This is a genomic window from Pantoea sp. 22096, assembly GCF_052045955.1.
In the GTDB taxonomy this organism is placed as follows: Bacteria; Pseudomonadota; Gammaproteobacteria; order Enterobacterales; family Enterobacteriaceae; genus Pantoea; species Pantoea alfalfae.
This window is the reverse complement of record NZ_JBQEPW010000001.1, coordinates 915,672-972,820: the sequence shown is the minus strand read 5'-3', so window position 1 is coordinate 972,820 and position 57,149 is coordinate 915,672. Positions and strand designations below refer to the sequence as shown.

Annotated in this window: 54 protein-coding genes, 1 pseudogene and 1 other annotated feature (2 of these 56 cut by a window edge); of the genes and pseudogenes, 29 read left to right on the top strand and 26 right to left on the bottom strand. The window is 54.2% G+C overall.

Features of this window, described 5'->3' with window-relative positions:
- The 4 genes from sapD to ACTJKZ_RS04440 all read left to right on the top strand — a co-directional run.
- On the top strand, window positions 1–505 hold the 3' portion of the coding sequence (gene sapD / locus ACTJKZ_RS04455) for a putrescine export ABC transporter ATP-binding protein SapD (RefSeq protein ID WP_440829289.1). The gene continues 491 nt to the left of window position 1, outside the view; 505 of the gene's 996 nt are visible here — the last part of the coding sequence; its start codon lies off the left edge, out of view; its stop codon occupies window positions 503–505.
- Window position 506: 1 nt separating this feature from the next.
- Window positions 507–1,310: a putrescine export ABC transporter ATP-binding protein SapF gene (gene sapF, locus ACTJKZ_RS04450; protein WP_161736802.1), complete on the top strand. Its 804-nt coding sequence runs from the start codon at window positions 507–509 to the stop codon at window positions 1,308–1,310.
- A gap of 141 nt (window positions 1,311–1,451) precedes the next feature.
- Complete coding sequence (gene fabI / locus ACTJKZ_RS04445; protein WP_090960651.1) at window positions 1,452–2,240, top strand: enoyl-ACP reductase FabI; 789 nt, start codon at window positions 1,452–1,454, stop codon at window positions 2,238–2,240.
- A gap of 217 nt (window positions 2,241–2,457) precedes the next feature.
- Window positions 2,458–3,567 (top strand): CMD domain-containing protein, encoded by a 1,110-nt coding sequence (locus ACTJKZ_RS04440; RefSeq protein WP_222925424.1) that lies wholly within the window; start codon window positions 2,458–2,460, stop codon window positions 3,565–3,567.
- Between the two features lie 5 nt (window positions 3,568–3,572).
- Here the strand turns inward: ACTJKZ_RS04440 and ACTJKZ_RS04435 are convergent, their stop codons facing one another.
- The 6 genes from ACTJKZ_RS04435 to ACTJKZ_RS04410 all read right to left on the bottom strand — a co-directional run bounded on the left by ACTJKZ_RS04435 (window position 3,573) and on the right by ACTJKZ_RS04410 (window position 11,252).
- Window positions 3,573–4,469, bottom strand: a complete 897-nt coding sequence (locus tag ACTJKZ_RS04435) for a LysR family transcriptional regulator (RefSeq protein WP_440829510.1) — start codon at window positions 4,467–4,469, stop codon at window positions 3,573–3,575.
- A 921-nt stretch (window positions 4,470–5,390) separates the two neighbouring features.
- Window positions 5,391–5,960 (bottom strand): DUF4142 domain-containing protein, encoded by a 570-nt coding sequence (locus ACTJKZ_RS04430; protein ID WP_161736806.1) that lies wholly within the window; start codon window positions 5,958–5,960, stop codon window positions 5,391–5,393.
- Window positions 5,961–6,188: 228 nt separating this feature from the next.
- Complete coding sequence (locus ACTJKZ_RS04425) at window positions 6,189–6,374, bottom strand: general stress protein (protein ID WP_253418741.1); 186 nt, start codon at window positions 6,372–6,374, stop codon at window positions 6,189–6,191.
- 685 nt (window positions 6,375–7,059) lie between these two features.
- Window positions 7,060–7,791, bottom strand: a complete 732-nt coding sequence (locus ACTJKZ_RS04420) for a YoaK family protein (RefSeq protein ID WP_161736291.1) — start codon at window positions 7,789–7,791, stop codon at window positions 7,060–7,062.
- A gap of 143 nt (window positions 7,792–7,934) precedes the next feature.
- Window positions 7,935–9,479: a methyl-accepting chemotaxis protein gene (locus ACTJKZ_RS04415; RefSeq protein WP_161736292.1), complete on the bottom strand. Its 1,545-nt coding sequence runs from the start codon at window positions 9,477–9,479 to the stop codon at window positions 7,935–7,937.
- A 186-nt stretch (window positions 9,480–9,665) separates the two neighbouring features.
- Complete coding sequence (locus tag ACTJKZ_RS04410; RefSeq protein ID WP_253418744.1) at window positions 9,666–11,252, bottom strand: PTS transporter subunit EIIC; 1,587 nt, start codon at window positions 11,250–11,252, stop codon at window positions 9,666–9,668.
- A gap of 261 nt (window positions 11,253–11,513) precedes the next feature.
- Between ACTJKZ_RS04410 and ACTJKZ_RS04405 the strand changes: the two genes are divergently transcribed.
- The 5 genes from ACTJKZ_RS04405 (at window position 11,514) to pdeR (ending at window position 20,562) form a co-directional block, all read left to right on the top strand.
- Window positions 11,514–13,817, top strand: a complete 2,304-nt coding sequence (locus ACTJKZ_RS04405; protein WP_253418747.1) for an FdhF/YdeP family oxidoreductase — start codon at window positions 11,514–11,516, stop codon at window positions 13,815–13,817.
- Between the two features lie 112 nt (window positions 13,818–13,929).
- Window positions 13,930–15,864 carry an exoribonuclease II gene (locus ACTJKZ_RS04400; protein WP_440829288.1) on the top strand — a complete coding sequence of 645 codons (1,935 nt, stop codon included), beginning with the start codon at window positions 13,930–13,932 and terminating at the stop codon, window positions 15,862–15,864.
- 200 nt (window positions 15,865–16,064) lie between these two features.
- Entirely contained in the window at window positions 16,065–18,134 is a 2,070-nt protein-coding gene (locus ACTJKZ_RS04395; protein WP_222925420.1) for a carbon starvation CstA family protein, read from the top strand.
- On the top strand, window positions 18,127–18,417 hold the full coding sequence (locus tag ACTJKZ_RS04390) for a YbdD/YjiX family protein (protein ID WP_013358002.1): 291 nt from the start codon (window positions 18,127–18,129) through the stop codon (window positions 18,415–18,417). The genes ACTJKZ_RS04395 and ACTJKZ_RS04390 overlap by 8 nt, the downstream gene beginning before the upstream one ends.
- Before the next feature lie 159 nt (window positions 18,418–18,576).
- Window positions 18,577–20,562, top strand: coding sequence for a cyclic di-GMP phosphodiesterase (gene pdeR, locus ACTJKZ_RS04385; protein ID WP_161736297.1), 1,986 nt, complete (start codon window positions 18,577–18,579; stop codon window positions 20,560–20,562).
- A gap of 12 nt (window positions 20,563–20,574) precedes the next feature.
- On the opposite strand, the gene ACTJKZ_RS04380 is transcribed toward pdeR, so the two are convergent.
- From ACTJKZ_RS04380 to araD, 3 genes are all read right to left on the bottom strand, one after another.
- Window positions 20,575–21,441, bottom strand: coding sequence for a crotonase/enoyl-CoA hydratase family protein (locus ACTJKZ_RS04380; protein WP_003853843.1), 867 nt, complete (start codon window positions 21,439–21,441; stop codon window positions 20,575–20,577).
- A 145-nt stretch (window positions 21,442–21,586) separates the two neighbouring features.
- Window positions 21,587–22,570: a 2-keto-3-deoxygluconate transporter gene (kdgT, locus tag ACTJKZ_RS04375; protein ID WP_161736298.1), complete on the bottom strand. Its 984-nt coding sequence runs from the start codon at window positions 22,568–22,570 to the stop codon at window positions 21,587–21,589.
- 207 nt (window positions 22,571–22,777) lie between these two features.
- Window positions 22,778–23,476, bottom strand: coding sequence for an L-ribulose-5-phosphate 4-epimerase (araD, locus tag ACTJKZ_RS04370; RefSeq protein ID WP_222925418.1), 699 nt, complete (start codon window positions 23,474–23,476; stop codon window positions 22,778–22,780).
- A gap of 348 nt (window positions 23,477–23,824) precedes the next feature.
- Between araD and osmB the strand changes: the two genes are divergently transcribed.
- Window positions 23,825–24,040: an osmotically-inducible lipoprotein OsmB gene (gene osmB / locus ACTJKZ_RS04365; protein WP_003853848.1), complete on the top strand. Its 216-nt coding sequence runs from the start codon at window positions 23,825–23,827 to the stop codon at window positions 24,038–24,040.
- Between the two features lie 79 nt (window positions 24,041–24,119).
- On the opposite strand, the gene yciH is transcribed toward osmB, so the two are convergent.
- The 5 genes from yciH to pgpB form a co-directional block, all read right to left on the bottom strand.
- Complete coding sequence (gene yciH / locus ACTJKZ_RS04360; RefSeq protein ID WP_440829287.1) at window positions 24,120–24,443, bottom strand: stress response translation initiation inhibitor YciH; 324 nt, start codon at window positions 24,441–24,443, stop codon at window positions 24,120–24,122.
- Window positions 24,443–25,162: an orotidine-5'-phosphate decarboxylase gene (gene pyrF, locus ACTJKZ_RS04355; protein WP_253418753.1), complete on the bottom strand. Its 720-nt coding sequence runs from the start codon at window positions 25,160–25,162 to the stop codon at window positions 24,443–24,445. The genes yciH and pyrF overlap by 1 nt, the downstream gene beginning before the upstream one ends.
- A gap of 196 nt (window positions 25,163–25,358) precedes the next feature.
- A complete protein-coding gene (gene lapB / locus ACTJKZ_RS04350) occupies window positions 25,359–26,528 on the bottom strand; it encodes a lipopolysaccharide assembly protein LapB (RefSeq protein WP_161736300.1) in 1,170 nt (389 codons plus the stop codon).
- Window positions 26,529–26,534: 6 nt separating this feature from the next.
- Complete coding sequence (locus tag ACTJKZ_RS04345; RefSeq protein ID WP_013358009.1) at window positions 26,535–26,843, bottom strand: LapA family protein; 309 nt, start codon at window positions 26,841–26,843, stop codon at window positions 26,535–26,537.
- Between the two features lie 134 nt (window positions 26,844–26,977).
- Window positions 26,978–27,736 (bottom strand): phosphatidylglycerophosphatase B, encoded by a 759-nt coding sequence (gene pgpB, locus ACTJKZ_RS04340; protein WP_253418755.1) that lies wholly within the window; start codon window positions 27,734–27,736, stop codon window positions 26,978–26,980.
- 227 nt (window positions 27,737–27,963) lie between these two features.
- On the opposite strand from pgpB, the gene ribA reads away from it, so the two are divergent.
- Window positions 27,964–28,557 carry a GTP cyclohydrolase II gene (gene ribA / locus ACTJKZ_RS04335; protein WP_161736302.1) on the top strand — a complete coding sequence of 198 codons (594 nt, stop codon included), beginning with the start codon at window positions 27,964–27,966 and terminating at the stop codon, window positions 28,555–28,557.
- Window positions 28,558–28,588: 31 nt separating this feature from the next.
- Here the strand turns inward: ribA and acnA are convergent, their stop codons facing one another.
- The 4 genes from acnA to topA all read right to left on the bottom strand — a co-directional run bounded on the left by acnA (window position 28,589) and on the right by topA (window position 36,383).
- Complete coding sequence (gene acnA, locus ACTJKZ_RS04330) at window positions 28,589–31,270, bottom strand: aconitate hydratase AcnA (RefSeq protein ID WP_222925415.1); 2,682 nt, start codon at window positions 31,268–31,270, stop codon at window positions 28,589–28,591.
- 599 nt (window positions 31,271–31,869) lie between these two features.
- Window positions 31,870–32,028 (bottom strand): YmiA family putative membrane protein, encoded by a 159-nt coding sequence (locus tag ACTJKZ_RS04325; protein WP_003853864.1) that lies wholly within the window; start codon window positions 32,026–32,028, stop codon window positions 31,870–31,872.
- A gap of 496 nt (window positions 32,029–32,524) precedes the next feature.
- A complete protein-coding gene (cysB, locus tag ACTJKZ_RS04320) occupies window positions 32,525–33,499 on the bottom strand; it encodes an HTH-type transcriptional regulator CysB (RefSeq protein ID WP_013358012.1) in 975 nt (324 codons plus the stop codon).
- A 259-nt stretch (window positions 33,500–33,758) separates the two neighbouring features.
- Window positions 33,759–36,383 carry a type I DNA topoisomerase gene (gene topA, locus ACTJKZ_RS04315; RefSeq protein ID WP_161736498.1) on the bottom strand — a complete coding sequence of 875 codons (2,625 nt, stop codon included), beginning with the start codon at window positions 36,381–36,383 and terminating at the stop codon, window positions 33,759–33,761.
- 371 nt (window positions 36,384–36,754) lie between these two features.
- On the opposite strand from topA, the gene ACTJKZ_RS04310 reads away from it, so the two are divergent.
- Window positions 36,755–37,003 carry a YciN family protein gene (locus ACTJKZ_RS04310; RefSeq protein ID WP_150015109.1) on the top strand — a complete coding sequence of 83 codons (249 nt, stop codon included), beginning with the start codon at window positions 36,755–36,757 and terminating at the stop codon, window positions 37,001–37,003.
- A 27-nt stretch (window positions 37,004–37,030) separates the two neighbouring features.
- Here ACTJKZ_RS04310 and sohB read toward each other — a convergent pair whose 3' ends face one another.
- Window positions 37,031–38,077 (bottom strand): protease SohB, encoded by a 1,047-nt coding sequence (sohB, locus tag ACTJKZ_RS04305; protein ID WP_161736499.1) that lies wholly within the window; start codon window positions 38,075–38,077, stop codon window positions 37,031–37,033.
- Between the two features lie 170 nt (window positions 38,078–38,247).
- Here sohB and ACTJKZ_RS04300 point away from each other — a divergent pair, with 170 nt between their 5' ends.
- Window positions 38,248–39,009 (top strand): YciK family oxidoreductase, encoded by a 762-nt coding sequence (locus ACTJKZ_RS04300; RefSeq protein ID WP_440829286.1) that lies wholly within the window; start codon window positions 38,248–38,250, stop codon window positions 39,007–39,009.
- The gene (gene cobO, locus ACTJKZ_RS04295; protein ID WP_161736501.1) at window positions 39,009–39,599 is read left to right on the top strand and encodes a cob(I)yrinic acid a,c-diamide adenosyltransferase; all 591 of its coding nucleotides are present in this window, start codon (window positions 39,009–39,011) and stop codon (window positions 39,597–39,599) included. Before ACTJKZ_RS04300 ends, cobO begins: the two co-directional genes overlap by 1 nt.
- Window positions 39,600–39,653: 54 nt before the next feature.
- Here cobO and rluB read toward each other — a convergent pair whose 3' ends face one another.
- A complete protein-coding gene (gene rluB, locus ACTJKZ_RS04290; RefSeq protein WP_061062581.1) occupies window positions 39,654–40,544 on the bottom strand; it encodes a 23S rRNA pseudouridine(2605) synthase RluB in 891 nt (296 codons plus the stop codon).
- 781 nt (window positions 40,545–41,325) lie between these two features.
- Here rluB and ACTJKZ_RS04285 point away from each other — a divergent pair.
- A complete protein-coding gene (locus ACTJKZ_RS04285; RefSeq protein WP_161736502.1) occupies window positions 41,326–41,973 on the top strand; it encodes a serine protease in 648 nt (215 codons plus the stop codon).
- Window positions 41,974–41,985: 12 nt separating this feature from the next.
- Here the strand turns inward: ACTJKZ_RS04285 and ACTJKZ_RS04280 are convergent, their stop codons facing one another.
- Complete coding sequence (locus tag ACTJKZ_RS04280) at window positions 41,986–42,606, bottom strand: L-threonylcarbamoyladenylate synthase (RefSeq protein WP_013358020.1); 621 nt, start codon at window positions 42,604–42,606, stop codon at window positions 41,986–41,988.
- 12 nt (window positions 42,607–42,618) lie between these two features.
- The gene (gene rnm / locus ACTJKZ_RS04275; RefSeq protein ID WP_161736503.1) at window positions 42,619–43,503 is read right to left on the bottom strand and encodes an RNase RNM; all 885 of its coding nucleotides are present in this window, start codon (window positions 43,501–43,503) and stop codon (window positions 42,619–42,621) included.
- Between the two features lie 153 nt (window positions 43,504–43,656).
- Window positions 43,657–43,758, top strand: a sequence feature (Trp leader region).
- 23 nt (window positions 43,759–43,781) lie between these two features.
- Here rnm and ACTJKZ_RS04270 point away from each other — a divergent pair.
- The 6 genes and pseudogenes from ACTJKZ_RS04270 to ACTJKZ_RS04245 all read left to right on the top strand — a co-directional run bounded on the left by ACTJKZ_RS04270 (window position 43,782) and on the right by ACTJKZ_RS04245 (window position 50,808).
- Window positions 43,782–45,347 (top strand): anthranilate synthase component 1, encoded by a 1,566-nt coding sequence (locus tag ACTJKZ_RS04270; RefSeq protein ID WP_222925411.1) that lies wholly within the window; start codon window positions 43,782–43,784, stop codon window positions 45,345–45,347.
- Window positions 45,347–46,941 (top strand): annotated as a pseudogene (gene trpD / locus ACTJKZ_RS04265) (bifunctional anthranilate synthase glutamate amidotransferase component TrpG/anthranilate phosphoribosyltransferase TrpD). Before ACTJKZ_RS04270 ends, trpD begins: the two are co-directional and overlap by 1 nt.
- A gap of 2 nt (window positions 46,942–46,943) precedes the next feature.
- Window positions 46,944–48,305, top strand: coding sequence for a bifunctional indole-3-glycerol-phosphate synthase TrpC/phosphoribosylanthranilate isomerase TrpF (gene trpCF / locus ACTJKZ_RS04260; protein WP_440829285.1), 1,362 nt, complete (start codon window positions 46,944–46,946; stop codon window positions 48,303–48,305).
- Window positions 48,306–48,350: 45 nt separating this feature from the next.
- A complete protein-coding gene (trpB, locus tag ACTJKZ_RS04255; RefSeq protein WP_161736507.1) occupies window positions 48,351–49,541 on the top strand; it encodes a tryptophan synthase subunit beta in 1,191 nt (396 codons plus the stop codon).
- Window positions 49,541–50,344 (top strand): tryptophan synthase subunit alpha, encoded by an 804-nt coding sequence (gene trpA, locus ACTJKZ_RS04250; RefSeq protein ID WP_161736508.1) that lies wholly within the window; start codon window positions 49,541–49,543, stop codon window positions 50,342–50,344. The genes trpB and trpA overlap by 1 nt, the downstream gene beginning before the upstream one ends.
- 149 nt (window positions 50,345–50,493) lie before the next feature.
- Window positions 50,494–50,808, top strand: coding sequence for a BON domain-containing protein (locus tag ACTJKZ_RS04245; protein ID WP_009089937.1), 315 nt, complete (start codon window positions 50,494–50,496; stop codon window positions 50,806–50,808).
- Between the two features lie 45 nt (window positions 50,809–50,853).
- On the opposite strand, the gene ompW is transcribed toward ACTJKZ_RS04245, so the two are convergent.
- Window positions 50,854–51,486, bottom strand: a complete 633-nt coding sequence (ompW, locus tag ACTJKZ_RS04240) for an outer membrane protein OmpW (protein WP_237566755.1) — start codon at window positions 51,484–51,486, stop codon at window positions 50,854–50,856.
- Window positions 51,487–51,740: 254 nt separating this feature from the next.
- Here ompW and ACTJKZ_RS04235 point away from each other — a divergent pair, with 254 nt between their 5' ends.
- From ACTJKZ_RS04235 to yciA, 4 genes are read left to right on the top strand one after another with little or no spacing between them, the layout of a single operon-like run.
- On the top strand, window positions 51,741–52,157 hold the full coding sequence (locus tag ACTJKZ_RS04235) for a YkgJ family cysteine cluster protein (protein ID WP_161736509.1): 417 nt from the start codon (window positions 51,741–51,743) through the stop codon (window positions 52,155–52,157).
- A 27-nt stretch (window positions 52,158–52,184) separates the two neighbouring features.
- Window positions 52,185–52,919: a YciC family protein gene (locus tag ACTJKZ_RS04230; RefSeq protein ID WP_222925409.1), complete on the top strand. Its 735-nt coding sequence runs from the start codon at window positions 52,185–52,187 to the stop codon at window positions 52,917–52,919.
- A gap of 51 nt (window positions 52,920–52,970) precedes the next feature.
- Window positions 52,971–53,510: a septation protein A gene (locus tag ACTJKZ_RS04225; RefSeq protein WP_161733961.1), complete on the top strand. Its 540-nt coding sequence runs from the start codon at window positions 52,971–52,973 to the stop codon at window positions 53,508–53,510.
- Between the two features lie 58 nt (window positions 53,511–53,568).
- On the top strand, window positions 53,569–53,991 hold the full coding sequence (gene yciA / locus ACTJKZ_RS04220; protein ID WP_161733963.1) for an acyl-CoA thioester hydrolase YciA: 423 nt from the start codon (window positions 53,569–53,571) through the stop codon (window positions 53,989–53,991).
- A gap of 36 nt (window positions 53,992–54,027) precedes the next feature.
- Here the strand turns inward: yciA and tonB are convergent, their stop codons facing one another.
- A complete protein-coding gene (gene tonB / locus ACTJKZ_RS04215) occupies window positions 54,028–54,777 on the bottom strand; it encodes a TonB system transport protein TonB (RefSeq protein WP_161733965.1) in 750 nt (249 codons plus the stop codon).
- A gap of 197 nt (window positions 54,778–54,974) precedes the next feature.
- Between tonB and ACTJKZ_RS04210 the strand changes: the two genes are divergently transcribed.
- Together ACTJKZ_RS04210 and ACTJKZ_RS04205 are read left to right on the top strand one after the other, a co-directional pair.
- On the top strand, window positions 54,975–55,271 hold the full coding sequence (locus tag ACTJKZ_RS04210; RefSeq protein ID WP_003853909.1) for a YciI family protein: 297 nt from the start codon (window positions 54,975–54,977) through the stop codon (window positions 55,269–55,271).
- 76 nt (window positions 55,272–55,347) lie between these two features.
- Window positions 55,348–55,533 carry a hypothetical protein gene (locus ACTJKZ_RS04205; RefSeq protein ID WP_285088399.1) on the top strand — a complete coding sequence of 62 codons (186 nt, stop codon included), beginning with the start codon at window positions 55,348–55,350 and terminating at the stop codon, window positions 55,531–55,533.
- Between the two features lie 199 nt (window positions 55,534–55,732).
- Here ACTJKZ_RS04205 and ycgZ read toward each other — a convergent pair whose 3' ends face one another.
- Window positions 55,733–55,975 carry a regulatory protein YcgZ gene (ycgZ, locus tag ACTJKZ_RS04200; RefSeq protein WP_161733969.1) on the bottom strand — a complete coding sequence of 81 codons (243 nt, stop codon included), beginning with the start codon at window positions 55,973–55,975 and terminating at the stop codon, window positions 55,733–55,735.
- A gap of 345 nt (window positions 55,976–56,320) precedes the next feature.
- Here ycgZ and ACTJKZ_RS04195 point away from each other — a divergent pair, with 345 nt between their 5' ends.
- Window positions 56,321–56,638 carry a hypothetical protein gene (locus tag ACTJKZ_RS04195; protein WP_161733971.1) on the top strand — a complete coding sequence of 106 codons (318 nt, stop codon included), beginning with the start codon at window positions 56,321–56,323 and terminating at the stop codon, window positions 56,636–56,638.
- A 22-nt stretch (window positions 56,639–56,660) separates the two neighbouring features.
- Here ACTJKZ_RS04195 and ACTJKZ_RS04190 read toward each other — a convergent pair whose 3' ends face one another.
- Entirely contained in the window at window positions 56,661–56,834 is a 174-nt protein-coding gene (locus tag ACTJKZ_RS04190) for a YciY family protein (RefSeq protein ID WP_095707117.1), read from the bottom strand.
- A 170-nt stretch (window positions 56,835–57,004) separates the two neighbouring features.
- On the opposite strand from ACTJKZ_RS04190, the gene cls reads away from it, so the two are divergent.
- Window positions 57,005–57,149 carry the beginning of a cardiolipin synthase gene (gene cls, locus ACTJKZ_RS04185; protein ID WP_440829284.1) on the top strand. 1,316 nt of this gene lie beyond the right edge of the window, so 145 of the gene's 1,461 nt are visible here — the first part of the coding sequence; its start codon is at window positions 57,005–57,007; the stop codon falls past the right edge of the window.

Here is a 57,149-nt window from a genome sequence, read left to right as displayed (position 1 = left end):
ATGCCAGAAAGTGATGATCGCCATTGCGCTGGCTAACCAGCCGCGTCTGCTGATTGCCGATGAACCGACCAATGCTATGGAACCCACGACGCAGGCGCAGATATTCCGCCTGCTAAGCCGTCTGAACCAGAATAACAACACCACTATTCTGCTGATCAGCCACGACCTGCGCAGCATGAGTCAGTGGGCGGACCGCATTAACGTGATGTACTGCGGTCAGACGGTGGAAACCGCTCAGAGCGAAGATTTAATGAGTACGCCGCATCATCCTTATACGCAGGCGCTGATTCGGGCGATGCCCGACTTTGGCCGCGCGCTGCCGCATAAAAGCCGTCTCAATACGCTGTCAGGCGCCATCCCCTCGCTGGAAAGCCTGCCGATTGGCTGCCGTCTGGGGCCGCGCTGCCCCTACGCGCAACGCAAATGTGTTGAAACGCCGCGCCTCACCGGCAGTAAGACACATCTCTTCGCCTGTCATTTCCCGCTGAATATGGAGGGCCAGTAGCATGGAGACCCTGCTGGAAGTGCGCAACCTGAGTAAAACCTTTCGCTATCGCACCGGCCTGTTCCGCCGCCAGCACGTTGAAGCGGTGAAGTCGGTCAGCTTTACCCTGCGCGAAAAGCAGACGCTGGCGATTATCGGTGAAAACGGTTCCGGCAAGTCCACGCTGGCGAAGATGCTCAGCGGCATGATCGCCCCCACCGAAGGTGAGATTCTGATTGACGACCATCCGCTTACCTTTGGCGATTACGGCTATCGCAGCCAGCGCATCCGCATGATTTTTCAGGATCCCTCAACCTCACTCAATCCACGTCAGCGCATCAGCCAGATCCTGGAGTTCCCGCTGCGACTCAATACCGAACTCACTGCGGAAGAGCGCGAAAAACGCATTATCGCTACTCTGCGTCAGGTGGGATTACTGCGCGATCATGCCGGATATTATCCGCACATGCTGGCACCCGGTCAGAAACAGCGTCTGGGCCTGGCGCGCGCGTTGATCCTGCAACCCAAAGTGATTGTGGCCGATGAAGCGCTGGCCTCACTGGATATGACCATGCGTTCCCAACTGGTGAATCTGATGCTGGAACTGCAGGAGAAACACGGAATCGCCTACATTTATGTCACTCAGCATCTGGGCATGATGAAGCACATCAGCGATAAGGTGCTGGTGATGCATCAGGGCGAAGTGGTCGAGCGCGGCGGCACGGCTGATGTGCTCGCCTCCCCGCTGCACGATCTGACCCGACGCCTGATCAGCAGCCATTTTGGCGAAGCACTGAGTGCCGAAGCCTGGCGGCGCGAGCGCTGATTTTTGCTGCATATCGCGGAAATTGCGGGCCGATTTACCTGATTTATGAGAGACGTGCTAGAATCCGCACGTCGATTAACGTCGGTCGCTTACTTTTTAACCATGCGGCCGCCAACTACAATGACCATAAGGATTACAGCTATGGGTTTTCTTTCCGGTAAGCGCATTCTGATTACTGGCGTTGCCAGTAAACTTTCCATCGCCTACGGTATTGCACAGGCGATGCACAAACAGGGCGCAGAACTGGCTTTCACCTACCAGAACGACAAGTTAAAAGGTCGTGTGGAAGAGTTTGCTAAAGATTTGGGTTCAGACATCGTGCTGCCATGTGACGTAGCCGAAGATGAGAGCATCAAATCGCTGTTCACTGAACTGGCAAAAACCTGGCCGAAATTTGACGGTTTCGTTCACTCTATCGGTTTCGCCCCAGGCGATCAGCTGGTTGGCGATTACGTGAATGCCGTTACCCGCGAAGGCTTTAAAATCGCGCATGACATCAGTGCTTACAGCTTCGTCGCGATGGCCAAAGAGTGCCGCGAGATGCTGAATCCAAATTCTGCGCTGCTGACCCTCTCTTACCTGGGTGCTGAACGCGCGATCCCGAACTATAACGTCATGGGTCTGGCGAAAGCGTCGCTGGAAGCTAACGTGCGTTACATGGCAAACGCGATGGGCCCTGAAGGCGTGCGTGTTAACGCCGTTTCTGCCGGTCCAATCCGTACCCTGGCCGCATCAGGCATCAAAGATTTCCGTAAGATGCTGGCACATTGCGAAGCGGTTACCCCGATTCGCCGTACCGTTACCATCGAAGATGTCGGCAATTCAGCAGCATTCCTCTGCTCTGATCTGGCTGGCGGCATCACCGGTGAAGTGGTACACGTTGATGGCGGCTTCAGCATCGCCGCAATGAACGAACTGGAACTGAAATAAGTTCTGCAAGGGCGAGCCTGGCTCGCCCTTCTCAATACGCCCGCCTTGCCCTTCCCGCCTGATTTCGCTGCCGTTATACCGTAACGCTATTAATTATCACCGATCATTCTTTTGCCCCGGACGGCCCATCAGCGACGATAAGCCTGCCCTTCGGTTAATGCACATTTTCAGATTGTGCCGCCTGCATGCCGAACCTGAATTTGTAAAAGGATTGATCATGGAACAACGCCGCTATCCGGGCCATAACCACTGGTTTTACGAGAGCCAGACCAGTCCACGTACCGCTCAGGCCGCACCGCTGGTGCCAGAGGCCGCCCATATCGACGATCGTTTCCTCCTGGGCTGCTATGCCGATAACGCTGTGGTGCAGTCATTGCTGCGCACGAATCAGCCAGCCCTGCTGGCAGCACGCGATCTGGCACAGCTGCTGTTTCCCGATCGCGTTGTCACCTCGCTGACGCACACCTTAACGCTCTACGACCGCCTCAGCACCGCGCTGACCGTGGCGCAGGTCGCAGGTGTACAGCGGTTGTGTAATCACTACTCTGCCCGCCTGAATCCGCTGCCCGGCCCTGACTCTTCGCGCGAGAGTAATAATCGCCTGACCCAGATTACGCAGTATGCGCGCCTGCTGGCGATGCAGCCTGAGCTGATTAACGCCAGTGCGATCACCGCTCTGGATGCCGTAGGCCTGACCGAACCCGATATTGTGACGCTGAATCAGGTGATCGGCTTTGTCAGTTATCAGGCTCGCGTCGTCGCCGGATTACAGGCGCTGCAGGCCCAGCCGGTACGCTGGTTACCGGGCACCACTGCCCCATCCGACGCCGACGCCACCGGTTTTGACCAGCCTGCCCACTGGCAGCCCGTGCTGAAGCCGCTGGAGCTGCGGTATGCCAGTGCCGAGCAGCTCGCTGCCGTTACCCGCTGTCAGTCTTTGCCCGGCATGCAGGATGCGGTATGGCTGCTGGTTCACGACCCGTCGACGCTCTATGGCTGGGCGCAGCTGCGTCAGCATCTCTCGCAGGAAAACACCCTGGCAGAGGCGACCGCCGCCCGTATTCTGGGCAGTCGCTGGGCGTTCCGGCTGCTGGCCGGGAATGAGGTTTTAATTGACGGTGTGGACGGGGTATCTCAAGGTGAAGAGCAGCAGATTATTGCGCTGGCAGCGCAGCTGACCCGCTCTCCTGAGCGATTCAGCGCGGCTCACCTGCAACCGCTGATGGAGGCGGGCTGGGAGCCTGAAGCACTGTTCGCGCTGATTCAGCTTGTCGCGATAGGAAACTGGAACAGTCGCCTGTTTTACGCTCTGGGCGAAGCGCAGTAGCCGGGCTAAATCGGCAACAGACCACGTGCTTCGTCAAAAAAGTGCTGAGCCAGCGGTGTGGCTCGGCCAGGTTCGGCGATGACCAGCGCCGCCTGGCGCGCCATCGGCGGCAGCGTAATGGCGCGCTGCTGTAATCCCTGTAATGAAGCGGGCAGCAGATGACCGACCGGCGACACCAGAAGCCCCAGACCGACCTGTGCACACTGCATCAGCTGCATGACAGAGGCGCTCTCCACGATAACCCGTGGCACCAGCGTCGCTTCGCGAAAAGCCATATCAAGATAACGCCGGAAATAGCGCGTCGGCTCCGCCAGGCAGAGCGGCTGCTGTGCCAGCTCGTCCAGCGTAAGCGGAGTTTCTGCCACAAGCGCCGGGAAATGGTCGGGATGGAATATGGCTTCAACGCCCCGATCGGCCAGCATCTCGGTCTGGAAATGAAGCTCCCGTAGCGTCGCCATTTCGAAAAAGCCAATACCGACATCCACGGTGTGGCTGTTTAACGCTTCCAGCAGCTGGTCAGCACTGAGCACCGCAATGCGATAGTCGAGTTGAGGATAGCGCGCCTGCACGGCTTTCAGCAGAAGCGGCAATGCCACGCTGCACTGCGGCACTACGCCAACCCGCAGCGTACCGTTCACCCCATGTTTCAGCGATTCCACTTCCAGCTTCAGTCCCTGATAGACCGAAACAATTTCCCGCGCCCACGCCAGTACCCGATCGCCCTCTGGCGTAAATCCGGCAAAGTTATTGCTGCGGTTAATCAGCGGCAGGCCCAGTTCGCGCTCAAGATTTTTCAGGCGCATGGAGAGTGTGGGTTGTGTGACAAAACTGGCTTCCGCGGCCCGTCCGAAATGACGTTCCCGCTCCAGGTTACACAGGTAAATAAGTTGTTTAATGTCGATGTTCTTTTACCATCAGTAACTTACAGATTAATATTTTAGAGGGGCATACTTTTATGCACTAAGCGATGGATTAAAATTTAACTACCCTCTTACTGCCATTATTACGTTTATATTATGCCTAATGCAGTCATGCTTCAAACTGGCAGAGACCCGACCCGTCAGACAGTGAGTCAGTAAAGCTCATATCCTGTTCTGCCTGAGCCTGTTGTAAAGCAGAGCTTCCGTCTACACTTTTCCGTAGCGCTCATGACATCAGAATAAATTAATTTGAAAACAAGAAGATATGATTCAATTCTGTTTAGCCGCTCTCACAATTGGCGCATCTGTGGATACAAAGAATTTCTCTGCAGTGATTGATTTGTGTCTGATTAGTTAAAATTCGATGAGGTTAAGAATATTTATGGATGAAGTCGACCAGGCTCAGGTGCGTGAAGAAGCGCATCTTTCCGCATCTCTTGCAGCCCTTAAGCCAAAATTCAAAAGTCTCAAGGATCTCAAGGATTAAGCATGTGATGTAAAGATGAAGCTGTGGTAGCCAGCACTGCGGTCTGTTCAGTTGAGTGCGATGAAGACTATCACAAGTCTCGTCGGGTACAGAGCCAGATTACAGGCGAATAGCCATCCTGTAGCCCTTCTTAACTCAGGTCTGGCCGAACTTCTGGTCAACAATGCTTTAGACGCGTTCCGGCTCACTACCAGACCTGGAAATGGACACGGTTGCGACCTTTATTTGATAGTCATGGCGGTCTTCTGCTCACACGTGGCGTCAGTCCGGCCCACTATAAAGACCTCTCTGGAGAGACTTAAGCATGCAGAAAGAGGCTAATCAGTCGATATTTCCAGCCAGCGCTGAAAAAGGCGTCCGGTCAGCAACACGGTGTTCACCGGACGGCTTCATTACGCATTAACCGGTTAATCCGGTTACATCGCCATATGCTCGGCAGATTTCAGATGCTGCTCGACTACAGGGGTATGTTCGTCTGCCAGTGTCTTCACATCCGGATCTTTTATCTTCATGGCATCACTCTTCAGCGTCGAAAGCACCATCTTATGGTCCATTACGCCTGCGTTTTCCATATACATTTTATCAAATGCGCCACCGCTCTGCTTTTCCAGTTTATCGGCCATGGCCTTGTGTTTAGCATCCGGCTCAGCAGGCAGTGTCACGCCTTTTTGTTGCGCAACCGCCTTAACTTTTGTCAGAGCGCTACTGTGATCATCGACCATTTTCTGAGCAAAGATTTTGACGTCAGCGCTTTGTGTTTTACTCAGCGCAATTCTGGCTGCGGCAACTTCGTTAATGTTGGCCTGCGCCATATCTTTCAGCGCTTTTTCATCGCCCGCGCTGAGCTTACCTTTGGCAACGGTCTGCTCTGCATTCCCGCCCTGCGGGGCGCTCGTCTCAGTCTGGGCCTGCACGCTGACAGTGCTGAACAGGGTGACGACTGCCGATATAGCCAGCAACCCTTTGAGGGAGTGATTCTTTTTCATTATATTCTCCTTAATATCACGAAGAGATCGATGGCAGATAACGCTCTTTATCATCGACGTGAAATAACAAATGTCATGGTCCATAAAGTGGACCTCCGATTTTAAGAAATCAGTCAGAATGTTGTTCTGCCATTGAATGGCTGTAACTTACGCAAACAGACAATAAAAAAGCAGGCACAAAGTTTCGGACAGAGCACCTTTCAATTAAACCTGACGCCGTTCATCAATTTAAACACGGCCTTCCTGTGTATTACCCCTTCGACTGACTGAGCCGCCTTTACGGCCGGCCTCAACCGCCCTCTCAGGGTTATTTTTGAAATTTCCACTGCTGGCCTTCCCTCCTTTACTTCCTGCTTCCGCAGCACGCTGTGGATTTTCTGCAAAATTACCTGCCCCGCCCCGATGATTTGTCATATTTTTTCCTCATATATCATTTTAAATAGGGTTTACTCATTAAGCATGGTTGCCTTTGCAGATAATCACAAACATAAACAGATAATTGCAGCAGAACAAAAACATTAAAAATGTCTTCCGCTCCGCTTATAAAAGAATTTTTATCTATCATAAGCAACAGCTTCGGAATAAAGATTGTACAAAAAACCCACTCATTGTACAATTTAATTTAAGTTTCTTTTGAGATGATTCTTATGACCCACTCTTCTGTAACCGGCATTTTAATCAGTTATTATCAGTTTATGGGCTGGTATAAGGGGTCTGCAGAAATGCATGAAAACCAGAGCGGGATAATTTCGACAAAGACAAAAAATAAAATACTGGCATGACCGAACGGGCCATTAACTCAATGATTTATTGATTTTTATATGAGCGTTCAAAGATAAGAAGGAACGCTGACGGGCAGGCGATATTCTCTCAGTTCGTTTTCCAGCTTAATCATTGTGTCATGCCGATGTTAATTATCCATGAGCACATTTAAGCGTGTTTGTGCTACTGTCCTGGTGGCAGCATTAACCAGAATATAATGCTTATTATTATCCTGCTATAGCTCAGCTCTTTAACCACACGGTTCATCTGCGCTGGCGGAATGATGCAATCCGGATTTGCGCAATCCTGATACAAGCAGCAGAGATAATTGTCTGGCTTAATTAAGTATGCCCTTTGATTTTACTGGCCTGGTAAAGATGGCGTTCAGCGCCAGACAGAGTAACCCGGCTCCCACCGGCAATAAAAAATCATAGCTGAGCAATCTGTAAAGTCCTATACCGGCAATTCCGCCAACCAGAAACGAGAGCAGTGTCAGGCAGTGCAGCCGCAGCCGCCCCAGCCAGATCGGTGCATCTTTCGGTGATACTTTGCGCCGCAGCACCTCAAACAGCATCGCCAGCTCGATTCCAATATCAGTCGCCGTACCGGAGACATGAGTGGTGCGAACGCGGGCATTGGAGATGCGCGTTACCACCGCATTCTGCAGCCCCATCAAAAAACTCAGACTCAGGATCAAGACTACACCGGGCGACAGCGGCGGAAAGTGATTCTCAATTATGCCCAGCGTAATCAGCGCGATGCCCTCAATCAGGATAACGAAGGCATAGATAGTACGGATATTCCTGCGGTGCCCGGCATTAATCATCAGCGTTGAAAAAACGGAGCCCGCAATAAACAGCAGGACGATAGACAGAAAAAACAGGCCCGGCCCGAGACTGGCTTTTGCCAGATGATCGGAAAGCAACGAGACATTTCCGGTCATGTTAGCTGAAAAGAAACCGACAATTTCAAAGGCGGCAGTATTGAGCGCGCCTGCAGCAGCGGCAAGCGTGCAGGCCAGTCGGGTATCGGCGCTGTTGCTGCGGGCACTTTCTGTGCTGATTAGCATGACAACCCCGTATTCAGTGGAAAGCCGTATAATCCGCTCATTCTGCCGCCGTCACAAGGCGCGGCATCAAACATGCTCTTCTCTGCCTGACGAGACGCATCACAGCATCCCGCGCTGCACAGACGCAGCGCGGATGAAACCAGTTAGCTGTTTGCCAGACGGAAGGTGGAGACCGACTGCGTCAGGTACTGCACCTGCTCCTCCAGCGAGGCCGACGCCGCCGCAGATTCCTGAACCAGCGCCGAGTTCTGCTGGGTGACGCTGTCCATCTCGGTGACCGCCTGTTCAATCTGACCGATGCCGCGACTCTGTTCATCAGATGCGGTAGAGATGTGCTCCATCAGCAAATTCACGCGGCTGACTGAGGAGATAATCGCGCTCATCGCTTCGCCCGTCCGGCTGACCTGATCGGAACCGGCGTGGATGATGGAGACAGATTCTGCAATCAGCCCCTCAATCTCTTTGGCTGCGGTAGCACTGCGCTGGGCCAGATTACGCACTTCCCCTGCGACTACCGCAAAGCCACGTCCCTGCTCACCCGCACGGGCGGCTTCGACGGCCGCATTCAGCGCCAGAATGTTCGTCTGGAAAGCGATACTGTCGATAACGGTCGTGATCTCTTCAATCTTCTTCGAGCTGGCGTTAATCAGCGCCATCGATGTCACCACTTCCTGCGAGACTTTTTCGCCGCTTTCCGCATTTTTCACCGCTTCACTGGTCAGACGACAGGCTTCAAAGACGTTTTCAGTGTTCTGTTTCACCGTTGCGCCCAGCTGCTCCATGCTGGCTGCGGTTTCCGTCAGCGCGGCGGCCTGCTGTTCGGTGCGCGAGGCGAGATCGATGTTACCCGCCGCAATTTCCTGCGAGGCGGTAGAGACTGAGCGGGTTGAATCCCGCACCTGCAGAATAATGGCAGTCAGCGCGCTGCGCATCTGCTCCAGCGAACCCATCAGCATCTGAATTTCACTGCGTGAACCCGGTTTCACTGGCACTGTGGCATCCAGAACGCCTGCCGCAATAAGCTTACAGTGTTCCTGCGCATCATTGATTGGCGAAAGCACATAGCGCTTCATGAAGATGTAAATGGCGATGACGATGCCAAAAAAAAGCACGCCAAAGAGACCCAGCAGGGTAACACCCGAGGTGAAGTGACTCTGTGCGTCGCTGTTGAGCTTTTTGGCGTAGGTTTCGTGCTGCGCCAGAACACGGTCCAGAATGATTTCATACTGACGATCAAGGCGAACCACGGTGGCAATCTGATTTTTAAAGCGCACCTGATCGTGCGCCTCTGCCGCCTCGATCAACGGCTGTAAACCCTGCTGACGATAGGCCTGATAAGCCTGGCTATAGGCGTCGGCTTCCGCCTCTTCGCCCGGCAGACGCGGCGCGTTCATGTAGGCCTGGAATGCGGCATCCGCTTTACCCGCCACGGTCCGCACGCTGTCCAGCGTGGCGGGATTGCTGGCGTCACTGCCCTCAATCTCCTTCATGTACTCCATCAGACGGACACGCAGCGTACGGCTATGGTTGATCGGGTCAATCACCGAAAGCACCACGCGGATCTCTTTGTTGACCGCATTCAAAGAATGATTGCTCTGAATCAGCAGCCAGGTACTGATTGCCACGCTGGTAAGAAACAACGCCAGCAGGAAGGTGAAGATAATCAGGGAGGACTTTTTTAACGACATCGCGAAGTTCCGATAATAAGGAGGATGAGTCGCTATATCGGCAGAAAGATGCGGCCCATTAGGGCTGGGCTTTTTTTAGTTACAATAAGCGGGACGGCAGCGATCTGCATATCTGCAGGAAGAGGTGCTAACCGCCCGCGAGCGCCGGACGGTTAGCGAAGTAATCACGTCTGAAGAGAACTGTCGTTACGCGACGCCCAGCGCCATTTTCACTTCGTTAGCGATCTTCTCAACCTGCGGGCCGTAGATCACCTGAATGTCATGCTCGCTGACGCGATTTACCCCGTTAGCACCGGTGCTCATCAATGTCTGATCGACCACCTGATTCATCTCTTTGACCCTTACCCGCAAACGGGTAAAGCAGCAATCGACATCTTCAATATTGGCCTGCCCGCCCAGCCCGCTGATGATCACCTGTGTCCGCTCATCCGCAGCGACCTGCTGCGGTTTCTCTTCCTCCGACTCGCGGCCCGGCGTCTCGACATGCATCCGGGTGATCACCAGCCGGAATGCGTAGTAGTAGATCGGCGCGTAGATGACCCCCAGCGCCAGCGTCCACCACCAGTGGGTTTTCGCGCCGCCCAGCATGCCAAACACCACCAGATCGATGACACCACCCTGCACATTGCCGATCATCAGATGCAGCATCGACATCAGCATAAACGACAGGCCGGTCAGGAAAGCATGCAGCAGGTAGAGCACCGGCGAGACAAAGATAAAGCAGAACTCCAGCGGCTCGGTAATCCCGGTGGTAAATGAGGTCAGTGCGCCCGCCATCACCAGTGCTTTGACACGCTGTTTATGTTCGGGCCGCGCGGTGTGGTAGATCGCCAGCGCCGCAGCGGGCAGACCAAACATCATCACCGGAATCTTGCCCTGTGCCAGAAACTGCGTGGCGGTGCGCAGCGTCTCATCGGGGATAGAACCCGGATGAGTCAGCGAGGCATTAAAGATGTTGAGCGCGCCGACAACGGTCTGACCATCGACCACCGCCATGCCGCCAATCGGCGTAAAGCGCACGGTTTCATTCAGGATGTGATGCAGACCGGTGGGGATCAGGATGCGCTCAAAGGCACCCAGCAAAAATGCGCCGTACTGCCCGCTTTTGCCAATCATCTGACCTATCCAGGCGATACCGTCACCAATAGTCGGCCAGATCAGGGCCAGTAGTACCCCAACCAGCGGCAGACAGACCACGGTAACGATCGGCACAAAACGCCGTCCGCCAAAGAAGCTGATCGCCGTGGGCAATTGCTGGGTATAGAAGCGATTATGCAGTACCACCGTGATCAGACCGGCAATCACCCCGCCCAGCACGCTCATGTTGTAGGTAAAGACGCCCAGCATGTTGATATATTCCGCTGAGGTCATCATGGCGGTGGTCTGATCCATCCCCGCCTGCTGCAGTGCTGCCGGTGTGGTGGTGGCGGCGGTGATCCCTTTGGCCGCCAGCGTCGCGCTGATACCGACGTTCATCACGATATAGCCAATCACCGCGGCAAAGGCAGCGGTAGGTTTTTCCGCTTTCGCCAGTCCGATGGCACTCGCTACTGCAAAGAAGACTGGCAGGTTAGCAAACAGCGCCCCGGCGACTTTGCGGATAAACCCAATGATTAACTGCGGCACCTGCATCTGCGCAAAGGCCTCGCCGGTCACCGCCGGGTTCTGCATCGCTGCCGCCAGCCCGAGGAAAATACCGGCGGCAGCGATGACCGAGATTGGCATCATCAACGCTTTGCCGAACGCATGAATCTGGCTGGTCAGCTGTTTCATAGATTTGTGCCCTCTCTGAGAGTGAACAGCAAGTATTAGCGCGTTGTGGTGAGAACTCCCGTTATCAGCCAGTTAAAGGCGAGTAAAATCTGACCACCATCACAAATCTGGCCGATGCACGATAAACGCCAGCTATCGCACCATTAAGTCAATCAATTAGACAAGGTATGAGGATATCTGCAGACTTTGTTTCACCATCAGGCTATAACCTGATAACAAACACCAAACAATAATTCCTACTATAAAAAGCCTGCACTCAATATGAAATTTAAACGCCAAATCAAACCCTACCGCGCGGCTGCGGGCGGCTGGGGTTCACTGGAAGCCACTACACGTTTCGTTCTTGACAGCAAAGCGGCCCTGAAAAATATGCGCAACCTGATGCGCATGAACAAAGCACGCGGTTTTGACTGTCCGGGCTGCGCCTGGGGTGATGACAATAAAAGTACCTTCAGCTTCTGCGAAAACGGCGCCAAAGCGGTGACCTGGGAAGCGACACGCCGCATGGTCGACAGCGATTTTTTCGCGAAGCACAGCGTGACAACGCTTTATACCCAGAGTGACTACTTCCTGGAGTATCAGGGGCGTCTGACCCATCCACTGCGCTACAACGCGGAAACCGACCACTACGAGCCGATCAGCTGGGATGATGCCTTTGCACTGATAGCAGCGCACATTAAGGCGATGGACCATCCGGACCAGATGGAGCTTTACACCTCTGGTCGCGCCAGCAATGAAGCCTCCTGGCTTTATCAGCTGTTTGGCCGCCTGATGGGCACCAATAACTTCCCTGACTGCTCCAACATGTGCCACGAAGCCAGCGGCACTGGTCTGAAGCGCAGCATTGGCGTCGGCAAAGGCACCATTCGCCTGGATGATTTCGACCACGCTGATGCCATTTTTGTCTTCGGGCAGAACCCTGGCACCAACCATCCGCGTATGCTGCACAGCCTGCGTCACGCTGCCGATCACGGCGCGAAGATCGTCACGTTTAATACCCTGCGCGAGCGCGGTCTGGAACGTTTTGCCGATCCGCAGAAACCGCTGGAAGTGGTGACCTCGAAAGCCGGCAACATCAGCTCCTCCTATTACCAGCCAAACCTTGGCGGTGATATGGCGGCGGTACGCGGCATGGTGAAATCCCTGCTGGAGACCCATCGTGCGCGTCTGGCCGCCGGTGAAAGTGGCCTGTTTGATCAGACCTTTATCAATGCCAAAACCAACGGCATTGAGGCCTATCTCGACGCGGTGGATAACACCAGCTGGATGCAGATTGTGGCGCAGTCTGGTCTGACTCAGGCGCAAATCCGTGAAGCGGCTGCCATCTATCAGAGCGCTGACCGCGTGATCTGTACCTGGGCGATGGGCATTACCCAGCATAAGCACTCGGTCGACACGGTGCGCGAAATCACCAACCTGCAACTGCTGTTTGGCCAGCTGGGCAAAAAAGGCGCAGGCCTCTGCCCGGTTCGTGGTCACAGTAATGTGCAGGGCAACCGCACCATGGGTATCGATGAGAAACCGGCCAAAGCCTTCCTGGATGCGCTGGGTAATCATTTTGGTTTCGAGCCACCGCGTGCGCCAGGCCACAACACCGTTGAAGCGCTGAACGCGATGCTGCGTGATGAAGTCAAAGTGCTGATCGCGCTGGGTGGCAACCTGGCTGCGGCTGCGCCGGATTCACCACGCACCGAAGAGGCGCTGTCACGCTGTGGTCTGACCGTGCATATCAGCACCAAACTGAACCGCAGCCATCTGGTGCCGGGTCACGAAGGGCTGATTCTGCCAACGCTGGGTCGCACCGAGCGCGATACCCAGGCAACCGGCAATCAGTTCATTACCGTGGAAGACTCCTTCAGCATGGTTCACGCCTCTGAAGGGATCGGTATTCCGCTGGCGGAAACGCAGCGTTCAGAAACCTCGATTGTTGCGGGTATCGCCCAGGCGGTGCTGGGCGATGAGAAAGTGAAATGGCGCGAGCTGGCGGGTGATTACAACCTGATCCGTGAGCACATTGCCGCGACGATTCCGGGCTTTGCCGACTTCAACGCCAAATGCGATATCCCGGGTGGTTTCTATCTGGGCAATGCAGCAGCGGAATTGCGCTTTAATACGCCAAGCCAGAAAGCGGAGTTCAACGCCTCGGCGCTGCCGACCTCGCTGTTCCCGACGCTGGATCAGGATGTGCCGTTCACGCTGCAGACGCTGCGTTCCCATGACCAGTACAACACCACTATTTACGGTCTTGATGATCGTTACCGTGGCGTGTTTGGTCAGCGTGAAGTGGTGTTCATCAACCCGGACGATATGGCAGATCTGGGCTTCACCGAAGGCCAGAATGTTGATATCGAAACGCTGTGGAATGATGGCATCACCCGTCGTGTCAGCGGCTTCAAACTGGTTCCCTACAATATTCCGCGCGGTAACCTGGCGGCTTATTACCCCGAAACCAACCCGTTGGTGCCGCTGAACAGCTTTGGCGATGACAGCGGTACACCGACCTCTAAATCGGTGCCGGTAAAGCTGGAACGCTCTGAGGCACTGGCCGATCAGCGCATCGCCTGATAGCGCCTTCGCCACTCCCTGAAAAGCCGGTTCGTCCGGCTTTTTGCCTTGCCGCGCGGCGTCGATTCGCGTAAAACTGTCAGCCGCAATCAGCCAACGAAACGTAAAAATTATGTTCCAGGATAACCCGCTGCTCGCGCAGCTGAAAGAGAAGCTCCATTCGCAAACGCCTCGTGCTGAAGGCGTCGTTAAAGGCACCGAAAAAGGCTTCGGCTTTCTGGAAGTCGATGCGCAAAAAAGTTACTTCATCCCGCCACCGCAGATGAAGAAAGTGATGCATGGCGATCGTATCACCGCCGTGATCCACAGTGATAAAGATCGCGAAAGCGCTGAGCCGGAAACCCTGATTGAACCGTTCCTGAGCCGCTTTGTTGGCCGGGTGCAGAAGAAAGACGATCGCCTGTCGATTGTGCCGGATCATCCCCTGCTGAAAGATGCCATTCAGTGTCGCCCTGCACGCGATGTCAGCCATGCATTTGAAAATGGCGACTGGGCTGTGGCGGAAATGCGTCGCCATCCACTCAAGGGCGATCGCGGCTTTTATGCCGAACTTACCGATTTTATTGTCAAAGCCGATGACCATCTGGCGCCGTGGTGGGTGACGCTGTCGCGTCATAACCTTGAGCGTGAAGCGCCCGATGTCAGCTTTGGCGAGATGATGGATGAAAATCTGACGCGTGAAGATCTGACCGCGCTGGATTTCGTCACCATCGACAGCGCCAGCACCCAGGATATGGATGATGCGCTCTTTGCGGAAGCCCTGGACGATGGTGCCCTGCGTCTGACCATCGCTATCGCCGACCCTACCGCCTATGTGGCGGAAGGCAGTCAGCTCGATAAGCTGGCGGCACAGCGTGCGTTCACCAACTACCTGCCGGGCTTTAACATCCCGATGCTGCCGCGCGAACTCTCTGATGATGTCTGCTCGCTGCGTCCGAATGTGCGCCGTCCGGCGCTGGCCTGCCGCGTCACGGTGGCCGCCGATGGCACCTTAAGTGATGACGTTGAGTTCTTTGCTGCCTGGATTGAGTCCAAAGCCAAACTGGCCTACGACGACGTCTCTGACTGGCTGGAAAACAGCGGCACCTGGCAGCCGGAGAGTGAGGCGATTGCGGAACAGATTCGTCTGCTGCACCGTCTCTGCCTGGCGCGCAGCGAGTGGCGCCAGACCCACGCGCTGGTGTTTAAAGATCGCCCGGATTACCGCTTCCTGCTGGGTGAAAAAGGCGAAGTGCTGGAGATCGTGGCTGAACCTCGCCGCATCGCTAACCGCATCGTTGAAGAGTCCATGATTCTGGCAAACGTCTGTGCGGCGAAAGTGCTGCGTGACCGTCTCGGCTTTGGTATCTACAACGTCCATGCCGGTTTCGACGCCACCAATGCTGAGCAGGCTGCCGCCGTGCTGGCCAATCACGGTATTTCCGTGGATGCACAGGCGATCACCACGCTGGATGGTTTCCGCGTGCTGCGTCGTGAGCTTGATGCCCAGCCGACCCAGTTCCTCGACAGCCGCATCCGTCGTTTCCAGACCTTCGCGGAGATCAGCACTGAGCCTGGCCCCCACTTTGGCCTGGGTCTGGAGGCATACGCCACCTGGACCTCACCGATTCGTAAGTTCGGCGACATGATCAACCATCGTCTGCTGAAGGCGATTATTCGCGGTGAGACTATTGCCCGCCCGGATGATGCAGTAACGGTGACGATGAGTGAGCGCCGCCGCCTGAACCGGATGGCGGAACGTGATGTTGGCGACTGGCTTTACGCCCGTTATCTGGCCCCGTTTGCGGCCACTGACCGTCGCTTCAGCGCTGAGATTATTGATGTTTCGCGTGGCGGTATGCGCGTTCGCCTGGTCGAGTTTGGCGCCGTCGCCTTTATCCCGGCACCGTTCATTCACGCAGTGCGTGATGAGCTGGTCCTCAGCCAGGAAAATGGCAGCGTACAGATCAAAGGTGAAGTGGTTTACCGCGTCACTGACGTCATTGATGTCACCATCGCCGAAGTCCGTATGGAAACCCGCAGCGTTGTGGCCCGTCCCGCCGTCTGAACACGGTGTGTTTAAGCGATAAATCTGGCGGGATAACCTGGTTATCCCGCCTGTTTCTACCCTACCTGCGTTGCAAAAACGTTAAATTTGTACCCCGCTTCACACTTCTCCACTGATTAACTTTCACTTACATTCCATTACATTAAGTTTAACTCGTTGTTTTCGATCGCTTTCCTCTCGGTCCCTACAAGGAGTTAGTCATGAAAAACGTCAAAACCAGTGTGATCTGGTTAGTAGTGGCGTTAATCGGCGCGGGCGCTTTCGCCATGCTGGCCCTCAGCCGCGGCGAACACGTCAACGCAGTCTGGCTGGTGATAGCCGCTGTCGCCTGTTACAGCATCGCTTATCGCTTCTACAGCCTGTTTATCGCCCGCAATATCTTCGAACTGGACGATCGCCGGATGACCCCCGCCGAGCGGCTGAGCGACGGACTCGATTATGTCCCGACCAATAAATGGGTGCTGTTTGGTCATCACTTTGCGGCTATTGCCGGTGCCGGTCCGCTGGTCGGCCCGATTCTGGCGGCGCAGATGGGCTTTCTGCCGGGAACCATCTGGATTCTGGTTGGAGTCATGCTGGCGGGCGCGGTTCAGGATTTCCTGATCCTGTTTATCTCAACCCGCCGTGATGGCCGCTCGCTGGGCGAGATGGCGCGGCAGGAGCTGGGTGCGTTTGCCGGCGTGGTGACGATGCTCGGCGCGCTGGGTGTGATGATCATTATCCTGTCGGCGCTGGCGCTGGTTGTCGTGAAGGCGCTGGCGAACAGCCCATGGGGCCTGTTTACCATTGCAGCCACCATTCCCATTGCGCTGTTTATGGGCGTCTACATGCGCTTTATCCGGCCCGGTAAAATCGCCGAAGTATCACTGATTGGCTTTGTGCTGATGATGGCGGCGATTATTTATGGCGGCGACGTCGCACAGCATCCTTACTGGGGGCCCTTCTTTACCCTGAAAGGCACCTCACTGACCTGGGTACTGGTGATTTACGGCTTTATTGCTTCTGTGCTGCCGGTCTGGCTGCTGCTGGCACCCCGCGACTACCTTTCGACCTTTCTTAAAATCGGCGTGATTGTCGGGCTGGCAGTGGGCATCGTTTTTGCCATGCCTGAGATGAAAATGCCAGCGGTGACCAAATTTATCGACGGCACCGGCCCGGTCTTCTCCGGTGCGATGTTCCCGTTCCTGTTTATTACCATTGCCTGCGGTGCGATCTCCGGCTTCCATGCACTGGTCTCCAGCGGCACAACGCCGAAGCTGGTAGAGCGGGAAAGTCATATCCGCTTTATTGGCTATGGTGCGATGCTGATGGAGTCATTTGTGGCGATCATGGCGCTGATTTGTGCCTCGGTGCTGGATCCGGGCGTCTACTTTGCCATGAACTCACCCGCTGCACTGATTGGCACCACCGTTGAAAGCGCTTCACAGGTGATCAATGGCTGGGGCTTTGTCGTGACGCCTGAAATGCTGAGCGGGATTGCGCGGGACGTGGGTGAAGGCTCGATTCTCTCCCGCGCAGGCGGCGCGCCTACTTTCGCGGTCGGCATGGCCCACATCATTACCGAGATCTTTAACAGCCGGGCGATGATGGCCTTCTGGTATCACTTTGCCATTCTGTTCGAAGCGCTGTTCATCCTGACCGCCGTGGATGCGGGTACCCGCGCCTGCCGTTTTATGGTGCAGGATCTGGTGGGAACCGTGGTGCCTTCTCTGGCGAACAATCGATCCTGGCTGGGGAATATGGCGGGTACCACCGTCGCAGTCGCGGGCTGGGGCTTCTTTGTCTATCAGGGCGTGGTCGATCCACTGGGCGGCATTAACACCCTGTGGCCACTGTTCGGCATCGGCAACCAGATGCTGGCGTCGATGGCATTGATTCTCGGCACCGTGGTGCTGTTTAAAATGAAAAAGCAGCGCTACGCCTGGGTGACTATTCTGCCCACCGTCTGGCTGTTTATCACTTCGATGACCGCGGGCTGGCAGAAAATTTTCCATGAAAAACCCTCCATTGGCTTCCTGGCCCAGGCGAGTAAGTTCCGCAAAGGGCTGGATGAAGGGGTGATCATTGCGCCAGCAAAAAGCGTGGCGGATATGCAGACCATTGTGTTCAGCAATCAGATCAATGCGGCGCTGTGCGCTTTCTTTATGCTGGTGGCGGTCACGATGCTGGTCGCCGCGTTCTTTGTGATTCGTCGTGCGCTGAACAGTGCGGTGCCGACCACCAGCGAGACGCCTGCGGCGCTGCGTAATAAGGTGGTACGTCATGTCTGATGCCATTCATCAGGGCCATCGTCCACAGGGTGAGTGGCAGATTATTCGCTGCCACCTGACGGCTTCGCCGATGCCGCAGGCACTCAGCTGGCGGGGATTCTGGCGCGGTCTGCAACAGTGCTTCCGCTTAATGGTCGGGGTCCAGGATTATCAAAAATATCTGCAGCATATGCGTCTGCATCATCCCGACCAGCCGCCGATGAATGAGCGTGATTTCCACCGCTACTGCCTGGATGCCCGCTTCCCCAGCCAGGCGGGTAAATTGGGTAAATGTCCCTGCTGACCGCACGCTACAGCCCCGCGTCGTCGGGGCTTTTTTGTGCCATTCTTATCTGGATGGGAAAATATATTTGGTTTGCATCTTGTGCTGGCGTCAGATGATGAATACTGTTGCTAAAATAATGAGATAACGCCTGCATAGCACTTCCCGGAGGAAGTTTCCATGACCGATGAACACGGGCAAACGTTGTTGTACACTCTTTTTGGTACAACCAGCCCTCATTGGCGTCTGACCGCGGACAGCGATGCGTTGCATTTTGCCGAAGATGAGTCATCACAAACCAATATTGCCCTGCCGCTGACCCCCGGTCAGGCCGCCATGATCCGCGCGATGCCGGTCATCACCTCAAGCATCAATCTGACTATGACCCTACAGGGCATTGACGTGCCGATGCATTTTGTCGGACGTAAAGTGAATCAGGCTTCATGGGCTGGCACCGCCTCTGCCTGGGGTGATACGTCTGCGGTTGCCCGCGATTTAACTCTCGGGCTTTCATTCGCTGAACAGGTGGTTTCTGAAGCTAATTCGGTGATTGTCATCCTCGATCAGCGCGGCAATATTCAGCGTTTTAACCGCCTGAGTGAAGAATATACCGGCCTGAATGAGCACGAGGTTATTGGCCGTAACGTCTTTCAGCTTTTTATGACCAAACAGGAAGCCTCACAGTCACGACGCAACATTGCGGGCTTCTTCCGCGACGGCAACTCTTATGAGGTTGAGCGTTGGGTTAAAACCAAAAAAGGTCAGCGACTGTTTCTGTTTCGTAATAAGTTTGTTCACAGCGGCAGTGGAAAAAATGAAATTTTCCTCATCTGTTCTGGCACAGACATCACTGAGGAACGACGCGCCCAGGAACGTCTGCGGGTACTGGCAAACACCGATACGGTGACCGGTTTACCCAATCGCAACGCCATTCATCAACAGATTAGCCTGGCGCTGGAGCGTTCTGAAGGTGATGAGACCGGCGTGGTCTATCTCGATCTCGATAATTTTAAGAAAGTGAACGACGCCTACGGTCATATGTTCGGCGATCAGTTACTGCAGGCAGTATCACTGGCCATCCTCAGCTGTCTGGGTAAAGACCAGACTCTGGGCCGTCTGGGTGGCGACGAATTTGTGGTGCTGGCTGAGCACACCAGCCAGGCGGCACTGGAAGCGATGTCTTCCCGCATTCTTGAGCGGCTGCGTCAGCCGTTCCGTATCGGGCTAATCGAAGTTTACAGCGGTTGTTCTATTGGCATCGCTTTCGCGCCGCTGCATGGCGACGATCGCGAGAGCCTGATTCGCAACGCGGACACCGCGATGTATCACGCCAAAGAGAATGGGCGCGGCAAGTTCTGCGTGTTTGCGGCTGAGATGAACCAGCGGGTCTTTGAGTATCTGTGGCTGGATACTAACCTGCGCAAGGCGCTGGAACTGGATCATCTGCTGGTGCACTACCAGCCAAAAATCGACAGTGATGGCCAGGTCCGCAGCGCCGAAGCACTGGTGCGCTGGAACTCACCTGAGCGTGGTCTGGTCTCGCCTGCTGACTTTATTCCCTATGCTGAAGAGTCAGGGCTGATTGTGCCGCTGGGACGCTGGGTCATGCTCAACGTGCTGAAGCAGATTATCGCCTGGCGTGAGCAGGGCATTTTTCTGCGCGTCGCCGTCAACGTTTCGGCCCGTCAGCTGATTGATCAGAGCATCTACACTGACCTGAAACAGGCGCTGCACGAAGCTCATGTCACCGACTGCCCCATCGATATTGAGCTGACCGAAAGCTGCCTGATTGAGAATGAAACTGAAGCGCTGAAGCTGATGAAGCAGTTTCAGGAACTGGGCGCACAGGTGCACCTGGATGACTTTGGCACCGGTTACTCCTCGCTTTCTCAGCTGGCACGCGTGCCAATCAATGCCATCAAACTCGACCAGAGCTTTATCCGCGACATTAACAAGCAGCCGGTTTCACAGTCGCTGGTGCGCGCTATTGTCGCCGTTGCCAAGGCGCTCGATTTGCAGGTAATCGCTGAGGGTATTGAGAACCCGGATGAAGAGAAGTTTGTCCTCAAAAGTGGTGTCGATGGGCGTCAGGGTTACTATTACGCAAAACCAATGCCCGCGGAACAATTTGGGCATTGGCTGGCTAAGCATCCTGCCCGCGTTTAACGCTGGTTAAGATTAACCCGCTTTACGCAGTGATGCGCTGTGGCGGTTTTGTAACTGTACCAGGCGTTCCATGTAAGCAATGTCTTTGGGTTCGATAGTAAAGGCATAATCAACCCAATCCTCAGTGATATCCATCAGCTCAGCGCGTGACAGTTGCAGCACGCGCTGGCGCGCTTTCAGCATTGCCCGTACGCCATTGAGCTTAGGCCGTAACGTATCGATAAAGGTGCGTGTGGCACGATAGCTGTCGCCAGGCTGGAAGACTTTATCCACCAGTCCGCGCGTCTCATACCACTCCGCGCTATGGGACTCCCCTTCACAGATTAACTCCTCAGCCAGTTTCATGCCGGAACGACGCGCCACCAGCGAATAGCCGCCCATGCCAGGAAACAGGTTAAAGGCAATTTCCGGGAAGCCCATCCGTGCGTTGTTCTGCGCCAGAATGAAGTGATGCGCCAGCGCCGCTTCAAATCCGCCGCCCAGCGCACTGCCTTCAATCATCGCCAGCGTCACCGCGCCGGTATCGAAACCGCGTGCGGCCGAATGGATACAATCCACACAGGCACGGGCATAGGCTCGCAGCGCCTCACGGCGGTTATTGCGAATGCACTCGACGAAGAAACGCAGATCGCCCCCGGCGTTAAACATCTGCGGCACCAGTGAGCCGGTGACCCAGAAATCAATTGGCAGACCGGAGCGCTGAGCGGCATAGCTCAGATTCATGATCTCCTCAATCAGTTCGTGGTTGAAGCTCGGACGGGGCTGAGCACGCAGCATCATCCACATGGTACGACGCCCTTCTTCGTAATAGGCGACTAACTGCGTGGTATTGCCGACTTCGGTAAATAATCTGCACGTTGCTTGGTTAATAACTGTCATTGTCTCATCCTCTGTTTATATTTTGATGCGTTAAATACGCCACATCAGCGTAATGCAGAGTGAGGCCAGACCAAATGAGAGATTGATTTACAACATAAAATCCAGAGTGATCCCCGACTGGCGCGTCGGGGATTGATTAGGCGGGTTACTTAATAGCGGCACGCTGTCCGACGGCAACATGAAGACGCTTAAGACGTTTTGAATAGATGGCGGTGATGATGGGCACCAGCACAGAGGTCACAATCACGGAAGTGGCCACCAGCGCCGTGGCCGCCGGGGCAACCGGTTTAAACTGCGGCAGCATTTCGGCAATCAGCACCGGTGTAGCCACCGCCGCGCCTGCCGTACTGGATGCGGCCACGCCCGCCGTGCCATCCCCCCCACCAATCAGCCGATCGGCCAGAATAAGCGGGATGCCGGTGATGATGATAACTGCCACGCCCAACATGATGCCCAGCAGGCCGGTTTCCGCAATGACACCCAGGTTAATGGTGTTGCCCAGTGCAAAAGCGAAGAAGGGAATCAGCGTATGTACCGCTTTTCCGAAGAAGTCGCGCAACTCCGGATCAAGATTCCCTAATGCAAACCCCACCACAAACGGCAGGACCGCGCCGACAAACACGTGCGGCTCGAATGACGCGATACCGGCGGTGCCCAGAATCACCATGGTCATTAATGGCCCGGACTCCAGCGACATCAGCACAAAGGCACCGGCTTCCTCTTTAGAACCGTACTGTTGCATGATAGAGGCATAAAGACCGCCATTGGTCATATCCATCGCGGCGACCAGCGCCAGCGTCGATAAGCCGGCAAACATCCCCACTTCTACGCCATTTTCCGGCATCACTCGTGAGGCGATTGCGGCCACCACCCATGCCACGGCAATTTTGGTGAGCACCAGCGTGCCGGATTTGCGTAGTACCGTTCCGGTGGCGCTGAGTTTTATCGACGCCCCCATGCAGAAGAACCAGACGGCCAGAATGGGCACGGTGCCGGTCATCAGACCGTTGGTGAAAGAACCGAAATATTTCCCGGCCCCAGGTGAGAACGTATGGCAGAGTGCGCCGATAAACAGCGGAATGAGCATCATGCCGCCCGGAATTTTATCTATTGCCCGTTTGATGTGCATATACATGTCACCTTTGCTATGCCAGAGGGTGCCCGAAGGCGATGCAGGCAAAGTAGTGACTTGAGGTAATCAAAACAGTGATCGACTCGATAAAATGAAACGCTGTTTTATTTTTAATGATAAGTTGTTTTGTTAATTATGACGGGGATCGCCATACCAGTCTCAAAAGAGACTAATAAAAAGCGGGACGCTATTGCGTCCCGCCTGTTATTTTTGCCCGTACCAGGCATTCTCGCCATGCTTTCGCAGATAGTGCAGGTCAAGCAGCGTCTGGTTAATCGGCGGCAGGTCTGGTGTCAACTGCCGGCTGAACAGGCCCATATAGGCCACCTCCTCCAGCACTACCGCGCTATGCACGGCCGCATGGGCGTCTTTGCCCCAGGCAAACGGGCCGTGCGAGTTGACCAGCACCCCAGGAATTGCCGAAGGTGACAATCCGCGCTGCGCATAGGTTTCGATAATCACTTCCCCCGTATTCCACTCGTACTCGTGCTGAATCTCTTCGTTGCGCATTGCGCGGGTACAGGGGATCTCGCCATAGAAATCGTCAGCGTGGGTGGTTCCCCAGGCAGGAATCGGTCGTCCAGCCTGCGCCCAGATGGTCGCATGCCGCGAATGTGTATGGACAATACCACCGACTTCTGGCCAGGCGAGATAGAGCGCACGGTGTGTCGCCGTGTCCGATGAAGGGCGTTTATCCCCTTCCACTACCTCGCCACTCGCCAGATCGACGACCACCATGTCGTCGCGCTTCATCACGTCATAGCTTACGCCAGACGGTTTAATCACCAGCAAACCCTGTTCACGATCAACCGCGCTGACATTGCCCCAGGTGAAGGTCACCAGGTTGTATTTAGGTAGATCCAGATTCGCTTCCAGAACCTGTTGTTTAAGGTGTTCCAGCATGCCTTTTCTCCTGCTGACAATCGTCCCTGAATTTTGCGGAGTCAGACGCCAAAGGGTTATGGAGCAAATGGCTATAAACGCAGAAGGAATGGCTGTGAATGCAAAAATGTGTCGTGATTTCAGAATTTTCTATCTTCGGAATTTATCCAGAATGCTTAGAATCTTCTCAGGCAATGCCTGGACCTGTCCGGTCCGGCATTGTGCCTCACCCGCTACAAACGGTTTGTCCATGGTGATCACATTTCGATGCCGTCACGGACGCGGCAATGATGCGACACAAGCGGGCTGAGGAAATATCGGAGCTATACTAAGAGTGTTGCCTCTGTGAGCACATCAAAGGAGAAGTGTATGACAACAACAATGAAACGAATCACTGCCGTTGTACTGGCGACCACGTTAGCTGTTGCACTGAGCGGCTGTTCTAACTGGTCTAAGCGTGACCGCAATACCGCCATTGGTGCGGGCGCGGGTGCGATTGGGGGTTCAGTATTGACCAATGGTAGCGCACTCGGCACAGTCGGCGGCGCCGCTGTCGGTGGTATTATTGGTCATCAGGTCCACTAAGGACCTTATTAAAAGAATAATCGGCTACGCTAAGCATCTGCATGACAATCGGGCTACTCTGGTAGCCCGATTTTTTTATTCATCCGCCCGCCAGTTTGACCTTCATCCCTTTGGCTTCCAGCAGGGTTTTCAGCAAGTCGCGTTTATCGCCCTGAATTTCAATAACGCCCTCTTTTACCGAACCGCCACAGCCACATTTCTTTTTCAGTTCTGCCGCCAGCAGCGTCAGAGCCGCATCATCCAGGTAGATGCCGGTGATCAGGCAGACGCCTTTGCCCTTGCGTCCGCTGGTCTGACGCTGGATCCGCACAACACCATCCCCTTTTGGCCGCTCTGCTTTTGGCTCCGGCTGCGTGATGCGCCCGCTGTCGGTTGAATAAACCAGTGGATTGTCATTCGCCATTATTGTGTCTCCAGACTGGCCAGAATCGCCTGCAGGGCGGCGGCGGGGTCGGCGGATTGCGTAATAGGACGCCCGATAACCATGTAGTCTACGTCCGCCTGCTTCGCCTGCTGCGGTGTCATGATACGACGCTGATCGCCGGCATCGCTGCCTGCCGGACGAATCCCCGGCGTGACCAGCGCAAACTCCCTACCCATCACCTGTTTGAAGCGGACCGCTTCATGTGCGGAACAGACCACCCCATCCAGTCCGCACGACTGGGTCAGTTTTGCCAGTCGCTCTGCCTGTTCGGCAGGGGAAAGCGTAATGCCCAGCTCTCTGAGATCGTCTGCATCCATGCTGGTCAGTACGGTCACCGCAATCAACAGCGGCGCATCTTTACCAAAGGGAAGCAGCGCCTCACGCGCCGCGTTCATCATCCGCGCCCCGCCGCTGGCATGAACGTTGACCATCCAGACGCCAAGATCGGCAGCGGCAGCTACGGCATGCGCGGTGGTATTGGGAATATCGTGAAATTTAAGATCGAGGAACAGCTCAAAACCACGCTGCTGCAGAGTGTTAACCAGCGAGGGACCAAACAGCGTAAACATCTCTTTGCCCACTTTCAGGCGGCAACTGCGGGGATCGATCTGGTCGACGAAACGCAATGCGCTGTCGAGGTCATGATAATCCAGCGCTACCAGAATCGGCGAAGCGGTCACGTTGTGGGGTGAAGGCATGGCATTTCCTCTGCAGTAAGCACCCGCAGGCGCGATTGACAAACGGCAAGCATTCTACCCGCGGTGTCTGGCCATCACAATCGCCATTGCCATTCTGCCTGGCAATAAGTGCACGACTGCTAAAGTTGGTTGATGAGTATTTATATAGTATGTTGTAACTATTATGGGTGCAATTAAATCGGTCATAACGGCCACTTTACTGGCCGTCGAGACCACGAATCGGCTTCACTGAAGACCACGTCCGGCAGGATGGGCAGTGCCAGTAAAGTGCGTGCGCGGTAAAACCACACTTCTGACAGCGATAGCGCGGCTTGGTGCGGATCTGTTCACCCACCATGTCGCGCAGCACCATCAGACTCTCTTTGGCCCGGCCATCTTCTGCTTCACGCAGATTTAAATCCATCAGGCGATGGAAAACACGCATCGTCGGATGGCGCTCAAGCTGACGACTGATATAGTTTTGTGCCGCTTCAGCGCCCTGCTGCTGCTCAAGGATGTCAGAAAGATAAAGTTCCGCTGCCGCGCCGGTGTTCTGTTCCACACAGCGCTGCAGAAAGTCTGCCCAGGCGTCAGGCTGATTGAGCCGCTGGAAACAGGTTTCCAGCATGCTCAGCGTTTCACTCACCAGCTCTTTATCCTGATCCAGCACGCGCTGCAGATGACCCACCGCTCTGGCGAAATCTTCTTTTTCCATCAGAATACGGCCCATCATGATAGAGATGCGTGCACTGTTGCGATCGGCTGCCTCCCCTTTCTTCAGCAGGCCCATGGCACGATCCAGATCGTCGCTGCTCATCGCCTGTAACGCCAGTTCGCAGTAGAAGTGGGCGATTTCGCCCTTCTGCTTCTCTTTGCCGAGCTTAACCAGACGTTCTGCAACCTCGATGGCCTGTAGCCAGTCACTGGTGGCCTGGTGAATCAGCAACAGCTGCTGCAGCGCGCCGATGCGAAAATCCGTTTCATCGGTGAGCTGCTTAAACATATCTTCTGCGCGGTCATATAAGCCCGCTGCCATATAGTCGCGACCGAGTTGTTGAATGGCTAGCAGACGCTGCTCGTAGCTCAGGGAAGCACTTTCCATTAATGCCTGATGGATACGGATAGCGCGGTCGACTTCTCCGCGCGATCGGAACAGGTTACCCAGCGTCAGATGTGCCTCTACCGTGCCGCTGTCCTCTTTTAGCATATCGAGGAACAGGTCAACGGCTTTGTCCTGCTGATTTGAGAGCAGGAAATTGACGCCCGCCACATATTCACGTGACAGCCGGTTGGCTTCCTGTTGCTTATCCTGATGCGCGCTGCGGCGGCCCATATACCAGCCATAGGCAGCCGCAACCGGCAGTAACAGAAACAGCAATTCATGCATTGAGGATTATTCCCGGCCAGCCGGAGAAGATGGCGTGGTCGCCAGGGCGGTGCTCTGCTCAATTTGCGTCTGCATACGCTTAATTTTCCGATTGGCATTGGCCAGTGAAACACGGGTCCGCAACCAGAACAGCCCACAGATGACCCAGCCAAGCACAAAACCTGCGCCAAACAGTGATGCCAGTAAGGTCGAGATGCTGAACTCACCCTGCGCCAGCAGATAGTTAAAAGTAATGACCTGGTCGTTATGCGCGCCTAAGGTGACGGAAATAATAAAAATGACCAGTACCACTAAAAAAATCAGCAAATATTTCACAGTGCATCCTGTTGTGAGGTTATCGGGTAGAATTATGCCAAAACTCCGGCAAAAATGCTGCTCCCAGCAGCATCGGGCGAGTCGCTTTTGCGCAGGCCCGACTAATAATATGGGGTCTTAAGGGTGAATTACAATCAGGGCTCCCGCTGTGCCACCTCTTTTTGCTCATCCGGCGGCAGCGTCAGCGGGCCACAGAAACGCTGTGCCAGCCATGTCGCAACGGTGACCAGCAACCAGGAAAGCACGGTTGCCATCGCCAGATCGCGTGGCCAATGCATGCCCAGCAGCAAACGGCTTGCCATCACGCCCGTCGCCCACAGAAAAATGACCACCACGGTTTTATAATGCCGACGCGGCCAGAGCAGACCCAGTGCCAGCAGTGCCCAGCTGGCGGCAAACATGGTATGCCCGGACGGAAAAGCAAAGCCAGTTTCAAACGCCCAGTGCCGTTTCAGCCAGCCCGGAATCTGTGTCTCATCGGCAATCAGTGAAGTCACCATTTCACCACGCTGTTTACGTTTCAGCTCGTAAAAAGTCTTCTCATCCAGCCCGTGATGCTGCTCCAGCCAGATCACATAGGGACGCGGCTCCTGAATCTGCTCTTTGATAAAAGATTTGGTGTATTGCCCCGCCAGAATAGTGGCGTTCATGATCAGCAGCAGCAATATGGCAGGCTTCAGGCGAAAGCGCAGGCACCAGAGCATCCAGGCGCTCAGCAGCACGCTGGTGACGATACCCCACGGATTGGTGACGGTTTCCGTCATCCAGAAGAGACCTTTCAGCAGCGCATTGCTTTCACCTGGCTGCCAGCGCCAGCCAGTAAGCCAGACGGCAACCGGCATGATGAGCAGCAGCAGCATTCCGAAGGTGGTACGACGCGAAATCTTAAACATCTTCTTCCCTTATCCTGGCGTCAAATGACAACATTTGCATAACTTTAGCTTAAAAAAGAATAACATAACCGTTGCCGATTGGATAATTGTGCTTTATCACTGCAATTGGTCTCAGAGATTACCAGCCCGCTTCCGGGTTGTGGCACAATATTGCACGTTTGTCGGGCCACACTGGCCTGTGCGCTATCATGATGATAGTGCATCCTCTGAAGGTTCTGGAGAGTCACATGCAGCTTAAACGGGTGGCAGAAGCCAAACTGCCCACGCCATGGGGAGATTTCCTGATGGTTGGTTTTGAAGAATTGGCAACCGGACATGACCATGTTGCACTGGTCTTTGGCGATATTAATGATAACGAGCCGGTACTGGCGCGCGTTCACTCCGAATGCCTGACCGGCGATGCACTCTTCAGCCTGCGTTGCGACTGTGGTTTTCAGCTGGAAGCCGCGCTCAATGCCATCGCAGAAGAAGGTCGCGGCGCGCTGCTCTATCACCGCCAGGAAGGCCGTAACATTGGTCTGCTGAATAAGATCCGCGCCTATGCGTTGCAGGATAAAGGTTATGACACCGTAGAAGCGAACCATCAGCTTGGCTTTGCCGCCGATGAGCGCGACTTCACCCTGTGCGCAGATATGTTTAAACTGCTGGGCGTGAATGAAGTGCGTCTGCTGACCAATAATCCGCGCAAAGTGGAGATCCTCAGCGAAGCCGGGATCAACATTGTTGAACGTGTGCCGCTGGTCGCAGGACGAAATCCGAAGAATGCGCACTATCTGGATACGAAAGCGGAAAAGATGGGGCATCTGCTGCCGAAGTCATAAATGAAAAAGCCGGGTTTCCCCGGCTTTTTTATCAGTCCAGCATATTGCGGATAACGTAGTGCAGGATGCCATCATTGCGGTAATAGGTCAGCTCATTGCCGGTATCAATGCGACAGCGGGTGTCCAGCTCTTCCTTACTGCCGTCAGCACGGGTCAGCGTGACTTTCACGCTGCAGCCTGGCGTCAGTGCCTGAAGGTTTTCCACATCAATCCGCTCTTCACCCGTCAGCCCCAGGCTTTTACGCGTCACGCCCTGCGGAAACTCCAGTGGCAAAATGCCCATCCCAATCAGGTTGGAGCGATGAATACGCTCAAACGATTCGGCAATGACCACCCTCACCCCCTGCAGACGCGGCCCTTTAGCGGCCCAGTCGCGGCTGGAGCCAGAACCATACTCTTTACCCGCAATGACCGCCAGCGGCACCCCTTCAGCCTGATATTTCATCGCTGCATCGTAGATGGCCAGCTGTTCGCCACTCGGATAGTGTCGGGTATAGCCACCTTCTACGCCTGGCACCATCTCATTGCGGATACGGATATTGGCAAAGGTGCCGCGCATCATCACCTCATGGTTACCACGACGCGACCCATAGGAGTTAAAATCGTTGCGCTCAACGCCGTGTGACAGCAGATAGCGTCCGGCGGGACTTTCCGCTTTAATGCTGCCCGCTGGCGAGATATGGTCCGTAGTGACAGAATCGCCAAGCAAGGCGAGCACCCGCGCACCGCGAATATCCTGCACCGGCTTAGGCTCTTTCTCCATATCATCAAAGAACGGCGACAAACGGATGTATGTCGAGCCTTCATCCCAGTCGTATGTTGCCGCTTCACTGACCCTGATCGCCTGCCACTCTGGCGTGCCATCGAAGACTTCGGCGTACTCTTTATGGAACATATCACTGGTGACCTGCTGCACGGCTGTGGCGATCTCTTCCGGTGACGGCCAGATATCTTTCAGATAGACCGGCTGGCCCTGGCGATCGTGGCCAAGCGGCTCCGTCTGCAGGTTGATCTTCATGTTACCCGCCAGCGCGTAAGCCACCACCAGCGGCGGCGAAGCCAGCCAGTTGGTTTTAATCAGCGGATGAATACGACCTTCAAAGTTGCGGTTGCCGGATAAAACGGCACCAACTGTGAGATCGCCCGCTTTGATCGCAGTCTCAATCTCATCTTTCAGCGGGCCGGAGTTACCGATACAAGTGGTGCAACCATAGCCGACCAGATTAAAGCCCAGCTCGTCGAGGTACGAGGTCAACTGCGCGACGGCCAGATAATCGGAAACCACTTTAGAACCGGGTGCCAGCGAGGCTTTAACCCACGGCTGACGTTTCAGACCACGCTCTACCGCTTTCTTCGCCAGTAAACCGGCCGCCATCAGCACGCTTGGGTTAGAGGTATTGGTACAGGAGGTAATCGCACTGATCACCACCGCGCCATCGGTCAGTGTGTGAGTCAGGCCGGTGCCGCTGTCAGTATACTCAACATTTTTATGCGGTTTTTGCGCCTGATTCACTTCCAGCTCGTTGCTGGCATCAAACGCAGCGGGCACATCGCCCAGCGACACCCTATCCTGCGGACGTTTTGGTCCTGCCAGGCTCGACTCCACCTCGTTCATATCCAGTGCCAGGGTACTGGTGAAGCGCGGCTCATCGCCGGGATTGCGCCACAGCCCCTGCGCTTTGGCATACGCTTCCACTAAAGCTACCTGATCGGCATCGCGTCCGGTCAGCGTCATGTAGCTCAACGTGACGTCATCAACCGGGAAGAATCCGCAGGTTGCGCCATACTCAGGGGCCATGTTGGCAATGGTCGCACGATCTGCCAGCGGCAGGTCGGCCAGGCCGTCACCGTAAAACTCAACGAATTTACCGACAACGCCATGCTTACGCAGCATCTGAGTGACAGTCAGAACGAGGTCAGTTGCGGTAATGCCTGCGCGCAGTTTGCCGGTAAGTTTGAAACCTACGACATCCGGGATCAGCATGGAGACAGGCTGACCCAGCATGGCTGCTTCCGCTTCGATGCCCCCGACTCCCCATCCCAGCACGCCAAGCGCGTTGATCATGGTGGTATGAGAATCGGTACCGACCAGCGTATCGGGCCAGGCATACTCTTCGCCATCAAGGGTTTCATGCCAGATCGCCTTGCCGAGATATTCCAGGTTCACCTGATGACAGATACCGGTTCCTGGCGGCACGACGCGGAATTTATCAAACGCTTTCTGACCCCAGCGAAGGAAAACATAGCGCTCATGGTTACGCTCCATCTCCAGCCGGACATTCTCTTCAAAAGCGTCATCATCACCAAAATGGTCCACAGTGACCGAGTGGTCGATAACCAGATCGACGGGCGACAGCGGATTCACTTTGGCTACATCGCCGCCCAGACGGTTCACGGCTTCGCGCATGGCCGCCAGGTCGACCACCGCCGGCACGCCGGTAAAGTCCTGCATTAATACGCGGGCTGGCCGGTAGGCGATTTCGCGGTCGGCGTGGGCATCTTTCTGCCAGTCAACCAGCGCCTGGATGTCCTCAGTGGTGACAGAGTCGCCATCCTGCCAGCGCAGTAAGTTTTCCAGCAGAACTTTGAGAGATTTGGGCAGGCTATCAATATTGCCCAGTTGTTGAGCAGCGCGGGGAAGACTGAAGATGTGATAGTTATTGGTGTCGACCTGCAGTATTTCCTGACTCTGCTCGCGTAGGGTAGACGACATAGCTCCTCCTTTTTCGTTCATGGTCTTAAACCTTAGTGAGACAAAGGTTTATGTTAAAGATAGACCACAAATTCGTTAACGTTTTGATTACAACACAAATTGCTACAATCGCCTGAAAACGAAAATGCCCCGTGAAAACACGAGGCATCAGAAAGAGGTGATTTAATTCAAATTACAGTGTTATCCACACCGCCGCAGACCAGAACGCAAAGGAGAAAGCATACGCGCTAAGCCAGGACATTTTAATAATATTCATTTGGTTCACTCCTTCGCCGGAATCGGGCGTAAAAGTTTTTGCGGTCGCCTGTCAATCGGCGACACCCTTTGGTCTTACTGGATGTGGATAGGGGCATTTTAAAGCCCACCGGAAACTCCGGTTATAAAAGAGCAATGACGAAGAGATGGTCTTACAACGTTATTTGTTTTCAGGATCCAGAAACGACTCTATAAACAGTCGCTGGTTATCACTCAAATCCCATGACTCGGGGATAGACACTTTTTCGTCCTTTGCAAGGGCTTCTTTTCCTTTACAGGATACTGGCTTGTGCTGACCCGTGGTCAAAGAACGTTTATGACTGAGTGTATGTGCCCACATGGCTTTAGCCCCAGATACGCCAAATCATTAACGCTACAACTACCCAGAACAGCGCAGAGGCAGCGAATACGGTTAACCAGGCATTGCGACGGGTATTGCCAGTACGCTCAACCTTGGTGCTTTTTGCCGGGAAACCCGGTTGTACAGTCAGTCGTGTATTCATAGTTTTTGATAATCACTCTCAACAAAATGATTGATAACATCGATTAAGATTTAGGAGGAATCCTAAACGCGTTAAGGCCAAAAATCCAGTTATTTTTATTGAGTAAAACGATTAACGGTATTAATCATTAGGCTTCGATAACGTAAGAAATCATTAACTCCCGAACGAATATTTAATTAAACAGTCAGCAAAAAAATTTGAGTTAAATTAAAAACAGATCCATTTAAAACTAAAGATACATCTAAAGAACCTTATGTTTACTGGCTCCACACATCAGCTCTTAACTGGAGTATGGGAATAATCCTGGCGAGTCGCAAAGTGACATAGTTAAAAGTGTGTTGTATTTCGCATTTAAGAAAGCCCAACCGGAAAACATGTGATCAATGTTTCATTTACAAAAAAATCATAAAAACTTTTGATTCTCATTTGGCGCTAAAGCCTGACAACAAAAAAGGCTGCACCAGGCAGCCTTATGTTGTCGCGGAGAGCATCAACGCTATTTAAATGGCAGCTTAATGTCCTTGAACATCGCCTCAATGTCTTCATTTGAGCGCAGCGCCACGGCGGTATCCACCACGTCTCGGGTCAGGTGTGGTGCAAAACGCTGGATAAAATCATACATATAGCTGCGAAGGAAGGTGCTGCGGCGGAAGCCAATTTTGGTAGTACTGTTGGTAAAGATATCGGCAGCTTCAATACGAATCAGATCAGGATCGGCCACCGGGTCCACCGCCATACTGGCAATCACCCCCACGCCCAGACCTAAACGGACATAGGTTTTAATGACGTCGGCATCAGTAGCGGTGAAGACGATGCGGGGTGTTAATCCTGCCCGATTAAAGGCCGTATCGAGTTCCGAGCGCCCGGTAAAGCCAAAGGTGTAGGTCACCAGCGGATATTCAGCCAGCTCTTCGATGCTCACCTGCCCTTTTCCGGCCAGCGGATGATCCGCCGTGACGACAATCGCGCGGTTCCAGTGGTAACACGGCAGCATGATGAGATCGTCATAGAGATGCAGGGCTTCAGTGGCTATAGCAAAGTCCGCATTGCCTTTGGAAACCGCTTCGGCGATCTGGGTTGGCGAACCCTGATGCATATGTAAAGAGACGCGCGGATAGCGCTCGATAAATCCTTTGATGACGCCTGGCAGCGCGTAACGTGCCTGGGTATGTGTGGTGGCGACATAAAGCGAGCCTTTATCCGGCCAGGTGTGCTCGCCGGCAACGGATTTGATCGCATCGACTTTGGAGAGAACTTCACGCGCTATACGGATGATCTCTTCGCCTGCAGGCGTCACCTGAGTGAGATGTTTACCGCTGCGGGCAAAAATTTGCACGCCCAGCTCATCTTCCAGCATACGCACCTGTTTACTGATGCCGGGTTGAGAGGTGTAGAGACCTTCCGCTGTCGAAGAGACATTGAGATTATGGTTCACCACTTCGACGATATAGCGCAACTGCTGTAATTTCATATCTATTCCATCCCGGTAAGTTACAGAGTCGCATCCCCGCTTGACGTATAGTCGCAAGGGTCAAGAAATGCTATGCATCAGGAAAGGTCGGAAATGCTATAACAACTATATCATTTTAAGTGACAGAGTAGAACGGATTGATATAAGGCTTAGAAAAAGGCCAGCGAGCGCTGGCCTGAATGTGGTGCGTTGTCAGTGTCAGTGGTCAAATCGGGTAAAAACAGTAAGAAGAAGGCCAGCAAACGCTGGCCTGTGTGGATTACTTTTTCGCTTCCTGCCACTTTCCATCTATATAGAAGGCGGACCAGCCGGTTGCCTTACCCTCTTTTTCAGAGGAAACATACTGCTGTTTGGTTTTGCGGCTGAAGCGCACCAGCGTTTTATTGCCTTCCGGATCGGCGGCTGGCGCGTCGGCCAGATATTTCAACTTCTCAGGCAGACGATCTTTGAAGCGCTGAAGCTCCTCCACCAGCGGTGCACGCGTTTCGCGTGATTTCGGGAAGGTGTTAGCCGCAAGGAAAACACCCGCTGCGCCGTCACGCAACACGAAGTAAGCATCGGACTTCTCACACGCCAGTTCTGGCAGTGGAACCGGATCTTCTTTTGGCGGTGCGACTTCACCACTGCGCAGAATCTTGCGGGTGTTTTTGCACTCTTCGTTGGTACACGCCATGTACTTACCAAAGCGTCCCATCTTCAGGTGCATCTCCGAACCACACTTCTCGCACTCCACTATCGGGCCGTCATAGCCTTTGATGCGGAATTCGCCTTTCTCGATTTCGTAACCGTCACATTCCGGGTTATTACCACAGACGTGTAGTTTACGTTCATTGTCGATCAGGTAGCTGTCCATCGCGGTGCCACACTTATGGCAGCGTCGACGGGCACGCAGGGCGTTAGTTTCAGCATCATCGCCTTCCAGAATATTGAGGACTTCATTTTCCGGAATCAGGTTGATGGTCTGTTTGCAGCGCTCTTTAGGCGGCAGCGCATAGCCGGAGCAGCCCAGAAAAACGCCGGTGCTGGCGGTACGGATTCCCATCTGACGACTACAGGTCGGACACGCAATCGAGGTCAGCACCATCTGGTTCGGTTGCATGCCACCTTCTTCAGGATCTTTCTCTGCCAGTTCAAGCTGCTGAGTAAAGTCGGCGAAGAAGTGATCGAGAACCGCTTTCCATTGCGCCTCGTTATTAGCTACCTGATCGAGGCTGCTCTCCATGCGGGCGGTGAAATCATAATTCATCAGTTCGCGGAAGTTCTCTTCCAGACGATCGGTAACGATTTCACCCATTTTTTCCGCATAGAAGCGACGGTTCTCTACCCGCACGTAGCCACGATCCTGAATGGTCGAGGTAATAGCCGCATAAGTGGATGGACGACCGATGCCGCGTTTCTCAAGTTCACGCACCAGTGACGCTTCGCTGAAGCGCGCCGGTGGCTTGGTGAAGTGCTGACCCGGAAGAAGCTGTTGCAGATCCAGAACATCACCCACGCTGACGGCTGGCAATGTACGATCTTCATCATTCTTACGCAGCGCAGGCATGACTTTGGTCCAGCCATCGAAACGCAGAATACGGCCTTTCGCTTTGAGTTTAAATTCACCCGCCGCCGCTGTAATGGTGCTGGAATCATATTTTGCTGGTGTCATCTGACAGGCAACAAACTGACGCCAGATCAGCTGATAAAGTTTCTGCGCATCCGCTTCCATATCCTTCAGCTTTTCCGCCACCACTTCCACATCAGAAGGACGTATCGCTTCGTGCGCTTCCTGGGAGTTCTCTTTGCTGGCGTAAGTAATGGCGGTTTCAGGCAGATACTTTTTACCGAAATGACTTTCGATATAGCCACGCGCCATGGCGACCGCATCCTGACTCAGGTTGGTTGAGTCGGTACGCATATAAGTGATGTGACCGGCTTCGTACAGGCGCTGAGCCATCATCATCGTTTTCTTCACGCCAAAGCCGAGACGGGTACTGGCAGCTTGCTGCAGCGTCGAGGTGATGTAAGGTGCGCCCGGCTTGCTGCTGGTCGGCTTATCTTCACGGTCGACGATCTCATAACGCGCTTTTTCCAGCAGCGCTACCGCGGCATAGGTCTCGTCGCGATTGACCGGACGGAAGGCTTTGTCACCTTTGTGCGTCACGTCCATCGACAGTTCATCGCCTTTTGGCGTGGTCAATGCGGCATTAACTTCCCAGTACTCTTCGGGAACAAAGGCTTTGATTTCACGTTCACGTTCCACCACCAGGCGAACCGCAACAGATTGCACACGGCCGGCAGAGAGGCCACGGGCGATTTTTTTCCACAGCAGCGGTGAGACCATATAGCCCACCACGCGATCCATGAAACGGCGCGCCTGCTGCGCATTTACCCGGTCAATATTCAGTTCGCCCGGCTTTTCAAATGCCTGACGAATCGCATTTTTGGTGATTTCGTTGAAGACCACACGACTGAAGCGCGAGTCATCGCCACCGATGACTTCCCGCAGGTGCCAGGCGATGGCTTCCCCTTCACGGTCAAGGTCGGTTGCGAGATAGATGTGGTCAGCATTAGCGGCTAACGCCTTCAGTTCAGCAACCACTTTCTCTTTGCCGGGCAGAATCTGATAATCCGCTTCCCAGCCGTGATAGGGGTCTACACCCATGCGGCTGACGAGTGCGGCTTTCTCATCTTTTTTAACTTTTTTGACTTTCTTGTCAGTTGAAGCGTCTTTGACTTTCTTATCTGTCGAGGCGTCAGCACTCTTCTTCGCGGTTGAACCACTGGTCGGCAGATCCCGGATATGACCTACGCTGGATTTAACCACGTAGTCACTACCCAGGTATTTATTGATTGTTTTAGCCTTTGCCGGGGACTCAACAATAACGAGTGCTTTACCCATATTTACCTTTACCTAATGAAAACATCCTGCTTAACGGGAGAGGATTGGATGCCCAAAAACCCAGTGGGTTCAATATTGCTGCGCCTGTTTAACATTTCAAGGCGGAGGGGTCAATCTCAGATCAGATGATGCGGCCTGCTGCAACTGCATGATAAAGCGTGCTTTTTCCATCTGAACTCTTCGCACATCCCGGTGCAAAATCCCTGAAATCGGAATCGCCCACACTCTACCTGATAAAATCTGTTACGCAACTTAATTAGCACTCAGCCCGAACTTACGCCAGGTTTTCATCGTTCAGACCGATTTGTCACGGTGCGAGACAGGCCAGTAATATAGAAAGAATTTGGATGCTGTCAAAAAGGAGCGAATAAATGCAGAGATCGACTCAGGCTATTTCCCGTCAGGCGTTGCTGGAAAAGGCCAATGCGTTGATTAAAGAACATGATGATTATTTAGCAGGCATGCAGGCGGATGAGGTGATTCAGCAGGCGGATGTGCTGGTCTTTCGCGGACCGTTCTTTCTTGATGCGGATGGACTGCCGACCACGAAAACCACGGCGGTGTTTAACGTCTTCAAATACCTTGCTGTGGAGCTGTCGCCGCGCTATCACCTGGAATAAAAAACCCGGCACAGGCCGGGTTTCGCATCAAAGCAGCGGCTTTTCGCCGCGCTGCCAGAGTTTCAGCAGCAACCGTTCCGCCACCGAGCCGGCGCTCTGGGTAAAACGGTCCATCATTTTACGCCGGCGTGCATAATGCACGCCAAGTACGCTGAATTGATCCATCTGACGGATGATCAGGTCATCGCTGGTGCCGATTTCGTCAATCAGGCCGAGATCCAGCGCCTGACGACCATACCAGTGCTCTCCGGTTGCCACCCGGTCAATATCGAGTGACGGGCGCATCTGGTGAACAAACTGCTTGAACAGCAGGTGCGTTTCATCAAGATCTTCCTGAAATTTCTCGCGCCCTTCTTCGGTATTCTCACCGAACAGCGTCAGCGTCCGCTTGTACTGTCCGGCAGTATGCAGCTCAACATCAATATCGTTACGCTTCAGCAGGCGGTTGAAGTTAGGGATTTGCGCAACCACGCCGATGGAGCCAATGATCGAGAACGGTGCCGCCACAATGCGATCTGCCACGCAGGCCATCATGTAGCCCCCGCTGGCTGCCACTTTATCTACGGCTGCCGTGATGTGCAGACCCGCATCGCGCAGACGCTGCAGCTGCGATGCTGCCAGGCCATAGCCATGCACCACGCCGCCTGGGCTTTCCAGGCGCAGCAGCACTTCGTCGCCAGGCTGCTTCACCGCCAGCACAGCTGAAATTTCTTCACGCAGTGAGCTCACCTCACCGGCGTCCATGCTGCCTTTAAAATCAAGTACGTAGAGCGTGGGCTTAACGCTGTCTGTCTGTCCCTGCTTTGCCGCCTGTTTTTCCGCTTTGGCTTTCAGCTTTTCACTTTTTTTATGATTTTTCAGCCAGACCTTCTGCGCCTGCGGCTTCATTTTTGCCAGCTGCAAATCCTCTTTCATCTGCTGATAGTCATCACCCAGATGGGTCAGACGAAGCTGACCATTTTGTGCCCGTTTGCGTAACGCGGCATTCATGATAATCATGACAATCGCAGCGACGGCAACCACCAGTGTCACCGCTTTCGCTAAAAACAGTCCATACGTTGAAATAAAATCCATCAGGTCGCCTTCACAAAGAATAAAAAACAATTCGCCAGTTTAGCCGTTTTACCCTGCTCCGTCGCCTGAAATGCCAGCAGCCGGCACAGAATGGGTAGTCTGGCGATTGCGCCCATTCGTAAATTCGGGCATAAAGCGGAATCATGTTGTTTTCGCCGGAGGACCCCGCTGTGCATTATCAACAGAAAAGCGACCTGCTCAATCACCGTATTATCCTGGTCACGGGTGCTTCAGATGGCATTGGTCGGGAAGCGGCGCTGACGTATGCCCGTTATGGTGCTGAAGTGATCCTGATGGGCCGTAGCCCTGAGAAACTTCAGCGGGTTAAAGAGGCAATCGATCAACTTAATAAATGTGCTGCTCATACCGTCGTGTTCGACCTGGCTGAAGCGACGCCGGAACGTTGCCATCAGGTAGCAGAACAGCTGTCACAGCAGTTTTCTCGCCTTGATGGCGTGCTGCACAATGCCGGTATCCTTGGTGAAATCGTTCCGCTGGCGGAACTCGACCCTCAGATCTGGCAGCAGGTGATGAACATCAACCTGGACGCCACCTTCTTCCTGACCCAGGCGCTGTTGCCGTTGCTGTTAAAGTCAGATGCCGGTTCACTGGTCTTTACCACCTCCAGCGTTGGCCGTACCGGTCGCGCGGGCTGGGGCGCTTACGCCGTCTCTAAATTTGCCACCGAAGGGATGATGCAGGTACTGGCCGATGAGTATAAAACGCAGGCATTGCGGGTGAACTGCATTAATCCGGGTGGAACGCGGACCAAAATGCGCGCCAGCGCCTTCCCACAGGAAGATGCTAACAAGCTGAAAACGCCTGCCGATCTGATGCCGCTCTATCTTTATCTGATGGGTGATGACAGCCGGCGCAAAACCGGTATCAGCTTTGATGCGCAGCCGGGCAGAAAACCCGGAGCCGCAGAGTAATGGCTGACGATCGTCATCAGCAGCGTCAGCAGCGCCTGAAGGAGCAGGTCGATGCGCGGATTGCAGCAGCCACCGAGGTGCGTGGCATCCTGATGGTGTTTACCGGCAATGGCAAAGGCAAAACCACTGCGGCTTTTGGTACCGCCCTGCGCGCCACCGGACACGGTAAACGCGCAGCGGCTGTTCAGTTCATTAAAGGGGACTGGCCGAATGGTGAGCGTAACCTGCTGGAACAGCATGGTGTTGAGTTTCAGGTGATGGCAACCGGTTTCACATGGGACACACAGAACCGCGAAACGGATACTGCCGCCTGTCTGGCCGTGTGGCAGCATGCAAAACGGATGCTGGCCGATACGCAGCTCGATTTGGTCGTGCTCGACGAAATAACCTATATGGTCAGCATGGATTATCTGCCGCTGGACGATCTGATCACTGCCCTGCAACAGCGCCCGGCGCATCAGAGCGTCATCATTACCGGACGTGGCTGTCATCGTCGCCTGACTGAAATGGCGGATACGGTGACGGAAATGCGGCCGGTGAAGCACGCCTTTGATGCCGGTATACAGGCTCAGCAGGGAATTGACTGGTAACATAAAAAGAAAACGCAGCCCTGGGGCTGCGTTTTTAGCGATCGGGCAACGATATTAACCGGCGTTACGTTTGCTGCCCGGATTGCGGCGTGGCGCACGTGGCGTGCTGCTCACTTTACTGTGACGTTTTACTGCACGACGAATCTGGTTCGCCTTGGTGCGACGACGATCTTTTTCGACCACCAGCTTGGTGACCGTTTCATCATCCAGCTCCACCAGGTTACGCAGGTAGTTCACCGCAGGCAGATCCAGTTCGGTCCAGCCGCCGCGCGGCAGGCCTTTTGGTAAGGTGATATCGCCATAGCGAACGCGCATCAGACGACTGACCTGTACGCCGACCGCCTCCCATAAACGACGCACCTCACGGTTACGTCCTTCCGTCAGAGTGACGTTGTACCACTGGTTAATGCCTTCTCCGCCGCCAAACTTCAGGGTTTTAAACGCAGCCGGGCCATCTTCCAGCTGAACGCCCTTGCTCAGCTGACGAATTTTATCGTCGTCTACCTGACCAAACACGCGCACCGCATACTCACGTTCCACTTCACGGCTCGGATGCATCAGGCGGTTCGCCAGTTCACCGTCGGTAGTGAAGAGCATCAGACCACAGGTGTTCACATCCAGACGGCCAACGGCAATCCAGCGTGAACCGCGCAGACGAGGCAGACGGTCAAACACCGTCGGGCGGCCTTCAGGATCGCTGCGGGTACAGAGTTCACCTTCCGGTTTGTAGTAAGCCAGCACGCGGCAAACTTCGGTTGCTGATTCAGCAATCGATACCAGATGGCCATCAATACGGATTTTCAGAGATTTGCTGCTTTCGACGCGGTCGCCCAGGGTGGCGATTTTGCCGTCAACGCTGACACGGCCGGCAGCAATCATTGATTCGATTTCACGACGCGAGCCATGTCCGGCACGCGCTAAGACTTTCTGTAACTTTTCGCTCATTGAGCTTCCTCTTTGTCGCCTTCCCAGGCGTCATGATTGGGTGATAATCCTTTCTAAATCAACAAGTTAACTTAGCAAGTTTGCCCCATTATACAGGCATTTAACGCTGAAGTAACGCCCTTTATGGATAGTGCCATCGTAAATAAAGAAAGGTTAACCTCTCATAGTTTGAGCTCTGATAATCCTTGCTGCTGATTTAATAAAAAACGCGGCGTATGGTAAGAGAATATGTTTAATAAAACGCGTGTATCAAAAACTTTATAGCTGATCACTATTAAATTTTCTAACCACCCGTTTTTCATCAACGCGATATTCTGAGAATAAAACCTTAACGCTATCTTACACTTCCATCACTCTTACCAGGCTTTATAACATCTAAAAAAAATATCAAAGACAGCATAAAATGCTGGTTAATTGAATTTAATCATTCCGTATGCACTGCCAAAATCAAAAAGTCAGATTATTCCTAATGAAGATTGATTTAAAACCTTATTTCTCATGCAATTTGATTGTTATTAGCTTTAATAAATTGTACGACATTATTAAGCTGATACACTTTATCACGGCAGCATAATAAAAAAGCAAAGCACGCGATAAAGCGTTCTTGCGACATTTGAGTCTTGCTTAATTGATTCGTTAATAAAAATAGTGTTTTTACATTAATCCAATAAACCGGCGCATCCGGAGTTGTTGCGTTAATACAGTTCAGTGATGAACCTTGCTTGCATGTCAAAAATCTTCACCAGGGATTTCCCGACATGCCTGAATAAAGAAAAACATCATGAGAAACCTCTTTCTGAGCCCGGTGCTTGCTGCACTGGTGCTGAGCGGGTGTTCCGTGGGCCACACCGAGTACAGTCGTACGGCGATGCAGCACGTAGATATGAGCGTGACAGGCATTCCGACGATCCTCGGTCTGGGCACACTGGGCACCAGCATTCCTCTGACGCCTGAATATAGCCTTACGGCTGCGCACGTGGCTAAAACCGCCGTGCAGCGCGTTAAGTCTTATCACCCTTATTGCGACCTTGCGATTATTTATCACAAGAATGATGCCAGCACGCTGACTAAGTTCCGCAGCAGTGACATCGGTGATCCAGTTAAAATGTATGGCTACAGCTTTATTTCAGCGATGCCGGTTGAATCGTCCGGGGTTAATTTAGCCCGCACGGCTATTCGGAATAAATGGAATAAAAGTCCCTGCTTAGCGATGGCCTCGAATGCGGGCGTCGTTCAGGGAATGTCTGGCGGTGGCGTGTATAACCGGGATGATACGCTGGGCGGCGTTATTGTTGGCTATTCTGACTCGATCAGGAATGGGCGTAATAACAAAGTGATCCTCAAAGATGTATCACTTTATATTCCTTACGGTCAGTTTAAGAACTGGTTAGAGTCGAATCTGGCTCAGACACCGACGCGCGGTGTCTGAAGCCCGACGTAATTACAGGAACGGGCGGGTATCGCCCACGCCTTCACGCACGATTTCCGGCGAATCGGTGGTCAGATCGACCACCGTGGTCGGCTGCTGACCCAGCGTACCACCGTCGATGATCAGATCGACCAGCTTACCAATGCTGTGCTGGATCTCTTCCGGGTCTGACTCGGTAAAATCGTTGCCTGGCAGAATCAATGAGGTCGACATCATCGGCTGATTCAGCGCTTCCAGCAGCGCCAGCGCTACCGGATTGGAGGGCACGCGCAGACCAATGGTCTTACGCTTTTCATTCATCAGGCGACGCGGCACTTCTTTGGTCGCCTTGAGAATAAAGGTGTAGTTGCCTGGCGTATTGTTTTTCAGCAGACGAAAAGCCGAGTTACCCACTTGCGAATAAACCGACAGCTCAGAGAGATCCCGGCACATCAGGGTGAAGTTGTGGTGCCCGTCGAGCTGACGGATACGGCAAATCCGCTCCATCGCGCCCTTCTCTTCCAGCCGACAGCCCAGCGCATAGCCGGAATCGGTGGGATAGACAATGACGCTGCCTTTGTTCAGGTAGTCGACCGCCTGGTTAATCAGCCGTGGCTGGGGATTGTCCGGATGAATGTGAAACAATTGACTCATAGAAACCTCGTGTCACCTTTCCGTGATTGTCAGGCCGGGCGCGAGATCCGGGAAGCGTTCCCAGACCGGCTCAACCGCTGCGGGCAGCCAGAGTTTACGACCCAGTTCAATCCACGGGCAGGGTTGATGAAAATCAGAACCTTGTGATGCGGCCAGTGCATTATCTCTGGCATATTGTGCCAGCGTTGTACGCTCATTGGGTGGCTGCTGGCACTGCGCGACTTCCATCGCATCGCCGCCCGCCTCGCGGAAATGGGCGACCAGCCGTTTGAGCCACTTCGCCGATAAGCCATATCGGCCAGGATGCGCCAGCACGGCACACCCACCAGAATGATGAATCGCATCAATGGCTTGTTTAATTGTACACCATTGTGGCGGCACGTAGCCGGTTTTGCCACGCGCCAGATAATTTTTGAATACCTGTACCATATTGTCCGCTTTGCCCTGCTCAATCAGGAAGCGGGCAAAGTGACCACGGGTAATGACGCCGCCATCAGCCAGACGCATCGCACCCGCCAGCGCATCCGGGATACGTGCCTTCGCGAGTCGCTCACCAATCTCTTGCGCCCGCGTCCGGCGGCAGTCATGTTGTCCGGCCAGAAAGGTCACCATCGCCGGATGGTGAATATCAATGTTCAGGCCGACGATGTGAATCTCATGGTTCTCCCACAGCGTGGAGATCTCTGCCCCGGGCAGCACTTTTATTGGTAAATCGTGGTCGCGTGCCGTTTGCTGCGCTTCCTCTACCCCTGCAACGCTGTCGTGATCGGTGATCGCCAGTACGCCCACGCGCATCTCAACGGCTCGCTGCACCAGCGCGGCTGGCGTCAGTAAGCCATCGGAGGCGCGCGTGTGGCTGTGTAAATCATAAACCGGGAAACGGGCGATATCGCTCAAGAGAACTCCTGCTAAAACTAAACCGGCCAGCATGATAACGATTTTCACGGTCAGTGAAAAAGTGTATTGACATTTACGCCATGAACCCGTTAACTAGTACACAAGTTCACACGTAACGGGTATTCAATCATGGCTGTTGTAATCACGCATTTAAACGGTTGGCGCAATGTTCCCGAAAACGGGCGACAGGATCGTGCACACTTTGCGTAAACACTGTGCTAATACCTGAGCCCGCCACCGAGCGGGCTTTTTTTTGAGCGAAATTCAGAGAAATCATCATGCCAAATGCGAAACCTACAGTGAAGTTGATTACCGGCACCGCGCCTTACCGCGAAGATCCGGCCGCAGTGTTTCACCAGCTGTGCGGCGCACGTCCGGCAACCCTGCTGCTCGAATCTGCGGATATCGACAGCAAGCGTAATTTAAAAAGTCTGCTGATTGTCGACAGCGCGCTGCGTATCAGCGCCATGGGTAATACGGTTATCGTTCAGGCGCTGTCAGAAAATGGCCGTGCCGTGCTGCCGCTGCTGGATGAGGCCCTGCCCGCTTCCGTCAGCAATCAGGTCCGTCCCGATGGACGTGAGCTGACTTTTCCGCAGAGCACCGATCCGCATCAGGACGAAGATTCCCGTCTCAAAGCACTCTCGGTGTTTGATGCACTGCGTCTGATTCCACAGCTGGTTAACGCCTCTGCCGACGAGCGCGAAGCCGTGCTGCTGGGTGGCCTGTTTGCCTATGACCTGGTGGCTGGTTTTGAAACCCTGCCGGAACTGGATAATCAGCAACGCTGCCCCGACTACTGTTTCTACCTGGCAGAGACGTTACTGGTGATCGATCACCAGACCCGCAGTGCGCGTCTGCAGGCCAGCCTGTTCTGCCCGTCCACCAGCGAGTTCCAGCGTCTGCAACGCCGTATTGAGCAACTGCACGGCCAGATGCTGCAGCCAGCGCCTGCGCTGCCGGTACAAAAGGTCGAACAGATGACGCTGACCACCAGCCAGAGCGATGAAGAGTATTGTGATGTGGTTCGCACCATGCAGCAGGCGATTCGCATCGGTGAAATTTTCCAGGTCGTGCCATCACGCCGCTTCTCACTGCCGTGCCCGTCACCGCTGGCCGCCTATGACACGCTGAAAAACAGCAATCCAAGCCCGTATATGTTCTTTATGCAGGATCAGGATTTCTCCCTGTTTGGCGCATCGCCGGAAAGCTCGCTGAAGTATGACGCGACCTCTCGTCAGATTGAGATCTACCCCATTGCCGGTACCCGTCCACGTGGTCGCCATGCCGATGGCTCACTGGACCGCGATCTCGACAGCCGCATTGAGCTGGAGATGCGCACCGACCATAAAGAGCTGGCTGAACATCTGATGCTGGTGGATCTGGCGCGTAACGATCTGGCGCGCATCTGCGTGCCAGGCAGCCGCTACGTGGCTGACCTGACCAAAGTTGATCGCTACTCGTTCGTGATGCATCTGGTTTCCCGCGTCGTCGGCACGCTGCGCGCCGACCTCGACGTGCTGCACGCCTATCGCGCCTGTATGAACATGGGCACGCTGAGCGGTGCGCCAAAAGTTCGCGCTATGCAACTGATTGCCGGTGCTGAACGCACCCGTCGCGGCAGCTATGGTGGCGCGGTGGGCTACTTCACCGCGCAGGGGGATCTCGACACCTGCATCGTTATTCGTTCGGCCTATGTCGAAGATGGCGTCGCCACCGTTCAGGCGGGCGCTGGTGTGGTGCTGGATTCGAATCCGCAGGCTGAAGCGGATGAAAGCCGCAATAAAGCCCGTGCCGTTCTGCGCGCTATCGCGACTGCCCATCACTGCAAGGAGATCTTCTGATGGCCGATATTCTGCTGCTCGATAACATCGACTCTTTTACCTATAACCTGGTTGATCAGCTGCGGACCTTTGGTCACAACGTGGTGATCTACCGCAACAACCTGCCCGCTGAACTGCTAATTGCACAGCTGGAGCGGATGGAAGATCCGGTGCTGATGCTGTCACCGGGTCCCGGCGCACCAAAAGATGCCGGTTGTATGCCGGAACTGCTGCGGGTGCTGCGTGGACGTCTGCCGATTATCGGCATCTGCCTGGGCCATCAGGCGATTGTGGAAGCCTATGGCGGCCATGTAGGCCAGGCGGGCGAAATCCTGCACGGCAAAGCCTCGTCTATCGTCCATGACGACGAGGCGATGTTTGCCGGCCTGAGTAATCCACTGCCGGTGGCGCGCTATCACTCGCTGGTGGGCAGCAACACGCCGGATGAGCTGACAGTCAACGCCAGCTTTAACGGGATGGTGATGGCGGTTCGTCATGAAACCGATCGCGTCTGCGGGTTTCAGTTCCATCCTGAATCGATTTTGACTTCTCAGGGCGCGCGCCTGCTTGAGCAGACGCTGGCCTGGGCGCTGGCAAAGTAACAGGGAGAATAATCATGCAACAGACACTGGAAAAACTTTACCAGGCGCAGACGCTGAATCAGGCGGAGAGTCATCAGCTATTCAGCGCCATTATTACCGGACAGCTGGAGCCAACGCAGCTCGCTGCCGCGCTGATCGCCATGAAAGTACGCGGTGAAACACCGGAAGAGATCGCCGGAGCCGCGACGGCGCTGCTGGAAGATGCTAAACCGTTTCCCCGCCCGGAATACGCGTTTGCCGACATCGTCGGCACCGGCGGCGATGGCAGTAACAGCATTAATATCTCCACGGCCAGCGCCTTTGTTGCCGCAACCTGCGGTCTGAAAGTGGCGAAGCACGGCAACCGCAGCGTCTCCAGTAAATCGGGTTCGTCTGACCTGCTGGCCGCCTTTGGAATCAACCTTGATATGCCCGCTGACCGGGCGCGTCAGGCGCTGGACGACCTTAACGTCTGCTTCCTGTTTGCGCCGCAGTATCACACCGGCTTTCGCCACGCGATGCCAGTGCGCCAGCAGCTGAAGACCCGCACGCTGTTCAACGTGTTAGGCCCATTAATCAACCCGGCGCGCCCGCCACTGGCGGTGATTGGCGTCTACAGCCCGGAACTGGTGCTGCCGATTGCGCAGACCCTGAAAGTACTGGGTTATCAGCGCGCCGCGGTGGTTCACGGTGGCGGCATGGATGAAGTGGCGCTGCACGATGTGACCCATGTGGCTGAGCTGCGTGAAGGGGAAATTACCCGCTATCAGCTCTCGCCGGAAGACTTTGGTTTTGGCTTCCATCCCAAAGAGGCGCTGGCGGGCGGCACGCCGGAAGAAAATCGTGACATTCTGACGGCTTTACTCCAGGGTAATGGCCAGCAGGCCCATGAGGAGGCGGTCGCCGTCAACGTGGCGATGTTGCTTAAAGTATTCGGTCAGGAAGATCTGCGTGAAAACGCACAGCAGGCGCTTAACGCCATCCGCAGCGGACAGGCTTATGAGCGTGTTGTCGCACTGGCAGCAAGAGGATAATCATGAAAGGCACCGTGTTAGAAAAAATTGTTCAGGACAAAGCGATTTGGGTGGAAGCCCGTCAGCAGCAGCAGCCTCTCTCCACCTTTCAGAACAGCATTGAACCTGCCAGCCGTCATTTCTATGACGCGCTGCAGGGTGCAAGAACTGCGTTTATCCTGGAATGTAAAAAGGCGTCGCCCTCAAAAGGTGTGATTCGCGAGGATTTCGATCCGGCCGCCATAGCCGGGGTTTACCGCCACTATGCTTCTGCGGTATCCGTGCTGACCGATGAGAAATATTTTCAGGGTGACTTCGCCTTTCTGCCGATTGTCAGCGCCGCCATCACCCAGCCGGTGCTGTGCAAAGATTTTATTATCGACCCTTATCAGATCTATCTGGCCCGCTATTACCAGGCGGATGCGATCCTGCTGATGCTGTCGGTGCTGGATGATGAGCAATATCGTCAGCTGGCCGCCGTAGCGCACAGCCTGAAAATGGGCATCCTGACGGAAGTGAGTAATGAAGAGGAACTGGAGCGGGCTATCGCGCTGCAGGCAAAAGTCGTGGGAATTAACAATCGCGACCTGCGCGATCTCTCTATCGATCTCAACCGCACTCGTCAGCTGGCGCCACGCCTGTCACACGGCGTCACCGTAATCAGCGAATCAGGCATAAACAGCTACGCAGATATTCGTGAGCTGAGCCACTTTGCCAACGGCTTCCTGATTGGGTCTGCCCTGATGGAAGAAGCTGACCTGACCGGTGCGGTACGTCGGGTTACGTTGGGTAGCAATAAAGTGTGCGGTCTGACCCGTGCCGAAGATGCCCGCGCTGCGTATGAAGCCGGTGCAATCTATGGCGGTCTGATTTTCGCGGAAGGGTCACCGCGCCAGATTGACACCGCCGCGGCACAACATGTGATTGCCGCCGCGCCGCTGCGTTACGTCGGGGTTTTCCGCAACCACTCCATCAGTGACGTTGTCACGCAGGCCAGTACGATTTCGCTGTCAGCAGTGCAGCTTCACGGCAATGAAACGCCGGAATTTGTGGCAGAATTGCGTGCTTCCTTACCTGCAGAGATTCAAATCTGGAAAGCACTTCGCATTGAAGGCGCATTACCTGCGCGCGACTGGCCACATGTCGACCGCTATGTATTTGATAATGGTGATGGCGGAACCGGACAGTGTTTTGACTGGTCGCTGTTACAGGGGCAGACATTGGACAATGTGCTGCTGGCCGGTGGCCTGAGTGCGGATAACTGTGTTGAAGCCGCGCAGTTGGGCTGTGCCGGACTGGACTTCAACTCTGGTGTGGAAAGCGCGCCTGGCATCAAAGATGCCCGAAAAATTGCCGCGGTGTTTCAGACGCTGCGTGCCTACTGATTTGCCTGGCCTGCTCAACGGCGGGCCCGAGAAAGGAAGAGAAAAATGACGTTACTGAATCCCTACTTTGGCGAATTTGGCGGAATGTATGTTCCGCAGATCCTGATGCCAGCCCTGCGCCAGCTGGAAGAGGCGTTTGTCGACGCCCAGAAAGATCCTGAGTTTCAGGCCGAGTTTACCGACCTGCTGAAGAACTATGCCGGTCGTCCTACTGCCCTGACACTGTGTAAAAATCTGACGAAAGGCACCAAAACCCGCCTCTATCTTAAGCGTGAAGATCTGCTACACGGTGGCGCGCATAAGACCAACCAGGTGCTGGGTCAGGCATTGTTAGCTAAACGTATGGGCAAAAACGAAATCATTGCCGAGACCGGTGCCGGTCAGCACGGCGTCGCTTCCGCGCTGGCCTGTGCGCTGCTGGGCATGAAGTGCCGCATCTATATGGGTGCGAAAGATGTCGAACGTCAGTCTCCTAACGTGTTTCGTATGCGTCTGATGGGTGCAGAAGTGATCCCGGTTCACAGCGGCTCCGCCACGCTGAAAGATGCCTGTAACGAAGCGCTGCGTGACTGGTCTGGCAGCTATGAGACTTCACACTATATGCTCGGCACCGCGGCGGGTCCCCATCCCTTCCCGACTATCGTGCGTGAGTTCCAGCGCATGATTGGTGAAGAGACCAAAAAGCAGATTCTGGAAAGAGAAGGCCGGCTGCCTGACGCGATCCTCGCCTGCGTAGGCGGCGGTTCAAATGCCATCGGGATGTTTGCCGACTTCATCGATGAGACCAGCGTGAAGCTGATCGGCGTGGAGCCCGCGGGTCACGGCATTGAAACCGGCGAGCATGGCGCACCGCTCAAACATGGTCGCGTCGGCATCTACTTCGGTATGAAATCGCCGATGATGCAGACCCACGATGGCCAGATTGAGGAGTCTTATTCAATCTCTGCCGGCCTCGACTTCCCGTCAGTGGGTCCGCAGCATGCGCATCTGAACAGCATTGGTCGCGCGGAGTATGTCTCCATTACCGATAATGAAGCGATGGACGCCTTTAAACAGCTGTGCCGTGCGGAAGGGATTATTCCGGCGCTGGAGTCTTCTCATGCTCTGGCGCATGCCCTGAAGATGATTCACGCTGAACCAGAAAAAGAGCAGTTGATCGTGGTCAACCTCTCTGGCCGCGGCGACAAAGATATTTTCACCGTTCATGACATTCTGACAGCGCAGGGAGAAATCTGATGGAACGTTACAATCAACTGTTTACACGGCTGTCAGCGAATAACGAAGGCGCTTTCGTTCCTTTCGTTACGCTGGGCGATCCCTCTCCGGAGCTTTCACTGCGCGTGATTGACGCGCTGGTGGAAGGTGGCGCGGATGCACTGGAGCTGGGTATTCCCTTCTCCGATCCGCTGGCAGATGGCCCGACCATTCAGAACGCCACGCTGCGCGCCTTTGCGGCGGGTACCAACACCAGCCAGTGTTTTGAAATGCTGGCGACTATCCGCCGTAAATACCCGGATCTGCCGATTGGCTTGCTGATGTACGCTAACCTGGTTTTCACCAACGGCGTGGATGCGTTCTATGCCCGTTGTGCTGAAGCCGGTGTGGATTCGGTGCTGGTTGCGGATGTGCCGGTTGAAGAGTCTGCACCCTTCCGTCAGGCGGCGCTGCGTCATGGCATAGCACCTATCTTTATCTGTCCGCCTAACGCCAGCGATGAGCTGCTGCGCGAGATCGCGTCACACGGACGGGGTTACACCTACCTGCTGTCACGCGCGGGTGTGACCGGTGCTGAAAACCGTGCCAGCCTGCCGTTGCAGCACCTGATCGACAAGCTGCGTGAATACCACGCCGCGCCGCCGCTGCAGGGCTTTGGTATTTCAGAGCCGGAACAGGTGAAAGAAGCGATCGCTGCCGGTGCAGCGGGTGCTATCTCCGGATCTGCGATTGTCAGAATCATTGAAAAACACCATGCAGAGCCTGAGGTCATGCTGAGTGAACTGAAGAATTTTGTCAGCCGCCTCAAGGCCGCCAGCCGTTAATCCTGCCATCATGCCTTATCGCGCGATAAGGCATGATTTGTTTCCTTTTTTTTCATTCCGCTATTTGCCCTTTTTGCAAAATCTGCACCACAATGACAATGCGCCGTTACGGTAACGTCGCATCCATTTTGTGACAGGGAGAGAGAGCAATGAAATTCGTTAAACTGCTGACAGGTGCTGTACTGGCGGGCGTGGTTGCGCTGACACTGAGCGCCTGTGCGCCAACCGCAACCAAAGAGGGAACCGGTGGCTATATTGATGACACCGTGGTGACCACAAAAGTGAAAGGTGAACTGCTGAAAGATGACTCGCTGAAATCGACTGAAATCAACGTAGAAACCTTCAAAGGTAAAGTTCAGCTGAGCGGTTTTGTTTCATCACCACAGATGGCGAATCGTGCCGTTCAGGTTACGCGCAGCGTGCCGGGCGTGAAGTCAGTCGTCAACAATATGCAGATCAAATAACGTCGTAACAGAAAAAAGGCCGCTGATTCAGCGGCCTTTTTCTCATCAGAAACGGTAACCCGCTCCGAAGAAGAAGACCCAGGGATCGATGCGCATATTGATATTCTGCTGCTCGCCTCCTGCTTTAAACTTCACTTCCGTATCAATATCCATGTACCACACTGATGCATTCAGCATCCAGTCACGGTTAATCTGATAATCCAGACCGACCTGACCCGCCACACCCCAGGAGTCCTTCACGCTGAGATCGGTCAGGCCCGCATCGCGGCCCGTCTGGTTGAAATCGGCATCATAAAAGGTGGTGTAGTTGATCCCCACGCCAACGTAAGGGCGCGCTTTGCTTTTGCTGTCAAAGAAATAGTACTGCGCCATTAGCGTCGGCGGTAACTGGCGAACGGTAGCCAGCGTACCCGTCGGGCCAAGACCCACTTTGTGACGGAAAGGCGTGGCGGCCAGTAACTCAACACCAATATTGTCTGTTGCCATGTACGTGAAGGTCAGGCCGAGTTGTGTGTCATTAGTGGCGCTGAACTCGCCCATTCCTAACACATTATCGGAACCCTCAGTCGGCCGGACGGTAGCGCTGCCGGCACGCATAAAGAAGTCGCCTGCTTCGTGGGCCATCGCCAGTTGAGGCAGGGCCAGGGCCAGCAGCATCGCGCATTTTGCCAGTTTCATTATCACTCCTTTGCTTAATGTTAATGTCGCGAACGGAATCGCTTTTTTTGCTGGCAATTATTTAACGCGATTTACAGAAAATTGCACTCAGTACCCCTGAGATAAATTGCTTAAAAAACAATGAATTGATTTAGATCAATTTCGGCGCTGTCAGCAGCATGCAAATTCCGCTTGCTGAATAATTTCGCTGGCCCTATGTTGCTTATCTTCATTGTTGATTTTGGTTCGATGCCCTGGGAGGGGCGGGTGATCAAATGAGTGAGCTCTCTAACCCTTGTGTCAGCTGTGGCGCCTGCTGCGCCCATTTCCGCGTCTCATTTTACTGGGCTGAAGCCGATGATGCGGGCGGTCTGGTTCCCACTGAATTAACGGAGCCTTTAGGCCTGTTAATGCGCAACATGCGGGGTACCAACGATCGTGCGCCCCGCTGCGTCGCCCTGCAGGGCGACATTGGCGGCTGCGTTTCCTGCGGCATTTATGAACAACGTCCGACGCCCTGTCGGGAGTTTTCAATGTCGGGTGAAGCAGGTATCCATAATGAAGCCTGCGATCGCGCCCGCGCGCGTTATGGCCTTCCTGCCCTTTTTGCGCCCTCTTTACCTCATATTACAGAAAGTTATGCCCTGCCGGGTGCCCCGGAGCTGCCAGAACATGTACAATCGCCGGGTTAATTAACCCGGTTCCTCCAAGGAGTGTACATGTCTATCACGGCAAGCTCGTTATACCGTGACACAGGAAATTTCGCGCGCCATCAACTGGCTACGGTGCTGTTGATGTCGCTGCTGGCCGCGTTTGTCACCGTCATGCTGGTGCATGTGCTGACGCCTGGTGCCGATCAGATGGCCATCCTGCAGCAGGGCGATGACAGCGCCAGTTCGTTATTTGAGATGGTGCAGAATATGTCACCGGAACAGCAACAGGTACTGCTGCGCGCCTCAGCGGCCAGCACTTTTGCCGCGCTGATGGGGAATACCCTGCTGCTTGGCGGTATGCTCTATCTGATCCCGATGGTCTCTTCCGGCCAGCGTGTCAGTGCGTTGCGGGCCATTGGTGCCTCAGCACCGCTGCTGCCAAAGCTGCTACTGCTCACCTTCCTGATGACGCTGGTCGCGCAGCTGGGCTTTATGGTGCTGGTCGTGCCAGGCATTCTGCTGACGATCCTGCTGTCGCTGGCGCCGGTGATGGTGGCGAGTGAGAAGATGGGTGTCTTTGCCGCCATGCGCGCCAGTATGCGGATGGCGTGGAAGAATGTCAGGCTGATCGCCCCGGCGATTTTGCTCTGGCTGCTGGCTAAAGTCATTGTGATGCTTTTCTTCTCATCGCTGACGGTATTACCCCTCAATGTCTCGTCGGTGATTTTTACCGCGGCTGGCAATGTGGTTTCAGCGATGTTGATTATCTATCTTTATCGGCTCTATATGCTGTTACGTTGATTGGCGGTGTGCCTTCGGGCACATTCGCAGCCAACTCTGAATGGAAAAACTATGAAGCAGCTACTCGACTTTCTCCCCCTGGTGGTCTTTTTCATCTTCTATAAGCTGTATGACATTTTTGTCGCCTCGGGCGCACTGATCGTGGCCACCGGCCTGGCGCTGGTTGTCAGCTGGGTGCTCTATCGCAAGCTGGAAAAGATGACGATTTTCACCTTTGTGCTGGTGGCGGTTTTTGGCACCCTGACGCTGGTGTTCCACAACGATGAGTTCATTAAGTGGAAAGTCACGGTGATCTACAGCCTGTTTGCCGCCGCCCTGCTCTACAGCCAGTGGTTTATGGAGCAGACGCTGATTCAGCGCATGCTGGGCAAAGAGTTACACCTGCCCGATGCGGTCTGGCGTCGGCTCAACGTTGCCTGGGCGCTGTTCTTCTTCATCTGCGGCCTGGTAAACATCTATGTCGCCTTTTGGTTATCTCAGGCGTTTTGGGTTAACTTTAAAGTGTTCGGTCTCTCCGGTCTGACCTTACTGTTTACCCTGCTCAGCGGGCTTTACATCTGGCGACAGATGCCGCAGCAGGAACAAAAATAATCATCTGCCCGGTCCGCCGGGCATTTTTTTAGCATTCACCTGCATAGAAGTGGAAGCAATGGGCGAAAAACATAAATTGCCGAAAGGCGAAATGGTGCTGCGTACGCTCGCCATGCCAGCAGACACCAACGCCAACGGCGATATTTTTGGTGGCTGGCTGATGTCACAGATGGATATGGGTGGCGCTATCCTGGCGAAAGAGATCGCTGAAGGACGCGTGGTGACGGTTCGCGTCGACGGCATGTCATTTATGAAGCCCGTCGCGGTGGGCGATGTGGTGAGCTGCCATGCGAGCTGTCTTCGTACCGGCAACAGTTCCATGACGATTAATGTGGAAGTGTGGATCAAAAAAGTGTCGTCTGAGCCGATTGGACAAACTTACATTGCGACGGAAGCGGTGTTTATTTATGTGGCGGTCGACAATGCGGGCAATTCCCGTCCTCTGCCAGCCGGTCGCGCCAATCAGCAGCCTGCTGGATAAGTGACGGGTCAGGCGGCGTCTGCCTGACCCGGTACCTTATTCAATGCTGGCACCACCATTAATTTTAAACACGATATTCATGGTAAGACCCTGTCCTGGCTTTCCTTTCTCATAGCGCCAGGTTTTCATCGCCTGCTTAACGCCCCGCTCAAACATATTGCGCGGTTCAGCAGAGAGAATCTGGATGTTATCTACCCGTCCGTCGCTGTCCACATCAAACTTCACCCTTACACGTCCTTCTACCCGCAATGCAAAAGCACGCTGAGGATAGCCAGGCTTACTCACGCTCAGTGCCTTAGGGCCAGTTGAGGCCGATGAGCCAGGTGACGGTGTAGATTTTGGCGCCGTGGTCGGTTTGTTTTGCGTCGCCGGGGCTTCCTGCTTAAACGGGTCGGCCTTCGGTTTGCTCTCCTGACGCGGCTTCACCTCGCGTTTTGGCTGCTCCCGTTTGTGTTCCGGCTTTGGTTTAGGCTTAGGCTTAGGCTTCGGTTCAGGTTTCGGAAGGGGTACCGGCTCCGCTTTTGGCGGTTCCGGCACTGGCTGTGGCTCCGGTTCAGGCTGCGGTTCAGGTTGTGGCGCAGGCGGCTCTGCGATAGCCGGTGCTGGCTCGGGCTGGACTTCAGGCGCGACCATGGTAACGCTGATGGGCTGCGATGCTTTGGGCACCTCAATCACCTGCTGGAATGAAGCATAAAGAATTCCGGCAATCACGACTCCATGCAGAGCAACAGACAACAACATGGAGACAGGCGTGCGTTTAGGAAATGGCATAGTCAGCGTGGTCATAACAGTCGCAGTGATTGAATAGAGCAGCGATTTTAAATGCAAATAGCAATCAGTTTCAATAACTCCCGCCATCCGGCCTGAAGAAAAGCGCTTTTTAGCCCTTTATGCTGAGCCATTAGCCGCCCACAGGTTTCGTTTGCACTCTAATCGTCAATCCCTTAACGTGTTGCAAAATTCTGATAACCAGGAGTTCCTTAGTGCTTTACGTCATTTATGCAGAAGATACTGCAGAGTCACTGGAAAAACGTAACGCCGTGCGCCCTGCCCACCTGGCGAGGCTCAAACTGCTGCAGGAGGAGGGACGCCTGATCATCGCAGGCCCAATGCCTGCTGTGGATAGCAACGATCCCGGCGTGGCGGGCTTCACTGGCTCAACCGTTATTGCTGAGTTTCCGTCCTTAGAAGCCGCACAGTCATGGGCCCAGGATGATCCTTACTTTGCGGCGGGCGTCTATAAACAGGTCTCGGTTAAGCCGTTTAAACGCGTCTTCTGATAACGTATCTGCAGTCAAAATGGCGTCTGTGCCTGGCACAGACGCCATTTTTGTTTTGAATATTCAGAGAGAAAAAATGCAGATAATCATTCTGGGGCTACTGGCAATTATCGCTTTACTGATTGGCGGTGCGCTATACCTCTGGCGAACAAAGGGCTGGCGTAGTAAAAAGCAGTGGATTGTGATGCTGATCGTGCTGGCGGCAGCACTGCAGTTGGTGAATGTAACGCTGATGATGACGTCACAACGTCTTTCGGGTTAATGATTCATGCAGCTTATTGCGATATCAGCGTAAATACCCCTGTCAGAAAAAGCTTTCGTACTGCATTACTCCTCTGCCCATACGGCTGAACGCGACGCTCTCCGCCTGACCGTTAAGAGCTTATTTATGGCTAAGCGGGCCTGCTCGTTAAGTTAGCCCGCTTTGTTTTCCCGTCACTCACTGGCATAGTGGCGTTGAATTAACCCCTGTCCAGAATCAGACCAATCAGCGCATGATAGTGCTGCTCTTCTTCCGGGCTGGTGACATGCTGTAAACGGCTGATCAGCTTTGAGCAAATCGCTTTACGGTTCAGGCTACGGCCAGAAGCGATGATTTCCGTCACGACAGACCCCAGAATGGCCTGCTGTGAAGGCTGTGCAGCACTGTGTAAATAAGCGGAGAGGTCAGATACTGAAGCGGGAATACGAACGTTAGTCTGCATGGTTGGCCCTCATAGGATTCATTAAAAGTTAGTAACCGATACGGTAAAGTTATACAACAACCCCTTAACTGTACAGATATTTAACTCAAAATTTCGCCGTGCCTGCTGATTAAATGAATAAATCATTTAGGAACAGTGACTTGCAAAAATGTAAAGTTGTACAGGTTTAACGTCAGCGGCTGTACACCTCTTAAATTACACCTTGAGATAGCCTGTTTAGCTTTAAAAAATGATCTCTGTGTCATTTTTTTAGCCGTCGGGAGGAATTATCTGGCAGAGCTGTCTACATTTAGCTTTTGTGAGTTAAACCTCTGAATGGAAGCACAGCGTAATCGCGGGCAAATTATGAATAAAACCTATCCCGGCCAGTCACTTACTCTGATCGAGCCACTGTTATCCCGAATTGTGGCGATTATTGATCCGAAAATCGAAGTCATGAGTGGTTATCCTGCAAATTGCTCTGCATGGCTGACCCTCTATTACCAGCGTAAATCGGGAAAATGGTCTTACGAATGGTACGATCGGACGGGGTATCGCAGACCAGCGGCGCTGGGCAGCACGATGGAGTGCCTCATGCGCGAAGTCAGTGACCGGGGTGCGTCGCGTCAGGAGCATGCTATAGCGCGACGAGTCATGGCAGAGTCGGGATTTTTTGAAGCCTGAGCAGGGCTGCTGCCGATATAACCTAAACTAACTGCGTAATAAACAGGATCGAGCGACGTTGCTGCTGTGCCAGTTGATGGCGAATGCAATGGATACGCTTGTAACGCCGCGACTGCCCTTCCAGCCAGCGGGAGCGGCGGCGATGCACCTGACGTAACATTCTCCAGCGCGCCACTTCATTTCTGCTTCGTTTCATCACATCCTCTCTGACTTCATACATGCAAGACCTGTGCGAAGGCATTATAGAGATCTCCGTCGTAATGCCAAATCAGATCTCTCATCGGGACTGTCCGGGATAAAGGGTTTCGTTAGCGATGATCTGCACGTAAACTTGCCAGACGAAAGCGCGAACGGGATGTCCACTTTATGACCACTTTTTATACCCTGATCAGCTGGTTGCTGGTATTTGGTTACTGGCTGCTGATCGCCGGGGTTACGCTGCGTGTATTAATGAAGCGCCGGGCCGTAACCTCGGCGATGGCATGGCTGCTGGTTATCTATATTCTGCCGC

Coding starts and splice junctions, on each gene's coding strand:
- rluB (WP_061062581.1), bottom strand. CDS start 40,544: ATGAGCGAAAAGTTACAGAAAGTCTTAGCGCGTGCCGGACATGGCTCG.
- ACTJKZ_RS04410 (WP_253418744.1), bottom strand. CDS start 11,252: ATGAAACAGCTGACCAGCCAGATTCATGCGTTCGGCAAAGCGTTGATG.
- kdgT (WP_161736298.1), bottom strand. CDS start 22,570: ATGCACATCAAACGGGCAATAGATAAAATTCCGGGCGGCATGATGCTC.
- ACTJKZ_RS04225 (WP_161733961.1), top strand. CDS start 52,971: ATGAAGCAGCTACTCGACTTTCTCCCCCTGGTGGTCTTTTTCATCTTC.
- osmB (WP_003853848.1), top strand. CDS start 23,825: ATGACAACAACAATGAAACGAATCACTGCCGTTGTACTGGCGACCACG.
- cobO (WP_161736501.1), top strand. CDS start 39,009: ATGGCTGACGATCGTCATCAGCAGCGTCAGCAGCGCCTGAAGGAGCAG.
- yciH (WP_440829287.1), bottom strand. CDS start 24,443: ATGGCGAATGACAATCCACTGGTTTATTCAACCGACAGCGGGCGCATC.
- ACTJKZ_RS04395 (WP_222925420.1), top strand. CDS start 16,065: ATGAAAAACGTCAAAACCAGTGTGATCTGGTTAGTAGTGGCGTTAATC.
- trpA (WP_161736508.1), top strand. CDS start 49,541: ATGGAACGTTACAATCAACTGTTTACACGGCTGTCAGCGAATAACGAA.
- ACTJKZ_RS04205 (WP_285088399.1), top strand. CDS start 55,348: ATGCAGATAATCATTCTGGGGCTACTGGCAATTATCGCTTTACTGATT.
- trpCF (WP_440829285.1), top strand. CDS start 46,944: ATGAAAGGCACCGTGTTAGAAAAAATTGTTCAGGACAAAGCGATTTGG.
- trpB (WP_161736507.1), top strand. CDS start 48,351: ATGACGTTACTGAATCCCTACTTTGGCGAATTTGGCGGAATGTATGTT.
- ACTJKZ_RS04195 (WP_161733971.1), top strand. CDS start 56,321: ATGAATAAAACCTATCCCGGCCAGTCACTTACTCTGATCGAGCCACTG.
- pgpB (WP_253418755.1), bottom strand. CDS start 27,736: ATGTTTAAGATTTCGCGTCGTACCACCTTCGGAATGCTGCTGCTGCTC.
- pyrF (WP_253418753.1), bottom strand. CDS start 25,162: ATGCCTTCACCCCACAACGTGACCGCTTCGCCGATTCTGGTAGCGCTG.
- fabI (WP_090960651.1), top strand. CDS start 1,452: ATGGGTTTTCTTTCCGGTAAGCGCATTCTGATTACTGGCGTTGCCAGT.
- araD (WP_222925418.1), bottom strand. CDS start 23,476: ATGCTGGAACACCTTAAACAACAGGTTCTGGAAGCGAATCTGGATCTA.
- ACTJKZ_RS04380 (WP_003853843.1), bottom strand. CDS start 21,441: ATGACAGTTATTAACCAAGCAACGTGCAGATTATTTACCGAAGTCGGC.
- lapB (WP_161736300.1), bottom strand. CDS start 26,528: ATGCATGAATTGCTGTTTCTGTTACTGCCGGTTGCGGCTGCCTATGGC.
- acnA (WP_222925415.1), bottom strand. CDS start 31,270: ATGTCGTCTACCCTACGCGAGCAGAGTCAGGAAATACTGCAGGTCGAC.
- ACTJKZ_RS04190 (WP_095707117.1), bottom strand. CDS start 56,834: ATGAAACGAAGCAGAAATGAAGTGGCGCGCTGGAGAATGTTACGTCAG.
- ACTJKZ_RS04415 (WP_161736292.1), bottom strand. CDS start 9,479: ATGTCGTTAAAAAAGTCCTCCCTGATTATCTTCACCTTCCTGCTGGCG.
- ACTJKZ_RS04285 (WP_161736502.1), top strand. CDS start 41,326: ATGAGAAACCTCTTTCTGAGCCCGGTGCTTGCTGCACTGGTGCTGAGC.
- sapF (WP_161736802.1), top strand. CDS start 507: ATGGAGACCCTGCTGGAAGTGCGCAACCTGAGTAAAACCTTTCGCTAT.
- ACTJKZ_RS04245 (WP_009089937.1), top strand. CDS start 50,494: ATGAAATTCGTTAAACTGCTGACAGGTGCTGTACTGGCGGGCGTGGTT.
- ACTJKZ_RS04280 (WP_013358020.1), bottom strand. CDS start 42,606: ATGAGTCAATTGTTTCACATTCATCCGGACAATCCCCAGCCACGGCTG.
- ACTJKZ_RS04405 (WP_253418747.1), top strand. CDS start 11,514: ATGAAATTTAAACGCCAAATCAAACCCTACCGCGCGGCTGCGGGCGGC.
- topA (WP_161736498.1), bottom strand. CDS start 36,383: ATGGGTAAAGCACTCGTTATTGTTGAGTCCCCGGCAAAGGCTAAAACA.
- pdeR (WP_161736297.1), top strand. CDS start 18,577: ATGACCGATGAACACGGGCAAACGTTGTTGTACACTCTTTTTGGTACA.
- ACTJKZ_RS04420 (WP_161736291.1), bottom strand. CDS start 7,791: ATGCTAATCAGCACAGAAAGTGCCCGCAGCAACAGCGCCGATACCCGA.
- ompW (WP_237566755.1), bottom strand. CDS start 51,486: ATGAAACTGGCAAAATGCGCGATGCTGCTGGCCCTGGCCCTGCCTCAA.
- ycgZ (WP_161733969.1), bottom strand. CDS start 55,975: ATGCAGACTAACGTTCGTATTCCCGCTTCAGTATCTGACCTCTCCGCT.
- ACTJKZ_RS04400 (WP_440829288.1), top strand. CDS start 13,930: ATGTTCCAGGATAACCCGCTGCTCGCGCAGCTGAAAGAGAAGCTCCAT.
- ribA (WP_161736302.1), top strand. CDS start 27,964: ATGCAGCTTAAACGGGTGGCAGAAGCCAAACTGCCCACGCCATGGGGA.
- ACTJKZ_RS04425 (WP_253418741.1), bottom strand. CDS start 6,374: ATGACAAATCATCGGGGCGGGGCAGGTAATTTTGCAGAAAATCCACAG.
- ACTJKZ_RS04310 (WP_150015109.1), top strand. CDS start 36,755: ATGCAGAGATCGACTCAGGCTATTTCCCGTCAGGCGTTGCTGGAAAAG.
- sohB (WP_161736499.1), bottom strand. CDS start 38,077: ATGGATTTTATTTCAACGTATGGACTGTTTTTAGCGAAAGCGGTGACA.
- cysB (WP_013358012.1), bottom strand. CDS start 33,499: ATGAAATTACAGCAGTTGCGCTATATCGTCGAAGTGGTGAACCATAAT.
- ACTJKZ_RS04390 (WP_013358002.1), top strand. CDS start 18,127: ATGTCTGATGCCATTCATCAGGGCCATCGTCCACAGGGTGAGTGGCAG.
- ACTJKZ_RS04270 (WP_222925411.1), top strand. CDS start 43,782: ATGCCAAATGCGAAACCTACAGTGAAGTTGATTACCGGCACCGCGCCT.
- ACTJKZ_RS04325 (WP_003853864.1), bottom strand. CDS start 32,028: ATGAATACACGACTGACTGTACAACCGGGTTTCCCGGCAAAAAGCACC.
- tonB (WP_161733965.1), bottom strand. CDS start 54,777: ATGACCACGCTGACTATGCCATTTCCTAAACGCACGCCTGTCTCCATG.
- ACTJKZ_RS04230 (WP_222925409.1), top strand. CDS start 52,185: ATGTCTATCACGGCAAGCTCGTTATACCGTGACACAGGAAATTTCGCG.
- yciA (WP_161733963.1), top strand. CDS start 53,569: ATGGGCGAAAAACATAAATTGCCGAAAGGCGAAATGGTGCTGCGTACG.
- ACTJKZ_RS04430 (WP_161736806.1), bottom strand. CDS start 5,960: ATGAAAAAGAATCACTCCCTCAAAGGGTTGCTGGCTATATCGGCAGTC.
- ACTJKZ_RS04235 (WP_161736509.1), top strand. CDS start 51,741: ATGAGTGAGCTCTCTAACCCTTGTGTCAGCTGTGGCGCCTGCTGCGCC.
- ACTJKZ_RS04440 (WP_222925424.1), top strand. CDS start 2,458: ATGGAACAACGCCGCTATCCGGGCCATAACCACTGGTTTTACGAGAGC.